Below are 57,671 nucleotides of genomic sequence, written 5' to 3' on the forward strand. Positions count from 1 at the left end.
CCTCCTCGCTCGTCGAGCTCGCGGTGATCCCGTCCATGAGCTCGATAGCTTTTCCCATGATCTCTTGAATGGCTTCGGCCTGTTCGACCTTCTTCTTCAGCCGTTGATTCTCGGCGCGTAACCGCGCCAACTCGGCTCGTTCCTGAGCATCCACGCGGCTCGATCCCTTCGACTTCAGCGCTGCCGACACCATCGACGCCTCAAAGTCTCCCCGATCACGCGAGTGCAACCAGCCCCGCACCGTGGCCCGCGACAGACCGTGCTCGCGCAGCAACCGGGCTCGGCCACCGCGTTCCAACGTTGCCGCATCCCACAACTGCAGGAACTCGACCTTGAAACCGAGTGGATACGACCGCTGCCCACGAGGAGTACGGCCGACCTCGACACTGATAGTCATCACCCATTCCGATCCCCACACACCCCGCCAGGTGTCTCACAAACAGCCTGACAGGATGCGCATCAAGGTGGTGATTGTGCCGATAAAGGGTGGGTTTACCGCACAGCGCGGAGTGCTACTGCTGTCCGTGCCAGACGGCGTCGAACGGGGCGGTCGAGCTGATGCGACCGACGATCCCGCGGTGGGTGAATTCTTTGGCCGCGCGCACCGCGTCGAGGACGTCGGCGCCCTTGGTCAGTCCGGCGGTGGTCGCGGCGGCGAACACGCAACCCGCACCGGACACGCGCTCGTCGCCCACCTTGGGTGCGCGGAGGATGGTGATGTCGGTGCCGTCGAAGACCACGTCCACCGCTTCGTCACCGGCGAGTCCGACCCCGCCCTTGACGACGACACACTTCGGCCCGAGATCGGCGATCCGGCGAGCCGCTTCGGCGAGGTCGTCGACACTGGCCAGTTCGTCCATGCCGGCGAGGGTCGCGGCCTCGAACAGGTTGGGCGTGACCACGGTGGCCAGCGGGAGGATCTCCGAGCGCAGGGCATTGTCGGTGTCGAGAGCCGCACCGGGCTCCTGACCCTTGCAGATCAGGACGGGGTCGACGACCACGTGCCGCCAGGTCCGCGATGCCAGTGCCTCGGCAACCGTCGAGATGGTCGCGGGCGTGCCGAGCATGCCGATCTTGACGACCTCGGGCTCGTGCGCGACCGTGGCCGCCTCGATCTGGTCGGCGATGACGCCGGCGTCCACCGGCACGAAACGATGGCCCCAGCCGGCCTTCGGATCGAAGGACACGATGCAGGTGATGGTTCCGACGCCGTAGGTGCCGAGCTGGGCGAAAGTGCGCAGGTCGGCCTGGATTCCCGCGCCTCCGGTCGCCTCGGACCCGGCGATCACGTACGACACCACTGACATTGCTCGATCCTTTCGGGGTTCGCAGATGAACCGGGTCCTTTTGTACACCCCCAGCCCTACCCCGTTTGCACCGGAGTCGGCCGTCGCAGCCTCCCGACCGTGACGTTTCCCCGAGCAAACAGCCTGGTGTCCGACACCACATGGCAGCATCGACGAGCACGGACACGATGCGCGCCATCGTCTGTCGCGGGCTGTGCAGGATCGTGTCGAAGGAGAAACGGACACCCCCATCGAGCCTCCCCCGCCGGCGGGTCGGAGACGCGCGCCGCCCTTGGGAGATTTTCTCCAGACGGTTGACACGGGACGTGATCTATCCAACTAATTAGAACATGTTCATCGGGGGTCAGGGTCGACGTCGTCTCGTGCGCGAACAGTCTCGCGCACGCTTTCCGAGAGGTGGTCGTCTTCGTCGACGTGCCCTCCTCGCCACCTGCGCGGTGGCCGCCACCGCCACACTCGCCGGAATCGGTCCCGCGTCGGCGGACCCGTATGCCGGGTTCTACAACCCGCCGTCGGGCTTCGACGCCCGTCCCGGATCGCTGATCCGATCGGCGCCGTCGTACGCGGCTGTCATCCCGTTCACCGGCGCGAACATCGACGCCCGCACCACCACGGTCATGTATGCGAGCACCGGCGCTCGGAACCGTCCGACGGCCGTGACCGGCAGCGTCCTGGTCCCCCGCACTCCGTGGGCCGGGCGCGGTGAGCGTCCGGTCGTGGTGGTCGGTTCAGGGACCATCGGTGCCGGCGACCAGTGCGCACCGTCACGTCTGCTGCGGTACGGACAGGCCTACGAGGAAATGGCGATCGGAGCGTTGCTCGCCAATGGCTACGCGGTGGCGCTGACCGACTATGAAGGACTCGGCACGCCCGGCGATCACCCCTACCTGAACCGTAGGTCGCTCGGGACATCGATGCTGGACATGGCCCGTGTGGCGCGCAACCCGAAGTTCGGTGTGAGTGCGCAGGCGCCCGTCGCCCTGTGGGGGTACTCCGAGGGTGGTTTCGCGTCCGGCTCCGCCGCCGAACTGGCCGGCTCGTACGCCCCGGAACTCCCGATCTTCGCGGCCTTCGCGGGGGCACCGGCACCGGACCTCGCCGACCTGGCCCGACTCGGAGACGGGAGCCTCCTGGGAGGTGGCGTCGGGTGGGTCGTCAACGGTTTCATCGCCGCGTACCCCGAGCATCGCGCGAAGTTCCTCGCCGCGTTCAACCCGCTCGGTCGGAGTGTGCTGCGAGATGTCAACTCGTACTGCGTGTTCGACGTGATGAGGATGCTTCCGTTCGTGCCGACGACCTTCTACACCAAGGACGGCCGGCCGATCGCGGCGCATCTGCGCAAGGAGCCGTGGCTGACGGCGGTGAACGATCAACGACTCGGCGGGGTCGCCCCGCGGATGCCGGTCCTGGTCAGCCAGAACCGCGGCGACGACGTGGTCGATCCCCGCGGCACTGATCGCATGGTGCGGTCCTGGCGTGCCAAGGGGGCCGACGTCACCGTCGAGACGATGCATCTGCCGGTGTTGTTGCCGGGTACGTTCCTCGGCCACGGCGTGGGCTTGGTGTCCGAACTCGAGGCGCTGAGGTGGCTGAACGCCAAAGCTGCCGCCCTGCCGAAGAACTAACTGATCGGAGAGACGTGAACACCCAGGAGATCGCCGACCGGTTCGAGATCGCCGACGTCCTCTACCGATACGCCCGCGCGGTCGACACCAAGGACTGGGATCTGTGGCGCTCCGTGTTCACCGCGGACGCCACGGTCGACTACACCTCGGCTCCGGCCGGACGGGCCGGAAGTCGGGACGAGATCGCCGCATGGCTCGAGGAGAACTTCGCGTTCGTCACCGTCAGCCAACACTTCATCACGAACATCGAGTACTCCTTCGAAGGCGACCGCGCACAGATCCGGGCGATGTTCTACAACCCCATGCAGTTCGTGGGGATGACCGAGCTCAGCACCTGCGGCGGCAACTACCACCACTCGATGGTCCGCACCGAGACCGGTTGGCGGAGTGAACGTCTGCACGAAGAGAGCCTCTGGTTCGTGAACTCACCCCTCGAAGAGCGCGACGCCTGACCCGGCACCGCCACGCGTTATCAACCTGTGGCCGTAGGGAACGATCCGGCACCGACACCCGGCGACCGGGCCGCGGTCGACGTTTCCACTCCTAGCCTGAGGGGTACCGCCCGAAGGTACAGAGGAGTCATGTGAACGAAGCGCGAACCTGTCTGGTCACCGGAGCCACCGGCTATGTGGGAGGCCGTCTGGCACCCCGGTTGCTCGAACGTGGGCACCGTGTCCGCGCGCTGGCCCGGACGCCGTCGAAGCTGTCCGACGCGCCGTGGACGAACGACTCACGTGCCGAGGTCGTGAAAGGTGATCTCTCCGACCGGGACTCGCTTCTCGCTGCCTTCCGCGGCGTCGACGTCGTTTATCACCTCGTGCACTCGATGAGCAACGACGCGGATTTTGCGGCCGAGGAACGACGCTCCGCAGAGAACGTCGTGGCAGCAGCACAGGCGTGCGGCGTGTCCCGGATCGTCTACCTCGGCGGGTTGCACCCCGAGGGCACCGATCTCTCCGAACATCTGGCATCGCGAGCCGAGGTCGGCGACATCCTCATCGACTCGTCGATCGAGACCGTCGCACTGCAGGCCGGGACGCTCATCGGGTCCGGGTCGGCATCGTTCGAACTCATCCGCCACCTCACCGAGCGGCTCCCGGCGATGACGACGCCGCGCTGGGTGAGCAACAAGATCCAGCCCATAGCCGCTTCCGACGCGCTGTACTACCTGGTCGAGGCGGCGACCGCGGAGGTCCCGGAGTCACGGACGTGGGACATCGGCGGTCCGGACGTCCTCGAGTACGGCGACATGATGCAGGTCTACGCGCAGGTCGCCGGTCTTCGTCCGCGCAAAATGGTCGTCCTCCCGTTCCTCACGCCGTCGGTGGCGAGCCGCTGGGTCCGCCTGGTGACCCCGATCCGAGGGAAGATCGCGCGACCGCTGATCGAGTCGCTCGAGTGCGACGCCGTCTGCCGGAACCGCGACATCGACTCGATCATCCCCCGCCCGCCGGGTGGCCTGACCCCGTACCGCCGAGCGGTCGCCGAGACGCTGAGCCGCGCCGAACGCGGCTCAGAGGCCGCGACGTGGGCGAACGCGAACGCTGACACCCCCGCAGCCGAACCCATCCCGACCGACCCGGACTGGGCCGGCGAGGAGGTGTTCGAGTCGACGTCCGCAACCGTCCAGAACGGCACACCCGACGACATCTGGGACTCGCTCGAACGGAGGGGACGCGTAATCGCGGAGAAGCAACCGGAGTTCCTCCGCGTCCAGGTCAGCGAGAACTCGCGCGGCAACGGGTTCGTCGAGTACGCACTTCGTGACCTCGGCCAGAAGCCTGCACGCACCGAGGTCACCACCACGTGCCGCTTCTTTCCGCACGGGGTCGTCGGACTTGCCTACTGGCGGCTCGGGTGGCCGCTGCGCAAGCTCGGTGTACCAGCCGTGGATCCGTTTCACTGAGGCACAGATCGAATTCAGTGCGGTACGGACCGGGCTACGGCTGATCGGCTGTCGGCCGGGATACAGTCAGCACACCCGCCGCCCGGGCGGTGCCGGTAGGACCGGCTGAACGACGAGCAGAAGGTGAGCGGGTGTCGCTGTCGGAACGGATCGACGACTTCCAGCGACGACACCCGGCGACCGGGTTCCCGCTCGCGGTGATCTACAAGTTCGTCGACGACCAGGGCGCCTATCTGGCCGCCCTGTGCACTTACTACGCGTTCATCTCGCTGTTCCCGCTGCTGCTGTTGTTCTCGACGATCCTGGGCATCGTGCTCGCCGACAATCCGGCGCTCCAGGAGCGCATCCTCGACTCGGCCATGAGTCAGATCCCGGTGATCGGGAGCCAACTCGGCGAGCCCGAGAAACTCAGCGGCGGGATCCCGGCGCTCATCATCAGTGTCCTGGTCTCGCTGTACGGCGGTCTGGGAGTCGCCGTCGCGGCCCAGAATGCGATGAACACCATCTGGGCCGTCCCCCGCAACGAACGACCGGATCCGATCTTCGTGCGCCTGCGCGGCCTGGTCCTGCTGTCGACGGTCGGCCTCGCCGTCATCGGACTGACCGTCGTCAACGGCATCGCCGCCGGCATCGAGCTCGGCGTCGCCGGCCGCTGGTTCGCGATCCTCGGCTCGGTCGTGCTGAGCACGCTCGTGTTCATCGTGGCGTTCCGGTTCGGCACTGCTCGCGCCCTGTCCGTCCGCGACGTGCTTCCCGGAGCGCTCGCGGCCGCAGCATGCTGGCAGGCGATTCAGACCTTCGGCGCGGTGTACGTCGGGCGCGTCATCGCCAATGCGAGCTCGACGAACGGGGTCTTCGCGATCGTTCTCGGCCTGCTCGCGTTCCTCTACGTGACCACGATCGTGCTGGTGTTCTGCCTCGAGGCGAACGCCGTCCGCGTGGACCACCTGTACCCGCGGTCGCTGCTGACGCCGTTCACCGACAACGTCATCCTCACCGAGGGCGACGAAGCCGCGTATGCGGCGCAGGTTCGGGCGCAGCGGAACAAGGGGTTCCAGGAGATCGACGTGACCTTCGACAACCCTCGTGAGGGCCGGACGAACGGCGAGAGCTCCCCGGACGGTCAGCCCGGCGACGAACCGAGCTGACCACTCAGCGCATCGAGCCGGTGTCCAGGAACCGCTGGTGGAAGCTGAACGCCTCGTCGAGGATGTGCGGGGTCTGGCCGGCCGCGGGCATCGCCTCGGCGCGGGCGAAGTAGTCGTTCAGCATCGGCCGGAACTCCGGGTGCGCACACTTCTCGATGACCAGCCGGGCACGGCGTCGGGGTGACAGCCCACGCAGGTCCGCCAGTCCCTGTTCGGTGACCAGCACCTGGCAGTCGTGTTCGGTGTGGTCGACGTGCGGCGTCATCGGGACGATCGACGAGATCGCACCGTCCTTCGCCGTGGACGGGCTCATGAACAGCGACACGTAGCCGTTGCGCGCGAAATCGCCCGAACCGCCGATGCCGTTCATGATCTTGGTGCCCATCACGTGCGTCGAGTTCACGTTGCCGTAGATGTCGGCCTCGAGCATGCCGTTCATCGCGATCACGCCGAGACGACGAACGACCTCGGGATGGTTGCTGATCTCCTGCGGACGCAGGGTGATGTGGTTCCGGTAGAAGTCGACGTTGGCCGTCAGCTCCTCGATGCCGGCCTCGCTGAGTGCCAGAGCGGTCGACGACGCGTGTGCGACGGTCCCGTCCTTGATCAGCCGCAACATGCTGTCCTGGATGACCTCCGAGTAGCAGGTCAGACCTTTGTAAGGGCCGCGGTCCAGACCGCCGAGGACGGCGTTGGCGACGTTGCCGATGCCGGCCTGCAGAGGCAGCAGTGTGTCGGCGGGCAGCCGACCGTTGCGGACCTCGTAGTCGAAGAACTCGAGGACGTGACCGGCGATCGCCTCACTGATCGCGTCGGGCGGGGTCACCGGGCTGGCGCTGTCGCGTTGGTTGGTCTCCACGACCGCGACGACCTTGGCCGGGTCGACCCGGAACGTCGGCTGCCCGATTCGATCCTGCACCCGGGTCAGCGGGATCGGCTTGCGGTGCGGCGGCAGTGCGGTGCCGTAGTAGACGTCGTGCATGCCCTCGACGGCCTCGGGAATCCACGAGTTGACCTCGAGGATCACCTTCTTCGCGACGTCGAGCCAGGTCTTGTTGTTCCCGATGGACGCGGCCGGAATCAGCTCCCCCGATTCGGTGATTCCGGAAACCTCGACGACGGCGACGTCGACCTGGCCGTAGTAGCCCACCCAGACCTGCTGCGCCACGTGGGACAGGTGGATGTCGACGTAGTCCATCCGGCCGTCGTTGATCCGCTTGCGGGCCGTGCTCTCCGACTGGTACGGCATGCGCAGCGCGATGCCGTCGACCTCGGTGAGGAGACGTTCGGTTTCGGTCGAGACCGAGGCGCCCGTCAACAGGTTGATCGTGAAGTTCGAGCCGTTCGCCCGGGTGTTCTTGATCTTGTCGGCGAGGGCCGGGATGACGACCTTCGGGGTTCCGGCACTGGCAAAACCGCTGATCGCCACGGTGTCGTCCGGCTGTATGTACTTCACGGCGTCGTCGGCGGACATCACCTTCGACGCGAACGCGGTGTTGCGAATACGTCCCGAGGGCACGGAACTACCTACTGAGGGGGTCACGTTCCCCAGGATAAGCACAGATGCACATGGGCAAAATCACGGATTACCGAGACATGTCGATTCAGGCATGGTATAAGCCGCCGTGTGAGAAGGTCGCTTGACCAACACTGCAGAGTCTCAGTGCACTGCGCTCAGTTGAACAGGACTCCTTCATCGGTGGAGAGGCGTTTGCGCGAAGCCGCCCCGAGAACGGTACGGACCCGCAGCCGTGGGCTGCGGGTCCGAAATCGGGTGTGCGTGGGGTCAGTTGGCGGAGCGACCGTCGCCGCCGGTCGACCGCTGTCGACGGCGAGCCAGGGCAGCTTGGTACCCAGAGCCGCGTCGACGCTGAAACGGCCTGCGCCTACGACCGCGAGGAGGAGCGCGCCGGCGCCGAGGGTCAGGACGAACTCGTAGCCGCCGTCGGACGCCCAGAGACCGTTGTCGATGTGGGTGATGAACACCGCGCCCAGCATGTCGATGACGAAGAGGATCGCGACGACCGGGGTGAATGCGCCGACGATCAGTGCGATGCCGCCCAGGATCTCGAGCCAGGTGACCAGGAACGCCGAGACCGCAGGCAGTGGAACGTCCATCATCTCGAACCCGGCCTTGGGTCCGGCCCAGCCGTTCTGCTGGAACTTCTGCAGGCCGTGGGCCAGGAACACGACGCCGATCGCGATGCGTGCGAGGAGGATTCCCACGCTACGGACGATGGGATTGGACATGGAAACCGCCTTGGATTCGAGAGGGATGACTTGACGTGTCAATTGAACAACCTAAGTGGATTGAGTTGAAGAGTCAAGTGAAGCTTCAAGTGAATCGATCCGATAGACTGCCCGGGTGTCCGGAGAGCAAGAGCCCGAGTGGCTCGACGACGAGGAGATGGACGCCTGGATCCAGGTGGCCACGGCGCTGGCCCGGCTCCCCCATGCCCTCGACGCACAGCTGCTCCGCGACGCGCAGCTCACCCACTTCGAATACGAGGTCCTCGCTGCGCTTTCCGAGGCGCCCGATCACACATTACGGATGAGCGAGCTCGCCGAGATGTCCTACGGCTCCCTCTCACGGCTCTCCCATGTGGTGAGCCGGCTGGAGAAGCGCGAATGGGTCCGCCGCTACCAGTGTCCGGAGGACGGACGCTTCACCAACGCCGTGCTGACAGCGGCGGGATGGGAGAAAGTGGTGGCCACGGCACCCGGCTATGTCGCCAATGTGCGGCGGCTGGTCGTCGACCGTCTGACCCGCACCCAACTACGGCAGGTGTCGGCGATCGGACGGCGGATCAACGACACCGAGTCCGGTTCGCGCTGAGGGTCATTCGCGACTCGGATTCAACTGCTGCGTCCCCAGGACGTTGAGCAGTTCGATCTTCTCCGCGGCATCGGTTCGCGGAGCGGCGGTGAGGACGAGAAGTACCTGGGCCTCGTCCTCGGTGAACAGAGCCTGGCAGTCGACCTCGATGTGTCCCAGCTCGGGATGGATGAGGGTCTTGTGGTCCTCGAATCGCCGACTGACCAGGTGTGTCTCCCACAGCGCGGCGAATTCCTCACTCCGGCGGCACAGTTCGCGCACCATCTCCCCCGCGCGCGATCGCGCTCCCATCACGCCGTAGGCCGCTCGCAATGACGCGACCTGCGCGCGGCTCTGGCGGTCGTGATCGTCCTCCGGGTAGCGGCGCCGCTCGACATCGGGTTGGGTGAACCACCGGTAGATGGCGCTGCGCTCGAAACCGGTCAGGTGGCTGACATCGCCGAACAGGGCTCGGGCCGAATCGTTCTGAACCAGCGTCTCGCCCAGCGCGGAGAGGATCAGCGCCGGGGTGCCGGTGAGGCGGTCGAGAACTCGGAGCAGACCGGGGGCGATGTAGTCGGAACCGACGACGCGATCGGGAGCACTGTGCCCGGCGACGCGATACATGTAGTCGCGTTCGTCCGGCGTCAACCGCAGGGCACGAGCCAGCGCCGCGAGCATCTGGGTACTCGGTTGTGGCCCACGACGCTGTTCCAAACGGGTGTAATAGTCGGTCGACATCGTCGCGAGCTGCGCGATCTCTTCGCGCCGCAGGCCCGCGGTCCGACGCCGCGCACCGGTCACCAGCCCCACATCCGAGGGCTGGAGGTTGTTCCGCCGACTGACGAGGAAGCCGGCGAGCGCGTCACGATCCATCGGTGCAGTATCGCGCGCACGCCGACGCCTCAGCCAGGGATCGCCGATCCCCCGATGAGCGCACTCTGGATGTCCGGCCGGCTCCGACGAACACTCGAATGCATGAACATCACCGGAAACACCATCTTCATCCCCGGCGCCACCAGCGGCATCGGACTCGCTCTGGCACTCCGCCTCCAACAGAAGGGCAACACCGTCATCGTCGGCGGTCGGCGCACCGAACTCCTCGAACAGATCCGTACCGAACATCCCGACATCCACACCGTGGCCATCGACACCGCCGACCCCGGCAGCATCGACGCCGCGGCCGCTTCGGTGATCGCCGAACATCCTGACCTCAACGTCCTGGTCACGATGGCCGGCATCATGCGGGTCGAGGACTGGACCTCCCCCGCCGGATTCCTCGCGACCGCGGAGGCCACCGTGACGACGAACCTACTCGGGCCGATCCGGCTGATCGGCGCCTTCATCGAGCATCTGCAGACACGTCCGCACGCCACGATCATGACGGTATCGTCGGGTCTGGCGTTCACCCCGCTGCGCGTCACGCCGACGTACAACGCCACCAAGGCGGCCATCCACATGCTCAGCGAGTCTCTCCGACTGCAGTTCGACGGAACCACGGTCGAGATCGTCGAGCTCGTACCGCCCGCGGTCCGCACGGATTTGATGCCGGGACAGCGCGACAGCGAGTTCGCCATGCCCCTCGACGATTTCGTGACCGAGGTCATCGAACTCATCGACACGCAGCCGGACGCCACCGAGATTCAGGTCGACCGGGTGAAGTTCCTACGTCATGCCGAGTCCCGAGGGGACTACGCCGAGGTCGTCGCAACGCTCAATCGGCTTGACCCGCACTGAACTCGTCCCGCGCGATCCGTACTGCCACCGGCACGGGCAGTGTCGGCCGATCACTCCGCACGAGGCGCGTGCAATCTTTCCAGGAACGGAACCACCGCCGGATCGACGTCCCCGCGGCCGGTCGTGCCGAGTCTACGGACGAGCTGTCGCACAGCGGGTCCCGCGTCGAGCACGGGTTGCACGAGACCCAGACGCGCACAACGATCGAGGATCGGAAGCAGGAGTTCTTCCGCCTCAGAAGCAGATCCACTCGCGGCGACGCATTCGGTCAGCAACAGTCGGGCCTTGAGTGCCGCTCTGGGTCGGGCCTTCGTGTCGATCGACGCGGTGAGGGCGTGTGCGCGGCGGCACGCGGCGCGGTGGGCGTCGTCGGCGCCGACGGCCAGCAGTGCCCGGATGGCAGCCTCCTCGGTCTTCTCGGCGGTGACCTGGACGATCCCGTCGGGAAAGTCGTGTGGCATCTCGGCCGGAAACGAGTCCGCGGACAGCGCCGACGCGCCGATTCCGGAACGGAGGCGCTCGGCGGTGATGTGCGCCGCCATCCGCGGCAGGTGCAGCGCCTGTGCGAGCCGATCCCCGGTGTCCAGGCGTTCGGCAGCCTGATCATCCTGTCCGAGAGCGTGTTTCGCGCGTGCGCCGACGACATGGGTGGCAAGCATGATCTCCACGATGCCACCCTCGGCGCCCAGGTTGTAGGTGTCGTCGAGGAGCTGCACTGCCTCCTCGACCTGACCGCGCTCGTAGAGCAACTCCCCGAGTAGTGCGCCGCTGAGGCGAGACCCGTAGGACCGGTCCTCGTCGGAGGCGCGGGCAAGGCTCATCGCGTGCCGGAACGCCGCCTCGGCAGAGTCGAAATCGAAGTGTTCCCGCGTCGCCACGCCGTCGAGGATGTATCCGTAGATGACGCTGAACGGCCCTTTCGTCCGCCGATGGTGCGGACGCGCCCAACGCTGCCAGTCTCGTGCCTCGTCGTAGGCGAACCGCTGGACCTCGCGGAACGATCCAATGGCGGCGACACCGGACAGAACCCACGGGCGGAGGTTGTCGGCGCGCACCACGCACGCCTCGACGGCTTCGTCGATGCCGTCGAGTTGGTCGTCGAGAACGGTCATCGCAGCACGGATGAGTGCCGTCTCCGCGCGTATGTCGGCGACGTCTTCGTCTGTGTCGGGCCCGGGCGGTAGGGCTGCGTCGATGTAGGCCAGTGCTGCGTTGGCCGGCGCCCGGTGGTGCAGGAGCGCGTGAGCCCAGGCGATCATCAGTTGCAGGTCGGGCCGCTGCCTACGGGCCGTGAGCGGGAGCTTCGCGGCGAGGCCGAGCACGGTGATCATCTTGGACTGCTCGAGCATGTCGTAGCCCTCGCGTTCGACCAGTTCGATCGCCTCGGATTCGTCGCCGGCAGCGAGATGGTGGTCGACGGCTGCACTGAACATGCGCCGTTCGGCGAACCACCTGGCAGCCCGCCGATGGAGCTCGTCGCAGCGGTCCGGCTCCTGCTTCTCGAGCCGGCGACGCAGGAACTCGGCAAACAGGTGGTGATAGCGGAACCACTGTCCTTCGGGGTCGAGCCTGGTGAGGAACAAATCGCGTTCCTCGATGTCCTCGAGCACGCTCTGCGCGCGTCGTCGACCGGTCAACGCGGTCGCGAGAGATGCGCAGATGCGCTCACCGACCGACGTCGCCAGCAGGAAGTCGAGCAGATCCGGGTCGAGACTGTCGAGGACGTTCTCGGCGAGGTAGTCCCCCAGCTCGCGGTGATTCGCCGAGAACTGACGAATGGCGGCGCGGGGATCATCGTGCTCGCGAAGCGCCAGCGACGCCAGTTGCAGGGCCGCCACCCACCCGTCGGTGGTCTCCTCCAGCTCGGCGACATCGGTGTCGTCGATCGACAACCCGGTGCCCCCGATGAGTAGTTCCCGCGACTCGTCGATGTCGAAACGCAATGCCGTAGAGTCTATTTCGATCAGTTCGTGCTTCACCCGGAGGCGACTGAGCGGCAGATGCAGACGAGTCCGGCTGGTGACGACGAGCTGCAGGTGATGGCAGCCGTTGTCGATCAGGAACCGCGCGATCGCCCGGCTCGCCGGGTTGGTGATCCGGTGCCAGTCGTCGAGCACGACCCGGATGTGCTCGTCGGTTGTGTGGGCTCGATTGATCAGCGTGGTCAGCACGTATCGCTCGGCGCCCTCGCCGTACTCCTCCGAGGTGCGGGTGAGCTCGGTCCCGAGGCCGGGAAGTGTCACGCTGATGGCGTCGACGAGGTGGGACAGGAACCACGCGGGGGTGTTGTCGTCCTCGTCGATCGCCAACCACGCGGTCTTGCCGCCGGAGGCCTCGGCCGCCTGGACGTACTGGATGGCCAGAACGGTCTTCCCGTACCCGGCGGGTCCGTGGATCAGGATCAGGCGGGTTCGGTTGTCGGTGGCGAGTCGCTCGAGCAGTCGGATGCGCGGAACCGTGGCGTGGGCCATGACCGGTGGCCGGTATCTGGTGGCGACGACGGGAGGGCACCCGGCATCCGATCCGTTGCCGGGCGTGCCCAGATGGAGATACCCCGAGGTGTCGATGGACGAGTCGGCGTCGGTGCGCGTAGGACCGTCGATGCCGGCGAGGAGCGGAACGGGCACGTCGGCAACGGGGAGGCCGAGTTCGAGGCCGGCGCGCCGCAGTGCCTCGCCGAACTCGAGTGCGGTTGCATAGCGGTCCGCCGGTGTGCGGGACACCGACCGCGCGATGACGGTCCACACGGGCTCCGCCACACCCTGTACGCGCAGGTCCGGGAGCGGATCGGTGGTGATCCGCAAGAGCTGGGCGACCAGGTCCTCGTTCTTGCGGCGTCCGTACGCCGGTCGACCGGCAAGCGCCGCGTACAGAGTGGCGCCGAGTCCGTACACGTCCGAGGCCACCGACGGCGAGTCGCCCCGCAGCACCTCCGCTGCGGTGTAGGCGGGGGTTCCGAGGACCAGCCCGCGGCTGGTGTCGTCCCGATCGGCGAGGCGGGCGATGCCGAAGTCCGTCAGCTGTGGTTGCCCGTACTCGGTGAGCAGGATGTTCGAGGGTTTGAGGTCCCGGTGCAGGACGTCGGCTCGGTGCGAGGTCTCCAGGGCCCCGGCCATCTTGATACCCAGGTCGATGACGTCGGCTACATCGCAGCGTCCCTGTCGCCGGAGTCGGGTGTCGAGCGATCCGCGGACGTGAAAAGGCATGACGATGAACGGGAATCCCGATCGCGTAACGCCCGCCTCGAGGATGTGGACGATGTTGGGGTGACCCGACAGGCGTCCCATCGCCCGCTGTTCGCGGAGGAACCGCACTCGATCGGTCTCGTCGCCACCGGTCCGCAGCACCTTGACCGCCACCTCACGGTCGAGCGCGGGCTGTCGGCACCGATAGACGACTCCGAAGCCGCCACGACCCGCGATCCGGGCGTCGGTGAAACCGGCCGCGCTCAGATCTTCCGCGATCTCCCGGGCAGGGGGATCGTGGGACTTCGTGACTGCCCGGCGGGCCATCGAGCGTTCTAGAGGTCAAATCGTGGCGTCGTCGATCGCGGTTGGTCGGCTGGACTTCCGGAGGCCGGTTTCGCCGACTGTTGCATCGCAGGCTCGCTTATGGCGTCCCCTCGGGTCGTGCCACGAGTCTAGGCGCCACGGCGCGGCGGCGGGCGCGACATGGATCAGCCGAGACGGCGGATCGTTTCCGTCGCGGACTCGACGACGGCCTCGCGGAATCCGGTCCCGGCCCAGAGGTTGATGCCGTCGGGATCGGTGGCGGCTGCGCGTCGAATGCCGCCGGTGAGCTTGTTGACCGCCGGATACTCGGCGACCGCGGCCTCGGAGAACTCGTCGGTGAAGCGGTTTCGCAGCGCTCGCGCGGAACGTCCGCTGAACGCTCGGGTCACCACAGTCTCGGCACGCTCCGGATCGGCCAGGGCGTCGGCGTGTGCCGGCTTGGTTCCGGCCTCCCGAGTACGCAGGAGCAGCGTGCCCACCTGGACGGCCGCCGCCCCGGACGACCGCAGCCGGTCGGCTCGATCACGGGTCGCGACTCCCCCGGCCGCCACCAGCGGAACTGCGACGCGGGCACGAACCTCCTCGAGGAGGTCATCGAGGGGCTGGGTGGGTGGTTCGGTCCGGCGGTCGAAGACAGATCGATGGCCGCCGGCGTCGGGTCCCTGCGCGCAGAGCCAGTCGGCTCCGGCGTCGGCGGCGAGAACCGCATCGTCTGCGGTGGTGACCGTGACCCCGACGCTGCATCCGTGTCGTCGAAGTTCGGCGACCGCGTCCGCCGGTGGGCAGCCGAAGGCGAAGGAGACGAACGGGATTCGCTCGTCGCACATCAGCGCGATCTTGGCGTCGAAGTGGTCGTCGTCATCCCCGAGCTCCTCGATGGCGGGCAACTCCACGTCGAGCGAGGCGGCGTAGTCGAGCAGACGGTCGCGGTAACGGGCCACGGCGTCCCGGTCCACCGGCTCGGTTTCGGGGACGAAGATGTTGACCCCGAAGGTGTCGACGCCGCCGGCGCGTACGGCTGCGATGTCCGCCGCGACGCGCTCGGGTGAAAGATAACCCGCGGCCAACTGGCCGAGCCCGCCGGCGGTGCTGACGGCGACCACGAGCTCGGGCGTGGTCGGCCCGCCGGCCATCGGCGCCCCGACGACCGGCACCGCGAGGTCACGAAGGTCAGCCACGGGCCGATGCTCCTGTCGTCATGCCTGTTCGCGCGTTCCGCGGGCAGCGGTGACCCGGGACAGACGGGACTCGGCCACCGAATCCATGTCCTCGAGTTCAAGCCCCTTGGTCTCCTCGACCTTCTTGAAGACGTAGATGAAGGACGCCGCGGCGCAGAAGGCGAAGAAACCGTAGATGATTCCGAGTCCGACGGCCTCGGTCATCGGCGGGAACAGCATCGAGATGGTGAAGTTGGCGAGCCAGTTCACCGCGGTACAGACGCCGAGCGCGACACCACGGATGCGGTTCGGGAACATCTCCCCCAGCATCACCCACATCACCGGACCCCAGGTCGCGGCGAACGCGACGACGAACAGGTTCGCGCCGACCAGTGCGATCACACCCCACGGGTCCGGCAGCGAGATGTTCTCACCCTCACCGATCTGCTGGGTGAACGCGACGCACGCCATCAGCAGGCCGATGAACATGCCCACGGACCCGGCCAGCAGCAGCTTCCGGCGACCGATTCGGTCGACGAACAGGATCGCCACGAAGGTCATGGCGACGTTGATGACCGCCGTGATCACCGACGTCTTGAACGAGTCGCTCTCGGAGAATCCCACCGACTGCCACAGCGTCGTCGAGTAGTAGAAGATCGCGTTGATGCCGACGAACTGCTGGAAGACCGCGAGCCAGATGCCGACCCACACCAGCGGATGAAGCCCGAACGACGGCCCGGTGATGTCCTTGATCGACGTCTTGGACTCGCGCTTGACGGTGAGCTTGATCTCCTTGACCCGGTCGAGCGGGTTGTTCTCTCCGGTCACCGTCTGGAGGATGCGTGCGGCTTCCTCATCGCGGTTGCGGCCCACCAGGTATCGCGGCGATTCGGGGATCAGCAACGCGAGCACGCCGTAGACGACGGCGGGCACCACGCCGACGAGGAACATCCATCGCCAGGCTTCCAGACCCCACCAGAGGTCGTTCGATGCGCTGCCGGCGGTGTCGGCCAGGATGGCGTCCGACAGCAGAGCGGCGAAGATGCCCATGGTGATGGCGAGCTGCTGCATCGAGGCGAGCGCGCCGCGATAGCGGGCGGGTGCGATCTCGGAGATGTATGCCGGAGCGATCACCGACGCGATGCCGATGCCGATTCCGCCGAGGACGCGCCAGAGCAGCAGGTCCGGGATCGTCTGCGTGTAGGCGGTCCCGATCGCCGAGATGATGAACAGTGCGGAGCCGAGCAACATCACCCGCTTGCGGCCCCAGACGTCGGCCAGTCGTCCGGCGAACCATGCGCCGAGTGCACAGCCCAGCAGGGCGATCGCGACGGCAAAACCCGTCATCAGTTTGCCCAGACCGAAATTCGATTCGATCGAGTCGACGGCGCCGTTGACCACGGAACTGTCGAAACCGAAGAGGAAACCACCGACGGCCGCGGCGACGGTGACGCCGATGACCTTCGCGGTGTGTTGTTCGGCGATCTCGCGTTGTTGCGCGTCGGCCATCACATGACCCCGATCGCCGGTGTGGTGCAGCACGAATCCTGGGGCATGTCCGTGACCTCGCTGTCCGGTTGCATGGTCGTCGTCTCCGACGTTTTCGCGCCCAATCTACTCGCGGGGTGAGGTCAGGCGGCGCACATCCGAACACGCGTCGGTATCGATCTGGTCTGAATCGACTGGTCAGGCGTCGGGCTGCGTTGCGGTCGTGGTCGAGATCGCCAGATTCCCGGCCACGATCTCGGCGAGCGGTTTCGGCCGTCCATAGTGATACCCCTGCGCGAAATCGCACCCGACGGCCGCGATCGTGGCTGCCTGGGTAGGGGTCTCGACACCCTCGGCGATCACGCGGACACCCACCGCGTGTGCGACGTCGACGATGCCCGCGAGGATCGTACGGGCGTTCGGGTTCTCCCCGAGGGCGTCGACAAAGGCCTTGGCCGTCTTCAGGATGCCCACCGGCAGTCGGTAGAGCTCGCTGAGCGAGGAAGCGCCGGTGCCGAAGTCGTCGAGCGAGATGCTGACGCCGAGGGTCCGGATGTCGCGAAGCAGGTTCAACAGGTCGCTCTCCAGCGGCGCGAGTGCGCTCTCGGTGATCTCGAGGCAGAGGGAGCGAGGATTCATGCCGGTCTGCTCACACGTCTCACGGAGACGGTGTAGAAACTTCCCGTTGGTGAGTTCGCGTCGGGATACGTTGACGCACAACATGACCTGCTGCAACTGAGGTGTTCCGGCCACCTCGGCGCAGGCCGTGGCCAGGACGTGGGCGCCGACCTTGTCGATGAGCGTGGATTGCTCTGCCAGAGGGATGAACTCGGTCGGAGGGATCGAACTGAGTTCGGGGTGGTTCCACCGCAGGAGGGCTTCGAGTGCGACGAGTGTTCCGCTATCGGTGGACACGATCGGCTGATAGTGGATCTCCAGCTGGGAAGGGTCGACGGTCAGTGCGCGACGGAGCTCCTCCTCGATGCGTTGGCGGCGCTGCAGCTCGTCTCGGTGATGTGTCCGAAATTGGACATAGGGTTCTCGAGATACCTTGCGCGCCTGATACAGAGCGATATCCGCGTCGCGAAGGAGGTCTGTCGGGGTGTAGCGGTCGCCGGCCGCCACGGTGGCGACGCCGATGCTCACCCGCACCGTCAGGGGTTCGCTGCGGTCGGTCACACTCAACGGCGGCCGGATCGCAGCGCGTATCGACTCGATCCGGCGCTCGATCTCCGCGGGCGTGTTCGCTCCGGTGTGGGTGGTGACCAGGACGAACTCGTCACCCCCGATCCGGCCCACCGCGCCCTCCCGGGGCGTCGCACCCGCGAGCCGTTGGGCGACGGTGTGCAACACCTCGTCGCCGACGGCGTGACCGAGCGAGTCGTTGACCAGTTTGAAGTTGTCGAGATCGATGTAATAGATCGCCACGCAACCCGTTTCGTGTTCGGCAAGTGCATTCAGGTGTGACTCGATCTCGTTGAGGATCCCGGCCCGGTTGTACAGCCGGGTCAGCGGATCGTGGACCGCGTCCCACGCGAGCCGGGCGCGTTCGCGGTAGCGCTCGGTGATGTCGGCGAAGGACACCAGCACGACCGCTTCCGCGGTGTCGTCGTCGATCGGCCGGCAGCTGCACGACAACCATCGTTCGCCGCCCGGTGTGCTGATCGTCGCCGTGGCGTCGGTGATCGCGGTCCGCGTCCTCAGGCAGCGGACGATCGGTGACTCTCCGCCGACGAAGTCGAGCGGCAGATCGTGAACGAACGAACCGGGAACGCCGTGCGGGCCGAGCATGGTCGCGGCGGCGGGATTCGCGAGTTCGATCCCGCCGTCCGCCCGCACCACGATGACCGCCTGGTGGAGGGCGGCGAGGATGGTGCCCAGGCGTTCGATCAGCGGTCTACGGGTGGGTTCGGCGACGATCAGGAAGCCGTCGTCCATCGACGTCACCGAGATGTGGGCGAGGAATGTCCGGTCGTTGTCGGCGCGGCGGTGAAGCTGGTCGACGGTGCCGCCCAGGGCCACGGCGGCCTCGACGTCGAGATCGCCGCCGGTGACCGAACCCAGCTCGCGCCCCACGGCGTCGCCGGCGGTGATGCCGTACATCTGCTCGGCCGCCGGATTCCACGACCGCACCGTCATGTTCCGGTCGACGGCGATCACGGCGTTGCTGACATGGTCGAGCAGTGCCGCCTGCCGTCGAAGCGCCGCCTCGATGGCCTTCTGCGCGGTGATGTCCCGCAAGATCACCTGGTATGCGGGTTCGTCGTGCCAGACGGTGCGTACGGAGGTGACCTCCATCGGTCGCGACACCCCGTGGGCGTCGACCATCACGACTTCTTCCGGGTACGTCGCCGCACCGGCTTCGTCGCCCATGCTGACGATCCGCTCGATCATCTGGGGGAGTTCATCGGGGTGGACGAAGTCGGTGATCGGGCGGCCGAGCATCTCGTCCCGGTCGGTGACCCTGGCGAAGTCGAGCGCGGCCGAGTTCACGTACACGATGACGCCGTGCTGGTGCACGGCGATCGCGTCCGGGCTCAGTTCGAGGAGGAGACGATAGCGTTCAGCCACCGCAGCGTCGCTGGATCGGGTCATGGGCTCGGCATGAGGTGCGACGAGATCGCTGTGGCCACCGTCCGTAGGCGTCGATTCCGGCACTGCGTCAGTCCCTCCCCCGCCCTGTTCCGACCCCCGGTGTACATGATCCCCAAAAAGGGGGCGCGGGGTGGGCTAAAACGCCGCCGAGTCGTGCGAAAGTCGAATTGGCGACCCCGCCCGTCGCGAAATGAGTCGAATGCCGCTTTCCGGGGGATTCTTGAGGTGGCGTTCGGTCGGATCACCTGGCAGAACTGCCGACAATTCCAAATCCATGAAGAGGATTCACCAATGACGAATCAGCGATCGACTATTTCGGGTGTGGGGGCCGTGACCGGATACGGCTGGGGGCGAGAGGCGCTGTGGAGTGGCCTCATCTCCGGCAAGTCGGCGGCCGCATTGCACGAGGGTTTCGGATTCGGTTCCGGAGACGACGGCGGTCCGGGGTGGATCGTGCGCGTGCCGGAGGGCGGCGACCAGGCCGACGGGAGCACCCGCTTCGCGCGTGCGATGCGAAGTGCGGCGCGGGAGGCCATCGAGGATGCGACCGAACGCGGTTGGCGCCCGGGTTCGCGTGTCGGTTTGGTTCATGCGTGTGTGCTCGGTGATCTCGAGATGTATCCGATGGTGACTTCCGGCGTCGGGCAGTACACCGGTCGGCAGTATCTGTCGGTGACACCGTCCACGCCGGTGTCGTTGCTGATGCAGGAGTACGGCTTTCACGGTCCGGCGTTGAACGTGTCGGCGATGTGCACCTCGGGTTCGGCGGCGATCGTTACCGCGAAGTCGTGGCTCGACGCCGATCTCGTCGACGACGTCCTCGTCGTCGCAACGGATCTGTCGGCCAAGCCGGAGGTGGTCGGGATGTTCGTTCAACTCGGCGTCGCCATCACCGACACCGACGCACTCGACGCCTGCCGTCCGTTCCAGGAAGGCAGCCGGGGCTTCACCTTCGGCGAAGCGGCCATCGCGTTCACGATGACCAACGCCGAGACCGACGGTTACGCAGATGTGTTGGGCGGGGCCATGTCCCACGACGCCTATCACGTCACGTCGATCGATCCCCAGCTCACCAATGTGGTGGGCTGCGTGGAACAGGCCCTCTCGACCGCCGGTGTCGCCGGTGACGAGATCCGGTACCTCAACGCACACGGTCCCGGTACCCGGCAATGTGACCGCGCCGAGGCGACAATCGCCGAGACGATGCTGCCCAACAGCGAGGTGTTCTCCGTCAAACCCCTTGCCGGGCACTGCCAGGGCGCGGCGGGTGCGGTCGAGCTGGCCGCGTCGCTTCTCGGATACGACCGGGGTCGGATCCCGGCGACTCCGAGGGTTTCCGACGGGATCCCGCAACTGCTGGACGGCCTCACGCCGCTTGCAGCGGGACCCACACTGAAGACCTCGCTGGGCATGGGCGGCCACAACTCCGCGGTGGTGATCGCGCCCCAGAGCTGATCGAGCGCGACGATGTTCCGCGGATCTACCGAGTTTCCTGCGGAAAACCGCAGCGAAGCCGCACAATTCAGGCATGACCAACTCGCCGGACAAACCGGCGGCCGATCAGCCGACGGTGAGCACAGTGCAGGCGACGGGGGCGCGGCGCGTCCTCACCGCATTCCTGAACTCCCCCTTCGCGGGGATGTCGCCATGGATCCTGATGGCGCTGCTCACCGGTCCGGGTCGCTTCGAGGAAGCCGCGGCGTCGGCATTCGTGTTGTCACTGCTGCTCGTCGTGGGCGGACATCGACGCGGCTCCAAGATCAAGCTTCTCGAGGTCTTCGACGTCGCCTACTTCGGGACGATGGCCGCCCTGGCTCTCTTCGCGTCGGAGAGCGTCATCGACTGGCTGGAGAAGTGGGGCGGCGAGATGACCAACATCGCGCTGGTCGCCTTCGCCTTGGGCTCGATCCTGATCCGCCAACCGTTCACCCTGCAGTACGCGCGCGAGTCCACCGACGAGGAGGTCTGGGACAGCCCGCTGTTCCTCCGGATCAACTACGTCATCACGTGGGCGTGGGTCGTCGGCTTCGGCGTCGCCGCGGTGTCCGGTGCTGTCGGTGACCTCGTCCTCGATGATCCGAACGACTTCTGGACGGGCTGGATCATCCAGATCGGCGGTACCGTGTTCGCCATCGCGTTCACCGAGTTCTATCCCGACTTCGCCACGTATCGCGCGGCGGTCCGCGAGGGTTGGGACACCGATGAGAAACCGCAGAGCATGCTCCATCTCTTCGACTGGGTACCGATCTTCGTCTTGGCGATCGGGATCGCGGGATTGCTCACCGACGAGTTCAGCACGGTGACCGGGATCGTCGTCATCGTGGTCGGTGCGGTGGGCATAGGAATCTTCCGACAGCTGACCTCGTCCCTCGACGCTCGCCTCGCCCAGACGGCGCCGGGAGCATCTGAGACGGCATGAACCCGGCATTCGCGCTCGATCGCCGAGGCCGTCGGTAGTGTCGAGAGCATGAAACTCGACGGAGTAGGAATCTGGAGTTCGCCACTACGGTACGGAGACACCGGGGAGGCCGCGGAAGCCGCGGCCGAGCTCGACGAGTTGGGCTTCACCGCCCTCTGGATCCCAGACGTCGGTGGCCCGGTTCTCGATTCGGTGCGCAACCTGCTCGGTGCCACCAAGAAGACCGTGGTCGCGACGGGCATCCTCAACATGTGGATGCACGAGCCGCACGACGTCGCGGCTGCGCACGCGAGTTTCGCCGACGAGTTCGGTTCACGCTTCCTGCTCGGGCTGGGCATAAGCCACGCGCCGCTGATCGACGCGCAGGAGGCCGGTCGCTACCGGAAGCCGCTCGCGACCACCCGCGCCTTCCTCGACGGACTCGATTCGGCGCCGCAGCCGGTTCCGGCCGACAGTCGGGTTCTCGCGGCCCTTGGGCCGAAGATGCTCGGTTTGGCCGCGGACCGGACTCTCGGTGCGCATCCGTACCTGGTGACGCCGGACCACACCGCGACCGCCCGTGAGACCCTCGGCACCGAGCCGCTCCTCGCGCCCGAGCAGACCGCCATCTTCGCCGCGGACCGTGACGAGGCACGGTCGATCGGCACCAAGTGGCTCAAGGGCTACCTCGCCATGCCGAACTACGCCAACAACCTTCGTCGCCTCGGCTTCACCGACGAGGACCTCACCACGGTCAGCGACCGGCTGTTCGACGCGCTGATCGTGTGGGGTGACGAGTCGGCGATCCTGTCCCGCATCGACGAGCACCGATCTGCCGGCGCCGATCACGTGTGTGTCCAGGTCCTGCAGAAGGATCACTGCGGTTTCCCGCGCGAGCAGTGGCGTCGCCTCGCGGCGGCCCTCGGACAGAACTGATCACGTTGCGCGATCGTGCGTGACTAGTCGGCCACCCGAATCTTCCGAATGACGTTGAACCCGGATTCCGGGTTCAACGTCATACGGATCTGAGCGACCTCACGGGATGTCGCGTCGTCGAACCCGACGAAACCGATCGCAAGAAATCCGAGGGCGACGAGGCCGATCCACACCAGCCCCCACCAGTCGGGGTCGGTGACGACGACGTCGGGTACATGGTGGAACGGACTGAAACCGAGCGCCCAGTCGGGCAGTTTGAAACTGGGGCCAAGCACCGTCATCACGAACGAGACGAGCACGCCCAACCAGATCGCCGGACGGGCCGCCGGGCGGGCACCGAGTATGGCGACCGCGAAAGCGATGACCGTCCACGCTGCCGGGATGGTTGCGACCGCCTGCAGGAGGGCGTCACCGAAGGTGATCCCGATATCCGCGGTCGACGCGAAGACACCCACCACGACACCAGCGATCATCAGGAACGCCGCCGTCGCCAGCAGTGCGACACCGACATTCGTGGCGAGGTACCGGAGGCGGTGGACAGCCGTCGCCAGCACGGGCTCGGCTCGGTCATCCAATTCCTCGGTACGCACGCGGTTGACGATCTGCACGCCGGCGACCGAGACGATGATACCGACGATGCTCAGGATGGTGGTGACGAACGCGGAGATCAGGTCGGCCGGGGATGCGGCACCGGAGGCGAAGATCGACGCCATCGCCGGGTTGCTCGTCAGCAGGTCCTTCACCGACCGGGTGAAATACCCGAAGACGACACCGAGACCGAGGAATGCCACCGCCCACGACACGATCGGTGCGCGGTTGAGACGAATCGCCAGGCTCAGAGGTGTACCGGCGCTCCCCCGCGGCGGCCCTGGACGGGACGGGATCAGACCCTGACCGAAATCGCGAGACGACTGCAATGCGAAACCGACGACCGCGACGACGACCGCGAACGCGACGCCGATGAGCAACGGCCACCAGTGGTTGCCCGATGCCGGCCGGGTCTCCTCGATCCAGCCGAGCGGATTGATCCACGACGTCCACACCGGTGCGCTGATCGAGAAGAGGAAACCTCGCAGGACGAACAGGATCCCGAGCAACGACACCGAGATCGTCGTCGCCGCGCGGGCGTCGGCCCCTATCTGCGAACTGACCGCGGCGACGGCAGCGAACATCCATCCGGAGACCGTGAACCCGGCGGCGAGCAACGCCGAGGACGCCCAGTCTCCTCCGCACAATCCGGTCAGCACGCACGAGACGATGCCGATCGCGGCCGAACAGATCACCGCCATGACCACGGCCGTCAGGAGTCGCGACGACCGGCCCGAGACGCCGGAGGCCAGCAGTTCCGCCTGCCCCGAATCCTCTTGGCCGCGGCTGGCTTTGACGACGATGAAGATCGCGCCCAGTGCGGCGATGAACCCGCCGAGCGCGAGACTGCGCCACGCGTTGAACCCGTCGGTGGTCGACAGGTCGTAGGCGGGCCCGAAGATCAGTCCCAGAGCCGGATTCGCCCCGATCGTGGCCGCGAACGCCTTACGTTCCAGCGCGTCGGAGAACAACCAGGGATAGATGAGCACCGACGACACCGACAACGCGGTGGGTAGCAGAATCCACGGCGCGAAAGACCGGCCCTCGTGACGGAGTGAGGCATGGAGCAGTGGTCGGGTTCCGACCGTCGAGGAAGACGCCATCGCGCTGGTCACTCCCCTGCCGCCGGGTTGTCGGAGACGCGGACCCCGTCACTGTCGCTGTCGTAGAGCCGCAGGAACAGACTCTCGAGAGAAGGTGGTTCGACGGTGAGTGACCGCAGCCCGCTCGCCGTCAACACCTCCATCGCCGCGCCGATCCGATCGGAATCGACTGTCGCGCTGAGACGGTGACCGTCGACGTCCACATCGTGGAAGTCGGTGAGCCGATCGGCGGCCGGGACGGTGTCGAGTTCGGCGCGCACCGCGGTCCGGGTGTGACCGCGCAGCTCGGTCAGCGTGCCGGTCTCGACGATGACGCCGTCGCGGATGATGCTCACACGGTCGGCGAGGGATTCGACCTCGGCGAGGATGTGACTCGACAGCAGGACGGTCGTGCCACGCGCCTTGGCTTCCCCGACGACCTCCTGGAAGACGTTCTCCATCAACGGGTCCAGGCCCGATGTCGGCTCGTCGAGGATGAGCAGTTCGACGTCCGACGCGAGGGCGGCGACGATCGCCACCTTCTGGCGGTTGCCTTTCGAGTACTGGCGGCCACGCTTGGCGGTGTCGAGCTCGAAACGTTCGACGAGGTCGGCGCGTCGGTCCTCATCGAGCCCACCACGCATCGAACCGAGGAGATCGATCATCTCGCCGCCGGTCATCGACGGCCACAGCGAGACGTCGCCGGGCACATACGCCAGTCGGCGATGCAGTTCGACGACGTCGCGCCACGGATCCCCGCCGAGCAGTCGCACCTCACCCGCGTTGGCACGCAGCAAGCCCAGGAGGACGCGGATCGTCGTCGACTTGCCGGCACCGTTGGGGCCGAGGAACCCGTGGACCTCACCGCGGCGGACCTCGAGATCGAGTCCGCGAAGGGCCTCGAAACTGCCGAAGGACTTGTGCAGCTTACGGACGTCGACGGCGAGATCAGCAGGTGGCCGCCCGGTGGCGTCGGATACTCCGGTGGGCATGGCAAACCTCCAGATTCGGCGATCGCCATAAGCGTTGCACAGCAGCCGGTGAGGTAGGCCCGAAACGTGAGCGACTGCCGCTAAACCGCACGTTCGGCGGTATCGCACCGTCTACTTCTTGCTCAATGACGACTCCTTGTGGGCTGCCTTGGCGCCCGTCTTCGACGACTTCACGATCCAATAGGGTTCGTCCTCACTGGCTTTGAATTTCTGCCCCTCGAACGTGAACTCCTTGGTTCGCTTCTCCTCCGCGGTCCCCTCGGTCTGACCCTGCGAGGTGTTCCAGCGGACGGTGTCGTTCTTGTTGATCGCCATGCCCCGGAATGCCCACGGTCGATGTTCCGCCAAACTTCGCCACACAGCCGTCCCGTTCAGCTGCGCGTAGACTCCGCGACCATGGCGATCGTCAACCGAGGCTTCGTGGGCCGCCGCGACCGCGATGCCCGCCGCCTTCCACCGGGCCAGTACACGACCCTCGATTTCCCGGTGTTGTCGGCCGAGCCCACTCCGTCGGTGCCCCTGGACAAATGGTCGCTCGCCGTGCAGTCCGCCGAACACCGTGCGACGACGTTCACCTGGGAGCAGTTCCAGGCGCTGTCCCACGAGGAGATCACGACCGACATCCATTGCGTCACACGGTGGTCGAAGTTCGCGACGCGCTGGCGCGGGGTTTCCTTCGACACTCTGGTCGGTGCGCTGCCCTTCGAACCGGCACCGTACGTCATGGCGCATTGCCACGGCGGGTACACCACCAACGTCCCGCTCGCCGACCTGACCGGCGGACGGGGCTGGATCGCCGACACCTACGACGGGGAGCCCCTGGCACCCGAACACGGCGGGCCCGCCCGGCTTCTGGTCCCCCACCTGTATTTCTGGAAGAGCGCGAAATGGGTTCGGCGCCTTCGGTTCATGCCCGAGGACACGCCGGGTTTCTGGGAGGAACGCGGGTATCACATGTACGGCGACCCCTGGCGTGAGCAGCGGTACTCGTGACCGATTGGCTGCTCACCACGGTCACCTCCGTCGTCGACATCACCCCGTCCGCACGCACCCTGCGGCTGGCTCTCCCCGAACCCGTCCACGTGCTACCCGGCCAGCATGTCGACATCCGACTCACCGCAGAGGACGGCTACTCCACCGCCCGCACCTACTCGGTGTCGGACGCCCGGGAGACCCGATCGATCGAGGTCACCGTCGAACGTCTCGACGACGGCGAAGTGTCCCCCTACCTGGTCGACGTCGTGGAGGTCGGCGACCCGCTGGAGATCAGCGGCCCACACGGCTGGTACTTCACCTGGGCCTCCGGCGACGACCGCCCGGTGCAGCTGATCGGCGGCGGATCCGGGGTCGCGCCACTCATGTCGATGATCCGGAGCCGCGAGGTCGACGCACCGCTCACGCCCTTCTCCCTGGTCTACTCGGTGCGCAGCCCCGAACGCGTCTACTACCGCGACGAGATCCGGCAGCTCCTGGAGCACCGCCGCATGGATCTCCATCTGGTCCATACACGCGTCGCACCCGCAGGTTCGCAGAGACCAGCAGGGCGCCTCGACTCGGAAGAGCTGGCCGCGCTCACCATGAACCCGTCGAAGTCGCCGACCGTCTACATCTGCGGACCGAACAGGTTCGTCGAGGGCTGTGCGACGTGGATGGTCGACGCCGGCCACGACCCAGCCCGGATCCGTACCGAACGATTCGGCGACTGACGCTCGTAGCCTGCGGGTTCGGTTCAATGCGTGCTGTTCTGGGCCGACCGGAAGTAGCGTGGCGACATGACTTCCGCGTATGACTTCACCGCGACCGGGATCGACGGCAACCCCGTCGACCTCTCGACGTTCCGGGGCGACCCATTGCTGATCGTGAACACCGCGTCGAAGTGCGGCTTCACGCCGCAATACCAAGGGCTCGAGACGCTGCATCGCGACTACCAGGATCAGGGATTGCGGGTCCTCGGCTTCCCGTGCGACCAGTTCGCCCATCAGGAGCCCGGCAACGAAGAAGAGATCAAGAACTTCTGCTCGCTGACCTACGACGTCACGTTCCCGATGTTTGCGAAGGTCGACGTGAACGGACCCGACGCCCACCCTCTCTTCGAGTGGCTGCGCACGCAGAAGTCGGGGGTGTTCGGCGGGCGGATCAAGTGGAACTTCACCAAGTTCCTGGTCAATCGCGACGGTGTCGTCGTCGAACGATTCGCACCGGCCACCAAACCCGAGAAACTGGTCGGGTCCATCGAGCAACAACTGTGATCCGCCGACGGTAGGGACGAGACATCGTGAGCCGGACAGCGTCGTTCGTGCGTGTTGTCATCGCCTACGTGGTGGCACTGGGGGTCGCCGCCGCGTGGCTGTGGTCGGGACCCGACACCGGTCATCTGTGGCTCGACACCCTCGTCGCCGACCTCTGGGCGACTCTTGTGATCTTCGGCTTCAGCCGCTGGTACTCGAACTCGAGCATGTACGACGCCTACTGGAGCGTCATTCCGCCCGTGCTGCTCGTGTACTGGTGGGCTGCAGGCGATGTCGGCGTCGATGCCGTGCACTGCTGGGTCATCGCCGTCGTCGTCGGGATCTGGGCGATCAGGCTGACCGCCAACTGGGCGACCGGGTGGCCGGGTCTGGACCACGAGGACTGGCGCTACGGACTGCTCAAGCAGCGCGCCGGTGGTGCCGCGATCGTCGTCGACCTGTTCGCCATCCACGTCATTCCCACCATCCAGGTGTTCCTGGGCATGGTCCCGGTGTATGTCGCGGTGACCCATTCGGATTCGACGATCGTCTGGCTGACCGCACTGGCCGCGGCCGTGGGGTTCGCCGCCATCGGCCTCGAATCGGCCGCCGACGCCCAGTTGCGTCGTTTCACGGCACAACGCACACCGGGAGCGGTCCTGGACACCGGTGTGTGGTCATGGTCCCGACATCCGAACTACTTCGGCGAGTTCTCCTTCTGGGTTGCGATGGCCTTGTTCGGCATCGCCGCATCTCCCTCCGACTGGTGGTGGTTGCTCCTGGGTGTCGTGGTGATGCTGGCGATGTTCCTGGGCGCCAGCATTCCGATGATGGAGCAGCGCAGCCTGTCTCGACGCCCCGGTTACGCCGATGTCGTCGACCGGGTATCGCTGTTCGTACCCCGCCCGCCGCGCGGTGCCCGACCACCGCAATCGACCGAGCACGTCCCCGGATGACCCGACCCCGCGTCGTCATCGCCGGCCTCGGTGACACAGGAATCCTCACCGCGATCCATCTGTCCGGGCACGCCGACGTCGTCGGGGTCTCGTCGAAGCCCGGGCTGGTCAGCGGTCAAGAACTCGGACTCCGCCTCAGCCGACCCGACACCTGGGCCCGCGACTACCGGATCCCATTCGATCGGTTCCGCAAGCTGGACCGCGTCCGCACGGTCCACGGATCACTGACCGCGGCCGATCTCGATGGACGAACGGTCACGGTCACCGACGCCGACGGAACCGAGCACGTCGAACCGTTCGACGCCCTGGTCATCGCAACCGGGGTCCGCAACGGCTTCTGGCGGCGTCCGGTCCTACAGTCTCCTGCCGACGTCGACCGGGACCTCGCCGCAGCGCATCACCGCCTGGCGGAGGCGGATTCGATCGCGGTGATCGGCGGCGGTGCCGCCGCGGTGAGCGCGGCGGCGAACCTGGCCGCGACGTGGCCGGGCAAGCGGATCGAGCTCTACCACCCCGGCGACCGCGCGCTACCCCGTCACCACCGGCGAACCTGGCAGAACGTGTCGACGCGGCTGCGCGGGCTCGGCGTAGGAGTGCATGGCGGACACCGCGCGCAGGTACCAGATGGCTTCGCCTGCGACGAGATCACCAGCGGACCCGTGCGCTGGACCACCGGGCAGGAGCCGGTGCGGGCGGACGCGGTGCTCTGGGCGATCGGTCGGGTGATACCGAACTCGGAGTGGCTGCCACCGGACCTCCTCGATCCGGGCGGGTTCGTGCGCGTGACACCGGAACTGCGGGTGCCCGGACACGGGTTCGTCTATGCCGTCGGGGACATCGCCGCGACCGACGCACTCCGGAGCTCGGCTCGCAACCGAGCCGACCGGATTCTCGCCCACAACATCCGCGGGGACCTGTCGGGTCGCCCCGACCGTGCGCGGACCTATGTGCCGCCCCGACGGCGGTGGGGGTCGGTTCTCGGCGTGCAGCACGACGGTCTGCAGGTGTTCGCGCCGAACGGACGGGCGTTCCGATTCCCGGCCTGGTCGGTGGACGCGGTGCTGCAACCGTGGATCGTGCGACGCGGAATCTACGGCGGGATTCGCGACACCGGTCCGCCGACGTCTGCCGATCCTCGGCGGCGTCGCACCTGAAAGGTCATCTTTCGCGCCTACACTCGGCCTCATGAGTAACGAGCAGTTCTCGGCCCATTCGTCAGATCCGGCCGGTCCGCCGCCCGGGTCGCACACCTCGCCGGTCCCGCCCGCGTCGACACCGGCAGGCTCGACACTGCCGGGTACGACGGCAGGCTCGACACCGCCGGCTACGCCGGGGACGACCGACACGTCACTGAAACCGACGGCTGCCGAACGTGCGAACACGATCGTCAAGAAGGTCGTGATCGGCCTGATCATCGCCGCCCTGCTGGTGATCACGTACTTCATCCTCGAGGCGTTCCTGCCGCGGTGGTGGGCCGGACAGATCGGTCGCCGGGTCGACGGGTCGATGGCCAGCGGTGTCTGGACCGGCCTCGTCCTCGGTGTCGTCTGCACCTTCGTGCCGCTGCTGCTGTTCACGTTCGCGTTCCTGAGTCGCAGCCGCATGCGAAATGTCCCCGCCATCGCGTTCGCCGTGGTCGGCGTCATCGTGGCGATCCCCAACCTGCTGACGCTGACCGTCGTCATCGGCGGCGGCAACGGTGCACACGCGGGTGAACGCATCTTCGACGTCGACGCACCCGGTTTCCGCGCCGCCACCGCATGGGGCGTGATCATCGGCGTCCTTCTCGCGATCGTCGTCGGATGGTTCATCTGGCGCTATCGGCGGCGCGGGCGAGAGCTCGCAGCGACCCGCCCGCCGAAGGACAAGAAGAAGAACAAGAAGAAGTAGTGATGGTCGGACAGACCCACCATTGAGAGGATCAACCCGCCACCTCCTCGAGGTGGCGGGTTGATTGGTTCATGCTGTGGAAACGGTCAGTCGGCGAGCCCGGCATCCTTGCTGCCATAGGTCTCGCGCAGTTTCGGCTTCACGACCTTGCCACCCGCGTTGCGCGGAAGCTCGTCGATGATGACGAGATCCTTGGGGTGCTTGAACCGTGCCAGGTTCTCGTTGAGGTGGGCCTCCAGGTCGGCCAGGGTCAGATCGGTGACGCCTTCGGCCAGGACCACGACGGCGACCGGCACCTCGCCCCACTTCTCGTGTGCGCGACCGATGATGGCGGCCTCCATGATCGCCGGGTGGCCGTAGAGGACGTTCTCGACCTCGGCGCAGTAGATGTTCTCGCCGCCGGAGATGATCATGTCCTTCGCGCGGTCGACGACGTAGAGAAACCCGTCCTCGTCCTCGCGCACGAGATCGCCGGAGTGGAACCAGCCGCCGCGGAACGCTTCCGCGGTGGCTTCGGGCTTGTTCCAGTAGCCCTTCATCAGGTTGGGCCCGCGGTAGACGATCTCCCCCACCTCGCCGGGCTTCACGTCGTTCATCAGCGGGTCGACGATTCGCGCGGTCACCGCGGGCACCACCTTGCCGATCGAACCCTGTTTGCGCAGTGCGTCCTTCCCCTCCAGGATCGTCGTCACCGGGGACATCTCGGTCTGTCCGAACGCGGTCATGTTGAGCGCGTCGGGGAAGGCCTCGCCCATCGCGTTGAGGACGGTGTCCGACGCCGGGGCGGCACCCCAGCTGATGTTGCGCAGGCGGAGCTTTCGCGGTCGCGCCTTCTGGGCTGCGCACACCGCTTGCCACTGGGCGGGCACCATGAACACCGAGGTGGTGCCTTCTCTTTCGAGGGTGTCGAGCATGGCGTCGGGGTCGAAGGCGCCGAGCGGGTGGATGACGGCGCGGATGCCGCGGTAGAAGACCGGGGCGAACGCGGCCAGGCCGGCGATGTGGAACATCGGCGGGACGACCGACGCCACGTCGTCGGCATCGGCCGACGCGGTGGTGGCCATCGTGGTCACCGCCTGCGCATGGAAGTTCTGGTGGGTCAGCATGGCGCCCTTGGGCTTTCCGGTGGTGCCCGAGGTGTACATGATCGCCGCGACGGTGTCTTCGGGGACATCGACCGCCGGCAGGTCCGCGTCGCCCTCGGCGAGGAGGCCTTCGTACTCCAGATGCTGCGGGTTCTCGCTGCCGTCGGCGACGATCAGGGTGTCGATCCCGCCGGTGGACGCACTCACGGCATCGGCCAGCGGCGCGAGGAGCTTCTCGGTCACGATGACTTTGGCGCCGCTGTCGGCGACGAGGTAGGCGACCTCGGCCGGGCTCATCCGGATGTTCACCGGAACCGGGATGGCGCCGATCAGCGTCGCACCCAGGACGGCCTCGACGTATTCGGTCCGGTTGAGCAGCACCATCAGGATGCGATCGCCGAACTGCACACCGAGTCGGCTGAGCGCCGTACCGAACGCCCGTGACCGGTCATCGAGTTGCTTCCACGTCGTGGACTTGTCCAGGTAGGTGATCGCCACGTTGTCCGGCGTCATCAGCGCATGTCGGTGAACCTGGTTGTTCCAGTGGTTGCGGCGTGACCGGTAGGGCTCGGTGGTCAGGTCGGCGGCGGCTTCGGTGGTTGCAGTCATTCACTGGCTCCCGTGTCGATCGTGCGATGGTCGACATTGTTGTCTGCGTCACACCCTACGCAGACTCACCGGGTAGCTCGCGAGATTTCGCCGGGTCAGTCGGACAGACCGGCGTCCTTGCTGCCGAAGCGCTGGCGCAGCACGGGTTTCGTGACCTTGCCCCCGGCGTTGCGCGGCAGTTCGCCGACGATGACGAGGTCTTTGGGGTGCTTGAACCGCGCCAGGTGCTCGTTCAGATGAGGCTCCAGCTGGGCCAGGGTCGGATTGCCGACGCCCTCGGCGAGGACGACGACGGCGACGGGCACCTCGCCCCATTTCTGGTCCGCCCGGCCGATGACCGCGGCTTCGGCGACACTCGGGTGGCCGTAGAGGACGTTCTCGACCTCGGCGCAGTAGATGTTCTCGCCGCCGGAGATCACCATGTCCTTGGCGCGGTCGACCACGAAGAGGAATCCGTCCTCGTCTTGGCGGACCAGGTCGCCGGAGTGGAACCAGCCGCCGCGGAACGCCTCGGCGGTCTCCTCAGGCTTGTTCCAGTACCCCTTCATCAGGGTCGGGCCGCGATAGACGATCTCCCCCACCTCGCCGGGCGCGACGTCGTTCATCAGCGGGTCGACGATGCGCGCGGTCACCGCGGGCACCACCTTGCCGATCGATCCGATCTTCCGCAGGGCGTCCTTGCCCTCCAGGATGCAGGTCACCGGCGACATCTCGGTTTGCCCGAACGACGTCATGTTGAGAACTCCGGGGAACGTCTCGTTGATGGCGTCGAGGACGGTGTCCGACGCCGGGGCCCCGCCCCAGCTGAGGTGACGCAACCGGAGTTCCCGGGGGCGCGCCCGTTGCGCGGCGCAGACCGCCTGCCACTGCGCGGGCACCATGAACACCGAGGTCGATCCCTCCCGCTCGAGGGTGTCGAGCATGGCGTCGGGGTCGAAGGAACCGAGCGGATGGATGACCGCGCGGATGCCGCGGTAGAAGACCATCGCGAAGGTGGCGAGGCCGGCGATGTGGAACATCGGCGGGACGATCGACGCCACGTCACCGGTCCGTGGATTCGTGGTGGAGATCGACGTGACGGCCTGCGACTGGAAGTTCTGATGGGTGAGCATCGCGCCCTTGGGCCGGCCGGTGGTGCCCGAGGTGTACATGATGATCGCGACGGCGTCCTCGGGGACGTCTACCAGCGGAAGGTCCGACGGGTCCTCGGCGACGAGGTCCTCGAACGAGAGATGTTCGGGTGTGTCGCTCTCGCCGACGACGATCACCGTGTTCGTGCCGCCGTCCAGGGCGCGTGCGGCATCGACGACGCCGGTCAGCGCCGTCTCTGTGACGACGACGGCCGCGCCGCTGTCGGTCATGAGGTAGGCGAGCTCGGCGGGACTCATGCGGATGTTGACGGGCACCGCGATCGCCCCGATCAGGGTCGCTCCCAGAATCGCCTCGGCGTATTCGGTGCGGTTGAGCAGCGCCATCATGACCCGGTCGCCGAATCCCACACCGCGTCGACTCAACGCCGCGGCGAAGGCACGGGACCGGTCCTCGATCTGCTTCCACGTGCGGGTCTCGTCGAGGTAGGTGATCGCGGGCTCGGCGGGGGTCATCAGCGCGTGCCGGCAGACCTGGTTGTTCCAGTGATTGCGGCGTGAGCGATAGGGCTCGGAGGTCAGGTCGGTGATGGCCTCGGCGATTGCGGTCATTACGGCCTCCCTACGGTGGCGGACACCCGTTGTCCGACTTGTCGTTCCGAGTCATCACCCTAGGCCGTGAGCCTGCGGAAAGCGCTGTGCGGCCGATGATTTGCACCTATGGCAGGGTTAGTCGACTCCTATGACCCCGGCCTCGTCCGTTGCGCCGGCGTCCGCTGCGGCGTGAATCGCATCAGCACACGTGGTCCACACGGCGGCGTAACCAGTCGCGGACACGCGGGTCACGCGACAGCACTGCGGCACGCTCGAAGTGGTGCCGTGCGGCCGCCGCAGACCCGGTGCGGGAGAGGAGATCCGCTCGTGTGGCGTGAAACGGCTGGAAGTCGTCGAGATCGTGCTCTGCTTCGAGTCGGTCGAGCAGAGCCAGACCTTCGGCTGGTGACCCCGCGCGCCCCACGATCGCGGCGTGAGCCACCTGTGCACCCACGGTCGGGGTGACGATGACGAGGGCGGCCGACAATGTCCGCAGAGCGTCCCAGTCGACGACGCCGGTGCGTGCGCGGTCGTTGTGAACCGACTGCATCGCGGCCTCGAGCTGGAACCGTCCCATCGGAGCGCCGAGGGCGGCGGCACGCCGGAGCATCGCTTCGCCGTCGCGGATCAGGTCTCCGTTCCACAGTTCTGGGTCCTGTTCCTCCAGCGGGACGAACGATCCGGTGCGGGCAGGGACGCGTGCCGACGAGAGGGCGATGAGAGCGGCCAGGCCCCACGCCTCGGGCTCATCATCGAGGAGGTCGGCGAGCGTCACCGCCAGATACAGCGCCTCCCCGGCCATCGAGTCGACGGCGTCGGTACCGGAGCCGGCCGGATCGTCCCAGGCGATTGCGAAGCACCCGTAGATCGCCTCGAGAACGGCGGACAGACGTGCCGGCATGGCCGCGCGGCCGGGAACGACGAACGGGATGCGGGCGTCCCGGATACGTCGCTTCGCGCGTACGAGGCGTTGCGCCATCGTCGCGGGGGCCACCGCGAACGCCGCGGCGACATCGGCTGCCTCGAATCCGAGCACCGCCTGCAACATCAGCGGTGTCCGGATGGCCGGGTCGATCGCCGGGTGTGCGCAGGTGAACAGCAGCTCGAGCCGCTTGTCGCCGATCGCATCGGGGCCGAGTTCGTCGATGGGTGTCACGCTGACCTCCGCGATTTTGTCGGCCCGATCGTCGAAGTCGACCGACTTCCGGTATGCGGCGGATTTCCAGACATCACGCTGGTGGTTGCGGGCAACGGATAGCAGCCACGCGGTCGGTTTCTCCGGCGTGCCGTGCTCGGGCCACGTGCTCAGCGCGCGTTCGAAGGCGGTCGACAACGCGTCCTCGGCGAGTGCGAGGTCGCCGGATGCGGCGGCGAGAAGCGCTACCAGCCGCGAATACGACTCGCGTGCGGCATGATCGGCGGCGGCGTGCGCCCCGTCCCGGGTCATCGGTACGGCATCATCCGTTGGGGGTCCAGGCCCCGTTCACGGTGTAAGTGGCACCGGGACGGATCTCGATGACACCCCAGTCGATCGGAGGCGCCTGACTTGCCCAGTCGATGGCGGCATCCAGGTCATCGACATCGATGACGATCGTTCCGCCGAGTTGCTCCTTGGTGTCTGCGAAGGGCCCGTCCTGGACGACGAGCTCGCCGCCGACCTTCCGGATCGTCGTGGTGGCGGACGAATGCCGTAGCACTTCGGCAGTCACGAGGACTCCGGCGTCCTGCAGCGCACGGGTGTACGCCGAGAATGCGGCCTGCCCGGCCTGGATGGCTTCCTCGCCGAGCGTCGAGGCGTCGTGCTCGGGGTAGTGCAACAAGATTGAGTAGTGCATGGTCGACCTCCTGATCACCAGGACCGGCTCTCGGTCCGTGTGAGGAGATGACGAGCGTGCGACCCGTCGATCGACAGCCTACGACCGTTCGATCAGATTCCGCGCCGATCCGCCCGGACCGCGGCATCCGGCCACATCGGCGGACACGGAGTCCCCGGTGTGGTCGCGAGTTCGAAATGCCACCACTCGTTGACGAAGGTCCGGCACAGCCCCCACCGGTGACCGTTGCGTTCGAGCCAGGCCGCACCGTCCCACGGGCCGACGTCGACCGCCTCGCCGCGAACGTGCGGTGACTCTTCGGCGGGCAGGACCCAGCGTCTGGCGGCCTCGGGACTGCCATAGGTGGCGATCGCGTTCCGCCAGAGCTGCCGTTGCTCGGCATCCGACCGCTTCCCCGAGGTGATCCAGATCGGAACACCCTGCGTCCGAGCCTCGTTCGAGGCGAGCGTGTACGACACGGCGAGGCCGGGAGCCAGGCCTTGTGTCCCTGGGGCAAGGACCGTGGGCGCTGCCGCCGCCGAACCGACTCCGAGCACGGCAGACGCGGCGGCGCCTGCGGCGAGTGCGGCGCCCATCAGTCGAGACGCGAGGTTGCTCATCAGACCAGTAAACCGTACGACTGACCCGGGCTGCGGGTACCGGTCTGCGGCGTTACCGTCGATGTGTCGGAGCCGTCGAAGCCAAGGGGCCGACATGAGGAAACGACTGATCATCTGCTGCGATGGCACCTGGAAATCGGCCAAGGATCCGCGGATCTCCAACGTGGAGAAGATCGCTCGCGCCGTGAAGACCGACGCCGCCGACGGCGCGGTCCAACTCGTCCACTACGTCAACGGTGTCGGTACGGGTTCCTCGTGGTCCGACCGCGTCTTCGGGGGCGCCTTCGGTCGTGGTCTGGACGCGAATCTTCTCGATGCGTACCGCTTTCTCGTCCTCAACTACGAGCCCGATGACGAGATCTTCGTGTTCGGATTCAGTCGGGGCGCTTACACCGCGAGGAGTCTGGCCGGGATGATCGGCAAGGTCGGTCTGATCACGCCACGCCAGCTGGCCGAGGACCCCACGAGCAACCTGTTCGAGAAAGCCCTGCAGCTGTACCGGGACAAGGAAAGACACGCTCCGCTCGGTCGCGAGGTCCCGGTCGCCTTCATCGGAGTGTTCGACACCGTCGGCGCCCTCGGCGTACCCGGCATCACCCGGCACAAACACAAGTTCCACGACGTGAACCTCGGGAAGCGGGTCGAGGTCGCCCGGCAGGCGCTGGCAATCGACGAGTGCCGGCTGACCTTCGATCCGTGTGTCTGGGAAAAGGCCGACAACACGCAGACGGACGTGAAACAGGTCTGGTTCGAGGGTGTCCACTCCGACATCGGCGGTGGGCTGGAAGTTGTCGAACCGTCCGAACTCACCCTTGCCTGGATGGTGTGGGAGGCGAGCCTGCGTGGCCTCGAGTTCTCCTACGACCGCTTCACCGCCATCCGGCAGCCCGTCGATCCGACGCTCCCCCGTTATGCCGCGAACAAGTCGATGAACGCCGCATATCAGATCGTCAACCTGGCCAAACTCGCGATCGGGCCATTCCGACTGCACGGCACCACCATTCGCCACCGACTCCAGCGACGCCGGCTCGAGATCGAGAAGGACCCGGCGACCCCGCTGCTGATTGCCGAACCCGCGCTGACCCGGTGGGAGTCCGATCAAGACGGTCGGCGACGGAAGGCGCCGAACATCGGATGGTGGGTTGCCACGTTCCAGGGCGACCCCGACGCGCTGCGAGCACGGGTCGTCGAGATCCCGCCGCTGACCAAGCCGCTCGTCGGGGTGTGACCGCGCGGATGCCGATCAGGCGTCCTTGATCGCGGCGATCTGGATCAGGTTTCCGCAGGTGTCGTCGAAGACGGCCACCACCGCAGTGCCGATGTCGGTCGGTTCCTGGGTGAAGACGACGCCTTGTTCCCTGAGTCGCCGGTACTCGGCCTCGACGTCGTCGACGGTGAACTGCGCCAACGGGATCCCGTCTTCGACGAGCGCATCCCGGTAGGGCTTCACGGCCGGATGCCCGGCCGGCTCCAGTAGGAGTTCGGCGCTCTCGGGCGCTTCGGGCGACTTCACGGTGAGCCACCACGTGTTCTCCCCCATCGGGATGTCGTGATGTTTGGTGAAGCCCAGTACGTCGGTGTAGAAACTCAGCGCCTTGCGCTGGTCGTCGACGAAGATCGAGGTCAACGTGATTCTCATGTCATGCCTTTCGTGTCACCGGCCACCGTCTGGCGATGTCCGCCAGTGGTGCCGGATCAAAGTAGTGGAACTTGGCGCGTCCGCGCTTCTCTGTGTGAACCAGCCCGGCGGCCTCGAGAACGCCCAGATGCTGCGAGATGGCCTGGCGGGTCAGGCTCAAGCCCCGCTTCGTGGTGAGTCGTCCGCAGATCTCGAACAGCGTCTGACCGTCACGGTCGGCGAGTTCGTCGAGGATCGCACGCCGCGTCGGATCGTCGAGAGCATGGAATACGTCTGCCACACCTGACGATAGGCAAGCGCACGCTTGCATGTCAACGATGCTGCGATCGGTTCTGCCGCCGACCAGCTCGCCGCGGTTGCGTAGAATCGACTTGTATCACTGGGTTTGACAACTGGGTGTATCAGATCGGCCCGGGGATCAGATCCGGTTCGGCCGCCGCCCTCACCTCGGGAGCGTCGGTGGTCAAGCACGAGGAAGGTACTCATGACCAAGCCCGTCAACCTGGCTCCCATGATGGTCCCCGCGACCACGAGCGGTGCGATCCGGTCCCCCAAGACCGCTGAGCTGGTGGCACGCACCCTGCGTCGGATGATCGTCGACGGTCGGCTCAAGGACGGCGATTTCCTCCCGCACGAAGCCGATCTCATGGCGCACTTCCAGGTGAGCCGCCCGACGCTGCGTGAAGCGGTCCGCGTCCTCGAGTCCGAGCGGCTGGTCGAGGTGCGTCGCGGTTCGCGTACTGGTGCCCGGATCCGTGTCCCCGGCCCCGAGATCGTCGCGCGTCCGGCAGGACTGTTGCTGGAGCTGTCCGGGACCACGGTCGCCGAAGTCATGCGGGCCCGCGAGGTCATCGAACCCGCAGCCGCGGAGATGCTCGCGGAGACCGGTGACACCAATGCGTTCGACGAACTCCAGGCGATCATCGACAACGAACTCGACGAGGCCTTCGAGAACGGCACCATGGCCCAGGCATCGGTCTGGTTCCACCGCCGCATTGTCGAGCTGTCCGGCAACTCGGCAATGGAAATGATCGCGGGCATGCTCAGCGAGATCGCCGAGCGCCACATCGCCAACACCATCGACGACGACCCGATGCCGCGCGCGCAGTACACCAAGCTCATCCGCTCCTACCAGAAGCTCGTCGACCTCGTCCGCGCCGGCGACGGCGCCGAGGCCGCAGCCCACTGGCAGCGTCACATGAAGAACTCCAACCAGGCGCTCCTCGCCGGACACGAGACCACCCGTGTCCGGGACGTGATGGACTGAAGCCCGCCATTGTCGACGACCAGGGCGACGAGGTGCCGCGACGGTCGGCCCGGCGAGATCATCTTGCGTCCGCGTCGCTCCCGCTCATCATGTTCGAGGGTTACCGGCGTCGTCCGGGGGCCACCCCCGCCGCAATCCTTGGTCACACACCGTGACATCAAGGTGGCCGCGATCCTCGTCGACGGTCGACGCTGACCGAGAACGTGTCGTGCGCCTGGTCGCTGGACAAGCTCATCAATCAGATGGTCCGACTGTCGGGTCTGTTTCGCAAGCACATGTTCGGGTGCTTCATCGAAGACCAGCACGGCATCGACACCGCTACGCGGTGGGAGTCGACAACATCACCTGGGAATGCGACTACGACCGGAACGCCGCGGAACAGTTGTTACGACGCCGGATCGAAGCGATGAAAGCCGCGCGCGAGTTATCTCGAGGGGTAGCGGCGCGCACCCGGATTGATGTCGCGTGCGAACTCAACCCGGCTGCACGACCTCGATCGAAGTCGTTGAGCCGCATCGAAGTCGCCCGCGACTTCATTTCGACGGATGTAGGCCCACTCGCTCCCTGCGGTGCGACGAACGAAGTCCGGCAACCCCACTCGCTCCCTGAGGTGCGACGAACGAAGTCCGGCAACCCCACTCGCTCCCTGAGGTGCGACGAGCGATAGCGAGGAGCCACGAAGGGCCGGCGACCGTACCTCACCAGGTCTTCGTGGCTCGTCGCTCACGCTCCTCGCACCTCAGACATCAGGAGTGGTATCCCCAAGTGCATCGGACTATTCCGACGTGGCCGCCTTGTACGCCCCATGAAACGTCATCGGCACGTGATGCCGGAGCGTGGCGATGGCGACCGGGCCCGCGCTCGGGCGTTCGGCGTTCAACACGATCAACCGGGATCGCTTGTCCGACGGCCGGTGTTCGAGGCTGAGCAACCAGCCGCGACCCTCACCCGGGTTCTCGGGATCCTCGGCGAACAGGGGCTCGCACACGGTGTTGCCCGGCGTGGTGTAGCGATCCTGCGCTCCGGTCGTCGTGTCGACGGTCGTGATCGAATCGGGGTCGCCCCCGCGTACGGAGGCCTCCGCCAAGTACGCGTAGCGGTGTGCGGTGGTCACGAGCCGCGGATCCACCTGCGGGAACTCGCATCCGAGCTCGTTTAGTGGATCACGCACAACGGCTTCGGTGTTGCGGTTGATCCGCAGCCTGGTGAGGGTTCCGCCGAATGCGGGTCCGGCCTTGTCGCGGAAGTTGCACAGGTAGTTGTTCCACTGCGCCCATCCGCCGGTCGCGTCGTGGGCGACGATGTCGACGACGGTCTCGGGTCCGGCTTCGTAGGCATTCGCCACATGGAAGTGGAACAGCGAATCCGTCTCGATGCGTGTGGCTTTCCCACCGTCCCGCGGTACGAGGACGATGGTCGTGCCCAACTCCGGTTTGTACGAGAGCGCCTCACCGAACGGGCGCATCCCCAATGCGACCGGGATGGGCCGGCTGACGACCAGCGGTCCGAGGACGAAGACCAGGTGACGTTCGGTGAGCGCGAAGTCGTGCACGAAACCGAGCTTGGGGATCGGCACCGTGCCGACGTTGTGCAGGCGTTTGGACTTGTCGAGCCGGTAGCAGCGGATCATCGGCCGCGGGAAGAAGTCGAGTCCGAAGTTGAAGACGTCACCGGTGTTCGGGTCGACCTTGGGGTGTGCGGAGAACGCACCGATGCGCTTGAGCGCGCCGTCGAAGGATTCGCTGCCGTACGTCTCGAGCGTCTCGGCGTCGAGGCGGTGCGGTCGTCCGCCTTCCCACAGCGTGTAGAGCACGTCGTCGTGGACCAGAACGCTGGTGTTGGAGAGATTCTCGGGAAACTTCAGCGCGTTGGCAAGCGGTCCGCCGACGCGTTGGGTGTTGAACCCTTTCGGCGGGAGCTGAGTCTCGTTGGCACGCTTGAAGCTACGCGTGCGGACATAACGATTGCGGTAGTGGATGCGGTCGGGCGAGATGTCGAAACGGGACACCATGCCGTCGCCGTCGAAGATGTGGGTCATCGGATGTCCACCGATCTCGAAGCGACCGGGTCCGATGCGGAAGAGGACGCCACGCAGGGAGGACGGGATCTGACCCTCGATGTCGTCGATCTCGTAGTCGAACTCTTCGTGCTGAGAATCCCACGGGGATTCTCCACCGGTCTCACGTGAAGGCGCCCGGGTCGGGACTGATACAGACATGGCTGAAGAGTCTCACGCTTGAGACAAATCCCGCAAGGGTGTTTCACATGGGGTGATCTAGGATGGCGGAATGTCGAGCGGCGAAGACCTCACGAGTGCGGCGCGCGCGGTCGCGCGTCGTGTCGGTGTCGGTGCGCTCACGCTGGCCGCGGTCGCCAAGGAGGCCGGCATCAGCCGGGCCACCATCTATCGCCGGTACGCATCCCGCGATCAGTTGATCTCGGCCATCGTCTCCTCCGAGTTGGATGCACTCGAGCGGGTCATGTTGAGCCGCCTGCGGTTTGCCGACGACCCGCGGGGCACGATCTACATGCTCGTCCGCGAGGTCCTCGACTACAACGCCGGCAACGAACTGGTGCAGGCCGCGCTCCGGTACGACGCGGCGTCGCTGACACCTTGGTTGATCCGGCGCGAGGGACATCCGACGCTGATCGACATCGTCACCGACCGTGCGCTCGCCTTCATCACCGAGTCACCGATCGCGCGGCACCTGTCCCCCGGCCCCGAGGCCGCCGTCGAGTTCATGGTCAGCGCTGTGTGCGCCGAACTCCTGTCCCCCGCTCGGTTTCTCACCCACGCCGACATCGCCAACCGCATCACCGACGCCATCTACCGGCCGCAGCCCGAGACCGCCTGAGTCCAGACCGCCTACGCCGAGGTCCGCTGTCGCGCTGGTCGACGGGTCGGCTATGCGCTTGCGTGGGCGTCTACGCGCGTGCCGTCCCAAGGTAGGCCTCCTCGATCCGCTCGATGTCGGTCGACAGCACAGCGGCCGAATCTTCCAGCCCCACTTCGCCGTGGACGAGTACGACGGCCCGGTCAGCGATCTCGAGGGCCAGCCGCACGTGCTGCTCGACCAGGACGACGGCAGTGCGGTCGGCGTCGGCGACCTGACGCAGGACAGGCAGGATCGTTTCGACGACGATGGGCGCCAGACCCATGCTCAGTTCGTCGATGAGCAGCACCTTCGGGTTCTGTAGGAGTGCACGCGCGATGGCGAGCATCTGCTGCTCACCGCCGGAGAGGTCGCCGGCCGAGACCGTCAGGCGTTTGGTCAGCGACGGGAAGTGGCCGAGCACGTTGTCGACGGCCTCAGCACGCGCCCGTCCCCGCAGACGTGTTGCCAGGTGCAGATTCTGTCGGGTGGTCAGGCGGCGGAACAGCGCCCGGTCGTCGGGCACGAGGACAAGTCCGGCACGGACCGCCGCACGCGCGTCGCCCGGACGCACCGACTGTCCGGCGACGGTGACCTCACCACCGAGACGCGGCAGCAATCCTGCCAGGGTCGTCAGCAGAGTTGTCTTCCCGGCACCGTTCGGTCCCAGCAGGGCGACGATCTCACCCGCGTCCACGGACAGCTCGAGGCCGTGAACACACGGGTTCCCTCGGCTGTATCCGGCGTCGAGGCCGTGGCATTCCAGTACCGTCACGACATCTCCTTCACTGCATGGGGTTCGGCTGCCTTCGCCGACGACGGGGTGCCCAGATAGGCCCCGACAACGGCGGGTGACGTCCGGATCTCGTCGGGTGTGCCGTCGGCGATCACCTCGCCGAGGTCGAGCACGATCACCCGGTCACACAGGCTGAGGACGAGGTCCATGTCGTGATCGACCAGAACCATCGAGACCCCATGTGCGCGTGCAGCTCTCAGTCGATCGCCCAGCCAGCGGCTCTCGGTGCTGTCGAGTCCCGCCGCCGGTTCGTCGAGAAGCGCGACTCTGGGTTGGCCGGCCAGGACCCGGGCAACCGCGACCAGCTGCCGCTGACCCTGGGACAGGTCGGCGGCCGGAACGTCTCTCAGATGGGCGATCTCGAGCATCCGCAGGACGTCGCGCACGTTGTCCGAGGTGTCACCGGGTGCGCGTCGTGCCGCGATCGCCAGGTTCTCCGCGACGGACAACTCGCCGTAAAGCTCGATGTCCTGGAATGTGCGGCCGAGGCCGGCACGGCTGCGGCGGTGCGGGGCCAGTCCGTCGATCGCCGATCTCTCGAGTGCGACGGATCCCTCGGCTGAAGCGAAGCCGCTGATCGCGTCGATCAGGGTGGTCTTGCCCGCCCCGTTGGGGCCGATCAGGCCGACGATCTCCCCGGCGCGGACGTCGAAGCCGACGTCGCGGACGGCGGTGACCGCGCCGAAGCGAACGGTGACATCACGGACGGAGAGGACCACCGAACCGCTCGGCGGCGTCGGTGCGTCGGCGACGGGTGTCGTGGACGACTCCGCAGGTTGTTCGGCCGGCGGTGCGCTGCGTCGACCCGGGTACGGCAACGTGTGCAGGTAACCGACCAGGCCGTCGGGACTGGTGACGACGGTGAGGACCAGCAGGATGCCGCTGACGAGCATGTAGTAGTCGCCGAAGGACGCGTATTTGTCGACGGCGAAGTACATCACGCCACCGGGTGCGATCACGCCGGCCAGGATCGCACCGGAAATGGAGGTGACGCCGGCGACGTAGGTGACCGCGAAGAGGCCGATGCCGGCGAAGACCGCATACGTGCCCGCCGTGGCAAGCGTTTGCTGATACGCCAGCAGCGCACCGCCGAGGCCGGCGAGGAAGGAGGCGATGGCAAAGGCGATGAGCTTGGTGACGCCGACGTTGATACCGGCTGCGGCCGCGGACCGTTCGTTGGCGCGGACCGCGAGCATCGACGCGCCCAGTCCACTTCGTCGCAGCGCCGCGACGCCGTAGGCGACGACCGTCAGGACGACGAGGCACAGGATGCCGAACGCGAGACGCGGATAGCCCTCGCCCGCACCGATGCCGAGGTCGATGCCGAAGATCGACGGCGAATCGACCGGTGCGCCTTGCAGACCGCCGTTCAGGGACGGGTTGCGGAACCAGAATGCCTCGCAGAAGACCGCCAGGGCGAGGGTCGCGACCATGAGCGGCAGGCCACGCACTCGGAGGGCCGGCAGCCCCACGATCACGCCGATGACCATCGCAGCGCAGGCGGCGAGGAGAGGTGCGAGCGGGAACGGGAGGTTCAGATTCTCGGTCAGCCTGCTCAGCGCGTACGCTCCGACGCCGCCAGGGTCAGTTGGGCCAGCGACACCTGCCCGGCGTACCCGGTGACCACGACCTGGGAGAGCGCGATGATCCCGTAGATCATCGTGGCGGTCACCGCCAGGCGGAGAGAGCCGGACGTGGCGAGCAGGGCGATGACGGCGACGACGACGCCGATGATCCCGGGGACCAGCAGATGTTCGGGACGAGGTGAGCGGCCGAGGTCCTGGCGGATGACCGCGCCGCGTCCGGGCAGCGGTTGACCGCGGAGGAGGAGGAACCCGACGATGAGGATCAGCGGAACCGCCTCGGCCACACCGGCGTCGGGCATCCAGTCCCACGTCGCCTGGAGTTTGGTGGCCTCCGACTGGAGCATGCCGATGACGAGTCCCGCGCCGACCGTCACCGAGATCGCGGTGAAGTTGCCGACCAGCGCCGCGGCCAGTGCCGGCACGATGAACATCGTGTAGGCGACCGGATTGAGGGGCACGATCGGGGCGATGAGCACGCCGCCCAGGCCTGCGGTCGCCGATGACAATGCCCAGTTGGCGATGGCGATACGGTCCGGGGAGAGACCGGTGACGAGTGCACCCTTCTCGGATTCGGCGGCCGCCTCTGTAGCGACGCCGAAGCGGGTGTAGCGCAACACGAGTCCGGCGCAGATGGCGAGCCCGACGATGACGACGGCGAGCAGCAGCCGGTCGGTGGGCACCGCACTGGAGCCGATCTTGAAGGTGTCGACCTTGAAGATCGGGCCGACGCTGGGGGTGTTCTCTCCTACGCGCAGGGCGATGAGCGCCTGGATGACCAGCATCAGCCCGATAGCCGCGACCGCCTTGGCCAGAGCCGGTGCGGCGCGCATCGGCCGGAAGACGAGCAGGTAGAGGATGATGCCGAGGATCGCGGCGATCACCACGGAGATCAGCACGGCGACAGCGACTCCCACATCCGAACCCAGCGAGATGGTCGTCGGGAAGCCGGGTATGGGGTTGAGGAGTTCACCCTGACGCAGGAAAGCGTAGGTGTAGGCGGCGTACAGGGCCACCGCGCCGGTGGCGAAGTTGACCACGCCGGAGCTCTTGAAGGTCATCACCAGGGCAAGACCGAGTGCGGCGAAGACGGCCCCATTGCCGAGGCCGAGAACCAGGAACGCTAGATGGTCAGTCATGGAACTCCTCGATCGGGGCCACGCCGGAGTGTGGCCCCGATCTGGTCGGAATCAGTTGTTGGTGACGACGGTGTTCTCGAGCTTGGCGTCCGAGGTCACGTCGCTGACCAGGATCGCCTTGCTGCACAGGGACGTCAGCGGCGGGAAGGCTTGGCCGTTGCAGGTGAACGTGATGCCCGGGGCGGCAGGGAGCGGAACGTCCTTGGCCTCGGACAGCGCGTTCTTGAACGTCTGGGCGTCGACGGCTCCCTCGAGGCCGTTGAGTTCACCGAGTGCGGCGACGACCTGGTAGCCGATGTAGGCCAGACCGGCGGGATCGGTGTCGGGGGCGTACTGCGCCATGACACTGCGGTACAGGGTGACGCTCGGGTCGTCGGAGCTGAGGTTGACGGTGGTGAACGCCTTGGACCCGGACACGGCCTCGTTGCCGACGGCGTCGAGGACCGGCTTGTCGAGGCAGCTGGCGATCAGGTACTTCTTGGCGTCCGGTGCAACGGTCTGCAGGGTTTTGAGCACCGAGATGCACTGGCGGGTGTCGCCGAGGACGGTGACCGCGTCGGGATTGTCGGCGAGGCCGGCGGTGATCTGCGGGGTCAGGTCGGCGGCTCCCACCGGGATGGTGACGACGTTCAGCTCGACGTTGGCCTGCTTGAACATCGGCTCGCCGAGGGCCTTGACCGATGCTGCTGCGTCGCCGGAGTCGCCGATGATGAGGGTGACCTTCTTGAGGCCGTCCTTGGCGGCGGTGGCGGCCTGGCCGGCGAGCACCGCGACGATGCCGCCGGAGAGCATGAATGATCCGGGGGTGGCCATCTCGGCCTGCGAGACCGGTGCCTGCGCGACGAAGGGGATGCCCGCGCCGGCGATGATCGGCAGCATGACCGCGCCCTGCGCACCCAGCGGCGACACGACGGCCGAAACCTTCTCCTCGACCATCTGGTTGGCGCACTTGGTCGCCGAGGCGGGCTCCTCCTGCTGCTTGCACACCACGAGGTCGATCTTGTGCCCGCCGATTCCGCCAGCGTTGTTGTTGAGGTACTCGACGGCCGCTTCGCCACCTTCGCGGACCATCGGCGTCGTCACCGCACCGCCTTCGGGCGTGATGAAGCCGATCTTGATCGGGTCGCCGGTTGCCGCGTTGCTGGGCAGCGAGCTGGTCTCCCCGGCGCTCGAACTGTCGGAACTGTCGTCGGCGCAGGCCGTGAGGGCGCCGAGAGTCAGGACGCTCGCGCAGCCGAGGACGGCGGTCGTACGTGCGACGCGTTTGAGTGCAACTGGTGATTTCAACTGCGATCCCTTCGATAGGAGTTGACGCCCGCCTGATGATGTTGCGCGAGCAGGAGGTGAACTGTGGTCGGCGTCGTGGTGACTGTAAACCCGGATGATGTCGGGTATGAGTGCTTTCGGGAAAGTGCGGTGGGCTTCAGTTCTAGTGCAGCACAGTGTTTTACAGATGCGCGCGTACGACAAACACGACAACTGACGCCACCCCTGTCGACCGGGTGGCCAGTGCCGGCACACGTCATTCCGTCCGAGTGGCGTCACCTGATTCCCGCGAGGCTGCCACCCCGCCCCCGCTAGCCGAGCGACACGATCACCGCCGCCCTAGCCCTGCCGGCCGAGTGGCAGCAACCGGGATCACCACCGCCGCTCCACCCTGCCGGCCGAGTGGCAGCAATCGCGATCACCACCGCCGCCCCACCCCGCTGGCCGAGTAGCGTCGACCGAGCGCAGCGAGGACGCCGCGTATCGAGGTCGCCGTGTCCCACATCACACTGGACTTCAAGGCAAAAGTTAGACCACCATCCAGAAATCGGTGGCCGAATGTAAGAATTGGTCCCTAGGGCGCCACCCGGCCGCTCGACGACCCGACGGAGGCACACCGATGACCGAGGTTGCGCACGTCGGACGTCGTGAACGGAACAAGCAGCAGACGCGCGATCGGCTGCTTTCCGCCGCTCGTGAACTTCTCGCGACGCGAGGCACCGATGCGACCGTCGAGGAGATCGCGGAACGCGCCGAGGTCTCCCGGGCAACCTTCTTCAACTACTTCCCCAGCAAGGACGACCTCGTCAGTGCGCTGTACGCCGAACTCATGGGCGTCTTCGGGCGGGTCGTCGACTCGATGCTGCGACGGCCGGTCAGCACCCACGACCGGGTGGTCGGAGTCTTCATCGACTTCGCCCAGTCGTCGATGGCCGATCCCGACTACATGCGTGTTGTGACCGGGGAGATCGAGCGACTGGCGACGGCGTCGGAGGGACTGAGCGAGCGCAGCCACCTGTTCACCGCGCAGGTGCGGCGCCTGTTGGAGCCCGGCCTGGAACAAGGCGATCTGCGCACCGATCATCCGGTGGAGTTCCTGGCCCAGATGGTGGCGGCGATCTACCTGTCGACGATGCGCTACTGGCGGATCGACCCCGACCTCGACATCACCGAAACCTTTGAACGCGCAGGGCGATACGCGGCCGAATCGATCGTTCCGCGCTGAGGGTCACCCGTCGCCCGGTCGCGGCACCTCGGTTTCCCAGCGCACGCGACGCTCGTCGTCGGTCTGCTCCCACCAAGGAGTGCCACGCTCCCCCAAGGCGACTTTCGCAGCCTGGACGCCCGCACGGGATTCCGGTGCACCCTTCGTGCGTTTCACATCCCGTCGCCACGCCATCAGGATCGACTGGAGTTCGGACCGTCGTTCGTCCGGGATGAGCGGATCCGTCGCACGCCACTTGCGGCCGTTGATCACCACGTAGTGGCCGTCGGGCGTGTGCTGGGGGTTGGTCATGGTTCCACGGTGCCACGAACATGAGTTTCTGCGGCGTAGGCATTGTCTCCGGCCGGCAACAGCTATGCCCTGTAGCTGTGGCTACAGCCTATAGCTCAGCGCGCAGGACCGATCGTCGGCAGTCGACGATCGATGAGGCACTCGGCCACGCTCGCAACATCATCGACGAGCAGGGTGTGGGAGCAGTCTCCATCTCCGAGATCGCCCGACGCATGCAGATGCGCCCCCCGTCGCTCTACAAGTACTTCCCGTCGCTGAATGCCCTGTACGACAGGCTGTTCGAGATGGGAAATGTCGAGCTGAGTCGGTACGTCGATGACGCACGACTCAGCCGTGAGCCCGGGTTGGATCAACTGCTCGAACAGTCACGGGCGATCATCCGCTGGTCGATGGCCGAACCGGGCCTGGCGGCGCTGTTGTTCTGGCGACCGGTTCCCGGTTTCGAGCCGAGCGAGGCGGCGTTCGCTCCGGCGCGGGCGATCGTCGATCAGGCTCGTGAGGATCTGGCGACTGCTGTCGCACGCGGTGAATTGAGCCCCGGTGCCGATTCCGAGGATGCCCTGCGCCTCCTCACGTCGGTCGTCTCGGGCATCGGTTCGCAACAGATGTCGAATGAGCCGGGAGCGACCTACGAAACCGGTCCGTACACAGGACTACTCGATGACGCCCTGCAGATGTGGGTGCGTCACTATTCGCCCTGAGCGAGCCTCGGGGCACTCAGGAAGGACCATCATGCGTCAGGATCTCACCAGCGACTCGGTGTCGCGCCACATCGACGCGAGCCCCGAAGAGTTGTACGACATCGTCTCCGACGTCACGCGCACACCCGAGTTGTCCTCGGAGATAGCGGATGTGAGGTGGCTCGACGGGGCGACCAGTCCCGCCGGCGGAGCGCGATTCCGGGCCCGCAACAGCGCCGGCCGCGGACCGGACTGGTTCAACAAACCCGTTATCACGGTCGCAGATCGTGGGCGTGTGTTCGCCTTCGAACGGACGGAGTGGATCGGCGGGATCCTGCGGTGGGGCTACCAGTTCGAGCCCGACGCCACCGGCACGACCGTCACTGATTCGTACGAAGTGACCAAGCCGCTCAATGCCTTCGGGTGGTTCCTGATCGGCACACTCTACGGACTCAAAGACCGCAAGACCGATCTGCGACAGGGTATGACGGAGACCCTCGAGCGGCTGGCGGTGATGGTCCGGCAACCGGCCTGAGGCCTGTTCAGGCCGGGTCGGCGAACGTCCCCGCATGCACCGTGGCGTCGTCATCGAGTGGTCGTCGGAGAGACCACCGTTCGGTGAGGGTGCTGGCAGCCATCCTCCACTCGTCGTCCTCGACGACGTACTCGTCGTCGTACTCCCCCGTCATGACCGTCTCGGTGCGGTCGATCAGATTCACCTGTCGGAACTTCAGGGTCCAGCGCCCGGTCGCCGTGGTCTCCGACGTCAGGATTATGTCGGGATGGAAGCCGTGGTGCATGTCGAAGATGACGTACTGTCCGTCGACCTTGTGGAGAGCGACCTGCTCGAAAATCTTCGCCATCGGCTCCGCATCGTCGAAGGTGCCCAGCGGGCCGTAGTCGACGCGTGCTCCCTGGGTAATGAAACACCTGCGAAAGCCGTTGACGTCCTTGGCATCGCACGCGCGCCAGTAGCGGTGCTTGAGTTGCTTGATGGATTCGATGCGGACAAGGTTGTCGAGGCGGTCAGTGCGGTCGGGCTTCATGTTGTCACCATAGGGTCCCGTCTGTTCCGGTGGGCGATTCCGACGCAGCGGACTGAGGACAATGGGTTCGTGTATGGCGCTTGGCCGGAGCATCAATCCTCGCCGTCAGAGATCTCTGACTGAAGTTCGCGTAGATTTGTGCCATGCGCGTCCCGTGCGGCATTGGTGATGTCTGTGTTCGGAATGACGAAGAAGCGAACCCAACCTTCGCGATACACCCGGTGGATTGTTGATGACTCCAGGTGTAGGTCGGTTCCTGAGATGGTCAAATCGAACAAGTCGCTACCGATTTCTACCTTGGAAGGCGTGAGCGAAACACTCCAACTGTAGCCAAGGTCGGCACGAACTGATGTGTCGTCAATGACCTGAACATCTCCAAGATAGAAGTAATTGTCGAGAGCCTTCCAGTTTGGTGTGTCAGGCAACTCAAGATAGATGACGGTCGACTCTGAGTACGTCTCAAAGAAATAGATCAGTGCGGTTCTGGAAAGCTTACATAATTCTCTGTTCACCCGTTCGATCCTGTTCTCAGAATGGCCTTGCTGATACCCGGAGCCACTCGCTGGGGATCCTCATGTCGGGGCGGAAGACAATCTGATTTCCACCTCCGAGCAGCACGCCGCCAGCGTACACGTCTTGCGGTGCGACAAATCCCTCGAAGTACCGGACACCGGCGGGTACTTCGATCGTCGTCACGGCCGTGGCTTTATTGCCCCACAAGGGATTCAGGGCACTGTCGATCCGCGCTTGAATCGGTCCGAGTGGTTCAACTCGTGTCCAGAACTTCCCGAATGGCCCTTCTCCCGCGGTTCCAACTCGATACAAGGTCATCGGTTCGGTCGTCACTTTCTCGGTGTAGATCGCCCCACGGAAGGAGTCACGCGTCTGTTCGAGTAGTGGGCCAGGATTGAGGGGTCCGTACGTGTCGACGATCTCGTCACCGGAACAGGGCATCAGCCCAAACGGATCGCAGGTTATAGCGGGGTTGGTTGGGTAAGTGTGCGGATTCGGTGCCGGCGCCAGACCGAGCGGGTCGGGACTCAGGTAGCGCCCGGTGTCCGGGTGGTAGTAGCGATGCCGGTTGTAGTGCAGCCCAGTCTCGAGATCGAGGTACTGGCCTGGGTAAGACCAAGGGGTCGATACGCCCGTCCATGCGGTTTCGCCGTAGAGGGTCCGGACTGATCGGCCGGCGATCTCCCCGCTGCCCGGGTCAACCAGCGCGGTCGGCGAGGCGATCTGGTCGGTGACGATCGCGAAGAACTCACGATCAATCTCGGACTGTGTCCATCGGCGCGCCGAGGGTGGCACAGCAGCAGTGTCGTTGCCGAGGTTGAGACTGAACTCACGGTCCTGGTCTGCTCCTTCGGAGGAGTCGACGTCGGTGAGGCCAATCGGCTCAGAAGTAGTTGTCTGCGCCAGCGGTGCGTACGCGGCCGGCGAGTAGGCCCAGGTTGTGGCCTGCAACCACTGATCGTCGTCGGGCATGGGGTCGGTCTGCTCGACGAGGTGCTCCCCGTGCCAATGGAAGCGCGTGGTTTCACCAGTCGACTGATCGGTCTTCGACAGTCGCCGTCCCACGTGGTCGTAGGTGTAGGTCCACACCGTCCCGTCCGACGTGGTCACCGACCGCAGATGATCGTGGGCATCCCAGGCGTAGTGCCACACATCTGGTTTGCGTGACAGTCGGCGACGACTCATCGAGATGACGCGACCCGCAGCGTCGTAGCGGTAGGACGTGCGACCGTCGTCCACGAGGAGAGTGCCGGAGTAACGGCGGCGGCCCTTCGTGCCCTTCGAGGCTCGGCTGGCGCCTCGCACCTCAGGGAGCAGCGGGTCGGTAGCGCCACGCACCTCCGGGCTACTGCTGCTCACCCCTGTGGATACGTAGTCGGTGATGTTGCCCGTGGCGGCGTACGAGAACTGTTCGGTCCCGGCAGGACTGGCGGCCTCGACGACCCGCCCGAGCACGTCGACCCGATAGTCAGTCCGACCGGCAGCCAGTGTCGACGTCGACGCGGTGAGAATCCCGTCGGAACGGTAGCTGTACTCCGCGGCCGCGACCGTTCGGTCGGGCCGCCTCTCCCCCACGCCCGCTGCACCAAGTCCGAGGTTCAGCGCCGCCGGGCGCTCAGCAACAGCGATGACGGAACGTCCGGTGAGACGTCCCACCGGATCCCACGTCGAATCGATCGCTGCGCCTTCGAAGCGCCGCCGCTGTTCCCGTCCGGTCGGGCTGGTGGTGATGTCGCAGGAGCGTCCCGCAGTGGACAGGAAGCCGAGGACACCCCGCGGGTCGTAGCCGTACCGCGTGCTTACGCCGGTCGGCGACGTCAGCGACGCCAGGCGTCCGGCGCCGGTCCAGGCGGACTCGATGATCCAGTCGCTCCGACCGTCGTGAACACCGGTGAGCTGCGGTAAACCCGCGGCCGTGTAACTCGTGTGCCAGCGTCCGAAGACACCGGTTGCTGCGTCCAGTCGCCCCGCCGCATCGAAGCTGTATTCCGTTGTCTCCCCGTCGAGGTCAGCATTGACCGGATCAGCAGTCAGGTCGCCGATCAGTCGTCCGGCAGCGTCGTAGGTGAAGAACACCGTCTGCCCGGCAGCGTTCGTGCGTGACGCCAGCCGACCCTCGTCGTCGTAGGTGTAGCTCGTTGTTGCGTTGTTGAAGTCGGTCTCCGACGCCAGCGTGCCGTCGGCGTTGTAGGTGTAGGTCCACACCAGGTCGTCGGGGTTGGTGACCGCCACCAGCCGACGTGTGGCGTCGTAGCTGAACTCGGTGCGCGACCCGTCGGCGTCGATACGTGCGACCGGCAGGTCGTAATGCCCGTACTCCCAACGGGTCACCGCACCGACAGGATCGGTGTACGCGATGCAGTTGCCTTCGCCGTCGTACTCCCACCGCGACTGGCCGCCATCCGGTGCCGTGACACTCGTCCGGTTGCCCATCGCGTCGTAGGTCACCACGGTCTGTGCGCCCTCGGCATCGACGACCTCGGTCGGACGCCCCAATCCGTCGTAGCTGATTCGTGTGGTGTTACCGAGCGTGTCTGAGATCGTGACCGGGAGGCCGGCAGCGTTGTTGCGGTATCGCACGACGACGCCGTCAGGATCAGTGTGCGACTTCAGCGCCCCGTGCTCGTCGTACGTGTAGCTGGTCTCCGCACCGGCATTGTCGACGACGCTGGTCGGCGAACCGTCCTCGTCGTAGCCGATTCGCGTCGTGATGCCGCCCGGTTCGACGATCCGTTCCGGACGACCGGGCCCCGCGTAGACGACGTCGGTGACCTTCCCGTCCGGTGCCGTGACCTGCTCGACGTCGCCGAAGGCGTTGTAGTGCAGCATCGTACGCGCACCGCCTGGGCTGGTGATCGACAGCGGCTGACGGTTGGCGTTGTAGTCGGTGGCGGTGATCCGCCCGGCGGGGTCGGACTCCTGACGCACCCGACCGTCAGGGTCAACGCCATAGACGGTCGTCGCGCCGACAGCATCGCGATACGTGGTGTACGACCCGTCCCCGTCGGGACGCAAGTGATACTCGAACCGCCCCGACCAGACCCCGTTCATCCCGGACTGGATGGTCACCCGACCGAGATCGTCGTAGGCGTTCCAGTACTCCATGCCCAGCGAGTCGCGCCACCAGGTCATGCGCGCAGCGTCGTCGTAACCGAAATACGTTGTGGCGCCCTCCGCATTCGTCGACGCCGCGAGGTTGCCCTGGTGGTAGTCGAAGGTGCAGAGTTGCTGATCGACGGGTAGGCCGTCCAGTCCCGCGGTGAGCCGGTAGCCGAGGAGCCGCGCGCCGTCGCACTGTACGTCGATCCGGTAGCCGGCCGAGTGTTCCACCGCCGTGGGCCGTCCGCGTTCGTCGAAGATGAACTCGATTCGGTTCTGGTGACGGTCCGTCATCGCCGACACCGCAATGCTCCCGGCACGCACATCGATCCCGCCGAGTTCGGGGATCGGGACGAAGAACCAGCTCAGGCGGTCGCGGATGTGGGTGACCTGATAGCCGCCGGTCGGGGTGGTCCGTAGCTCCCAGTCGGTCGCGTTGACACTGCGCGACACCGAATCGCCTTCGGGCTTGGGGAAGTTCGTCATCGTGCCGTCGGCGTCGACGATGGTGACGAGGTCGTCGCCGACGATCGCCCGCGCGTCGAAGGTCGACGGTGTGGTCGGGCCCATCCAGCGGCCCCATCGATACCTCGAGCGATGACGATGCGTTAGGTGCACCGGGAGTACGCCCGGCAACTCGACGTCGGTCAGCGGCAGGAAGTACTCCCCCGATGCAACGTTGACCGGTTCGCCGTTGCTGCGGCATTGGGTCGGCGCCTCGTTGCCCTTGCTGGTGTCCGCCCGGTCCGGCGCGTGGTCGTCGGTTCTGCCGGGGTTCGCCGGGTCGTGGGGTTCCCGGGTGTCGTGGTCGATATCGGGCGTGTCCGAATGAGGACCGTTCGGTTGGCCGGGATGGCGCGGTGACGAGTCGGGATCCGGCGTCGTAGGACGTGGGTTCGCGGTGGGTGATCGGTCCGGTGCGGCCGGTCGGTCCGGGAACAGCGCCGCCGGGATCGGCCGGTCGTCCGGGGTGATCCGTGTGGTCGCGGGAGTCCCCGGGTCGCGGTCGGGCGTGTGCCGGACAGCGGGTTCGGGCGCGTGGTGGAGGTTCGACGGTGCCGGTCGGGCACCGTCACGCGGAGGGACCGCCTCGGGTGTGGCCCGGGCGGGTGGGGTGCGGTCGGGAGTGGAATCGGGTGTACGCGGCGGTGCCGCAGGCGCATCAGGCCTGTTCGGTGTGGCCGTGTTGACTGGTGCGTTGGCCGGTTTCGACTGTCCGGCGTCGGGGGTGCTGTGTGGCGTCGGTCCCGTGTGAGGTCCGGTGACCGGCGCGACCGGGGTGGTCGGCGAATCGTTCGACGGGCTACGGGACGGGGTGTCGACTCCCGGGTGGGGACCAGTCGCCGGAGCGTCGGCGTGCGGCGCCACGGGCGTGGGTCTGGCCGACCCCGGTGCGTCGGAGTCGGTGCGCGGAGCCGCCGTCCCTGGGCGATCGTCGGCCGCCTTCGGCGGGTGCTGACCGGTGGGCTCGTCGGTGCGGGCCGGGCCGTGTCCGGGGCCGTCTCCATCGGACTTGGACGGAGTCGGTTCCGGTGTGCCGGTGACCGGGGCACCGTCGCGGTCGGTGGCACCGGTGTCGTCGGTCCGGACCGGGTTCGGCTGCGCGGCGTCGCCGTCCGGGTTGTTCGACGGCGGGTCGTGGCGGTCGACGCTGGGCGCATCGTTCTGGTCGATCGGGGCGTGTGGCGTCGTGGACGGCGAGCTGGTGTCAGCTGCGCCGAGCCCCGTCGGCGTGGTCGTCTCACCGCGGTCGGGTCCGGGCGGTCGTCGTCTCCCAGGGGCCGAGAGTTCGGGGTGCCGTCGACCGGATCGGAGGACGTCGGGTCCGGTCCGTCTCCGCGGGGCGTCGTTTGCTCGGGTGTCGAGGTGGGTGCGGGTCTGTCGGTGTGGGTTCGACCGGTGGAGAGCCGTCGAAGGCGCCGCCGACGGGTTGATCCGGTGATGTCGGTGGAGCGTCGGGACGTGCCGGTGGTGCGTCCGGTGTCGGGGTGGGCGACGAATCGACGGCCCCACCGGCCGGAGTCCCCTGATCTGGAACCGAGGACGGTGAAGGCACGTCGGGCTGGGCACTCGTCGTCGAGCCATCGACCTGCGGTACCGGCGGGCCGTCGTGCGTGATCGGCAGATCAGGTCCGTCACTGCCAAGAAGGTCGGATGACGGTGTGGCACTGTGACTGCGGGCGTTATGTCGGGCGTGGACGGTTGCGGGGCAATCGGCGACGGTCCGGTCTCGCGCGACACCGGATCGATGCGCGGCGTCGGCGAGGACGGTGTCGGCGAATCCGGCGTCGGGAGATGCCGCGTGGTCTTGAGGCCCGCGGTGAGTGCCGCGGTCCCCTTCGGGCCGGGCGCGACCGTCATCAGGATGTTGCCGGTCAGGTTACCGAGGGCCTGCGACGGGTCACCCGACCATCCGGAGCCGATGAACCCGCGGACGAACTCATCGGGGTGTGCCACCTGATGCACGAGGCCGGCAACCAAGCCCGCGGTGTTGCGCGCGTATTGGTGGGGGTTGGTGACGTTGCAGATGTTGGTCGGGTTCAGCATGTTGAGGGCTTTGACGACCTCGGTCACCGATCCGATCATGCCCGCTTCGAAATGGTTGAAGGCGGTGAAACCGGCTGTGCCGATGTCCTTCGCACTCATCTGCGCCTGCTCGAACGCGGAGGGCATCGGCGGTGCGAGGTTCGCTGCGCCGCTGAGTTCCGCCTTCGTGCCAGGCGCCGCTGAATTGCGGTGGTCCCGGCCGATTTTCAGTATTCGACGCGCCTCTTCCCGGTATCCCGGCCAGGGATCTGGTCCCGGGTGAACGGGCGGGGTGTCGCGGCGGTTGTTCTGGTAGTCGTCGAGTTCGGAGTTGTACTGTCTCCGCTTCTCGTCCCACTCGGCCTGCTTGCGCTTGCCTTCCTCCCACACACGGACCGCCTCGGCCGCCTTCTGCTGGGCGAACTCGACGACGCCGGCCCAGCTCGTCAGCGCGGCAGCGGCTTTCGACGCCGCCTCGGCCGCCGCGAACCATTTCGGCACCTGGCTTCCGATGGCGTCGCCGAAGCCCTGCGCACCATCCCCGGTCCAGTCGCCGGCCGAGATTCCGCGTAGCCCCTCCCCGGCGCTGGTGAAGTTGCCGGCGAAATCGGTGAATTTCCCGGCGAGTTCCCGGATACCCGCCGGGTCACCGAGGACCAATTCCTTGGGATTGTTGGTGCGCTCGAGTTCCAGCTCGTCGGGCATCGCACCCAGGGAGTTGGCGACGTCGTCGCCGAAGTCCTCGACAGTGGCCGCGATCTTGTCGAGGCCGACGGTGCGCAAGCCGCTGCCGAGGAGGTCGGTGGCGCCGTCGACCACTTCCCCGAGGAACTCTTTGCCGTCCTCGAGGAAGTCGAACATGCCCATTCAGGCTGCCTCGGTCATTGATTGCCGTTCGGTACGGCAGGATCGGGATCGGCTGGGGCGTCGGCGGTGAAGCCGTTCTCCTGGAATCCGCCGATCGTGTCGGTGACCGACGACACCGGGTTGACGGCGTGCTTCCCGATCGTCCCCATGTCGTCGAGGAACGTAGCTCCGGTGGCGCTGAAGAACTCCTTGTGGCGCTGCATCTCCTCGGGGGTCAGGGCCCACTGCGGATTCGTCACGGCGTTGCGGTTGTGGTCCCAGAGGTCACTCCAGGACATGTCCTTGCTCTGCTCGGCGGTCAGGTTGGGGTCGCCGATGAGGTCCATGGTCCAGTCCTTGAGCTGGTTGGCCGCCCACTCTTCCTCACGCTCATAGTGGCTGGCTCCCAGCCCCAGGCCCCGCGACACTTCAGCGGCACCGGTCACCAGGGCCCGCACGCCCCATTCCCAGCGATCGCAGTACTCTTCGAGCCCCGACTTCGGGTCGGCGTGACCGATGGTCTTGCCGTCGAGGTCGAGGTCCCCGTACCCGCGACCCAGGCCGGCGGAGTATCCGGAGCCGACGCCGGTCTGGCCGAGACCGTCGATCACCCCGTTGATTCCCGTGCTCGCCTTCTCCAGATCCGCCGGAGTGACGCCCAGGTTGTCGGTCATCGGACGATCCCACCTTCGTCGTCGTAGAAGCAGTGAGG

The 57,671-nt window shown here is 66.5% G+C and carries 48 protein-coding genes and 2 pseudogenes (1 of these 50 running past the window's edge); 21 read left to right on the forward strand and 29 right to left on the reverse strand.

Features of this window, described 5'->3' with window-relative positions; translation table 11 throughout:
- A partial coding sequence (locus BJF87_RS10405) for a hypothetical protein (RefSeq protein WP_075862664.1) occupies positions 1–397 on the reverse strand: 397 nt, incomplete at its 3' end.
- Positions 398–512: 115 nt separating this feature from the next.
- The gene (locus tag BJF87_RS10410; RefSeq protein ID WP_006357263.1) at positions 513–1,307 is read right to left on the reverse strand and encodes a hydroxymethylpyrimidine/phosphomethylpyrimidine kinase; all 795 of its coding nucleotides are present in this window, start codon (positions 1,305–1,307) and stop codon (positions 513–515) included.
- Positions 1,308–1,744: 437 nt separating this feature from the next.
- On the opposite strand from BJF87_RS10410, the gene BJF87_RS10415 reads away from it, so the two are divergent.
- The 4 genes from BJF87_RS10415 (at position 1,745) to BJF87_RS10430 (ending at position 5,986) form a co-directional block, all read left to right on the forward strand.
- A complete protein-coding gene (locus BJF87_RS10415; RefSeq protein ID WP_075863082.1) occupies positions 1,745–2,932 on the forward strand; it encodes a lipase family protein in 1,188 nt (395 codons plus the stop codon).
- A 14-nt stretch (positions 2,933–2,946) separates the two neighbouring features.
- Positions 2,947–3,384, forward strand: coding sequence for a nuclear transport factor 2 family protein (locus BJF87_RS10420; RefSeq protein WP_006357261.1), 438 nt, complete (start codon positions 2,947–2,949; stop codon positions 3,382–3,384).
- Positions 3,385–3,515: 131 nt separating this feature from the next.
- On the forward strand, positions 3,516–4,838 hold the full coding sequence (locus BJF87_RS10425; RefSeq protein ID WP_075863083.1) for an NAD(P)H-binding protein: 1,323 nt from the start codon (positions 3,516–3,518) through the stop codon (positions 4,836–4,838).
- Between the two features lie 131 nt (positions 4,839–4,969).
- Positions 4,970–5,986 (forward strand): YihY/virulence factor BrkB family protein, encoded by a 1,017-nt coding sequence (locus BJF87_RS10430; protein WP_035752436.1) that lies wholly within the window; start codon positions 4,970–4,972, stop codon positions 5,984–5,986.
- A 4-nt stretch (positions 5,987–5,990) separates the two neighbouring features.
- Here BJF87_RS10430 and BJF87_RS10435 read toward each other — a convergent pair whose 3' ends face one another.
- Together BJF87_RS10435 and BJF87_RS10440 are read right to left on the reverse strand one after the other, a co-directional pair.
- A complete protein-coding gene (locus BJF87_RS10435) occupies positions 5,991–7,505 on the reverse strand; it encodes an acetyl-CoA hydrolase/transferase family protein (RefSeq protein ID WP_075863084.1) in 1,515 nt (504 codons plus the stop codon).
- Between the two features lie 281 nt (positions 7,506–7,786).
- A pseudogene (locus tag BJF87_RS10440) lies at positions 7,787–8,236 on the reverse strand (DoxX family protein); the annotation flags it as partial.
- A 115-nt stretch (positions 8,237–8,351) separates the two neighbouring features.
- On the opposite strand from BJF87_RS10440, the gene BJF87_RS10445 reads away from it, so the two are divergent.
- Positions 8,352–8,822 carry a MarR family winged helix-turn-helix transcriptional regulator gene (locus BJF87_RS10445; RefSeq protein ID WP_006359122.1) on the forward strand — a complete coding sequence of 157 codons (471 nt, stop codon included), beginning with the start codon at positions 8,352–8,354 and terminating at the stop codon, positions 8,820–8,822.
- 3 nt (positions 8,823–8,825) lie between these two features.
- On the opposite strand, the gene BJF87_RS10450 is transcribed toward BJF87_RS10445, so the two are convergent.
- Positions 8,826–9,677, reverse strand: a complete 852-nt coding sequence (locus BJF87_RS10450) for a helix-turn-helix transcriptional regulator (RefSeq protein WP_006359121.1) — start codon at positions 9,675–9,677, stop codon at positions 8,826–8,828.
- Between the two features lie 102 nt (positions 9,678–9,779).
- Between BJF87_RS10450 and BJF87_RS10455 the strand changes: the two genes are divergently transcribed.
- Entirely contained in the window at positions 9,780–10,538 is a 759-nt protein-coding gene (locus BJF87_RS10455) for an SDR family oxidoreductase (protein ID WP_006359120.1), read from the forward strand.
- A 50-nt stretch (positions 10,539–10,588) separates the two neighbouring features.
- On the opposite strand, the gene BJF87_RS10460 is transcribed toward BJF87_RS10455, so the two are convergent.
- The 4 genes from BJF87_RS10460 to BJF87_RS10475 all read right to left on the reverse strand — a co-directional run bounded on the left by BJF87_RS10460 (position 10,589) and on the right by BJF87_RS10475 (position 19,290).
- Entirely contained in the window at positions 10,589–14,050 is a 3,462-nt protein-coding gene (locus BJF87_RS10460; protein ID WP_084813175.1) for a serine/threonine-protein kinase, read from the reverse strand.
- 164 nt (positions 14,051–14,214) lie between these two features.
- A complete protein-coding gene (locus BJF87_RS10465; RefSeq protein WP_075863085.1) occupies positions 14,215–15,228 on the reverse strand; it encodes a nitronate monooxygenase in 1,014 nt (337 codons plus the stop codon).
- A gap of 18 nt (positions 15,229–15,246) precedes the next feature.
- On the reverse strand, positions 15,247–16,716 hold the full coding sequence (locus BJF87_RS10470; protein ID WP_040004176.1) for a sugar porter family MFS transporter: 1,470 nt from the start codon (positions 16,714–16,716) through the stop codon (positions 15,247–15,249).
- A gap of 177 nt (positions 16,717–16,893) precedes the next feature.
- Positions 16,894–19,290: an EAL domain-containing protein gene (locus tag BJF87_RS10475; protein WP_231380863.1), complete on the reverse strand. Its 2,397-nt coding sequence runs from the start codon at positions 19,288–19,290 to the stop codon at positions 16,894–16,896.
- 291 nt (positions 19,291–19,581) lie between these two features.
- Between BJF87_RS10475 and BJF87_RS10480 the strand changes: the two genes are divergently transcribed.
- From BJF87_RS10480 to BJF87_RS10490, 3 genes are all read left to right on the forward strand, one after another.
- Positions 19,582–20,745 carry a beta-ketoacyl synthase N-terminal-like domain-containing protein gene (locus tag BJF87_RS10480; protein WP_035752446.1) on the forward strand — a complete coding sequence of 388 codons (1,164 nt, stop codon included), beginning with the start codon at positions 19,582–19,584 and terminating at the stop codon, positions 20,743–20,745.
- Between the two features lie 73 nt (positions 20,746–20,818).
- On the forward strand, positions 20,819–21,709 hold the full coding sequence (locus BJF87_RS10485) for a hypothetical protein (protein ID WP_035752448.1): 891 nt from the start codon (positions 20,819–20,821) through the stop codon (positions 21,707–21,709).
- A 48-nt stretch (positions 21,710–21,757) separates the two neighbouring features.
- Complete coding sequence (locus tag BJF87_RS10490; RefSeq protein WP_075863086.1) at positions 21,758–22,624, forward strand: LLM class F420-dependent oxidoreductase; 867 nt, start codon at positions 21,758–21,760, stop codon at positions 22,622–22,624.
- A gap of 23 nt (positions 22,625–22,647) precedes the next feature.
- Here BJF87_RS10490 and BJF87_RS10495 read toward each other — a convergent pair whose 3' ends face one another.
- The 3 genes from BJF87_RS10495 to BJF87_RS10505 form a co-directional block, all read right to left on the reverse strand.
- Entirely contained in the window at positions 22,648–24,315 is a 1,668-nt protein-coding gene (locus BJF87_RS10495) for an ABC transporter permease (protein WP_139319449.1), read from the reverse strand.
- 8 nt (positions 24,316–24,323) lie between these two features.
- Positions 24,324–25,286, reverse strand: a complete 963-nt coding sequence (locus BJF87_RS10500; RefSeq protein ID WP_006359110.1) for an ABC transporter ATP-binding protein — start codon at positions 25,284–25,286, stop codon at positions 24,324–24,326.
- 111 nt (positions 25,287–25,397) lie between these two features.
- A complete protein-coding gene (locus tag BJF87_RS10505; RefSeq protein WP_006359109.1) occupies positions 25,398–25,601 on the reverse strand; it encodes a DUF2945 domain-containing protein in 204 nt (67 codons plus the stop codon).
- An 81-nt stretch (positions 25,602–25,682) separates the two neighbouring features.
- Between BJF87_RS10505 and BJF87_RS10510 the strand changes: the two genes are divergently transcribed.
- From BJF87_RS10510 to BJF87_RS10535, 6 genes are all read left to right on the forward strand, one after another.
- On the forward strand, positions 25,683–26,279 hold the full coding sequence (locus BJF87_RS10510; RefSeq protein WP_075863087.1) for a sulfite oxidase-like oxidoreductase: 597 nt from the start codon (positions 25,683–25,685) through the stop codon (positions 26,277–26,279).
- Positions 26,276–26,992 (forward strand): ferredoxin reductase, encoded by a 717-nt coding sequence (locus tag BJF87_RS10515; RefSeq protein ID WP_075863088.1) that lies wholly within the window; start codon positions 26,276–26,278, stop codon positions 26,990–26,992. The genes BJF87_RS10510 and BJF87_RS10515 overlap by 4 nt, the downstream gene beginning before the upstream one ends.
- 66 nt (positions 26,993–27,058) lie before the next feature.
- On the forward strand, positions 27,059–27,535 hold the full coding sequence (locus BJF87_RS10520) for a glutathione peroxidase (protein ID WP_075863089.1): 477 nt from the start codon (positions 27,059–27,061) through the stop codon (positions 27,533–27,535).
- Positions 27,536–27,561: 26 nt separating this feature from the next.
- Positions 27,562–28,470: a DUF1295 domain-containing protein gene (locus BJF87_RS10525; RefSeq protein ID WP_006359105.1), complete on the forward strand. Its 909-nt coding sequence runs from the start codon at positions 27,562–27,564 to the stop codon at positions 28,468–28,470.
- Positions 28,467–29,624: an FAD-dependent oxidoreductase gene (locus tag BJF87_RS10530; RefSeq protein WP_075863090.1), complete on the forward strand. Its 1,158-nt coding sequence runs from the start codon at positions 28,467–28,469 to the stop codon at positions 29,622–29,624. The genes BJF87_RS10525 and BJF87_RS10530 overlap by 4 nt, the downstream gene beginning before the upstream one ends.
- A 31-nt stretch (positions 29,625–29,655) precedes the next feature.
- A complete protein-coding gene (locus BJF87_RS10535; RefSeq protein ID WP_075863091.1) occupies positions 29,656–30,360 on the forward strand; it encodes a hypothetical protein in 705 nt (234 codons plus the stop codon).
- A gap of 86 nt (positions 30,361–30,446) precedes the next feature.
- On the opposite strand, the gene fadD5 (BJF87_RS10540) is transcribed toward BJF87_RS10535, so the two are convergent.
- The 5 genes from fadD5 (BJF87_RS10540) to BJF87_RS10560 all read right to left on the reverse strand — a co-directional run bounded on the left by fadD5 (BJF87_RS10540) (position 30,447) and on the right by BJF87_RS10560 (position 36,170).
- Positions 30,447–32,054 (reverse strand): fatty-acid--CoA ligase FadD5, encoded by a 1,608-nt coding sequence (gene fadD5, locus BJF87_RS10540; protein ID WP_075863092.1) that lies wholly within the window; start codon positions 32,052–32,054, stop codon positions 30,447–30,449.
- Positions 32,055–32,149: 95 nt separating this feature from the next.
- Positions 32,150–33,754 carry a fatty-acid--CoA ligase FadD5 gene (gene fadD5 / locus BJF87_RS10545; protein ID WP_075863093.1) on the reverse strand — a complete coding sequence of 535 codons (1,605 nt, stop codon included), beginning with the start codon at positions 33,752–33,754 and terminating at the stop codon, positions 32,150–32,152.
- 181 nt (positions 33,755–33,935) lie between these two features.
- Positions 33,936–35,183, reverse strand: coding sequence for an RNA polymerase sigma factor (locus BJF87_RS10550; RefSeq protein WP_075863094.1), 1,248 nt, complete (start codon positions 35,181–35,183; stop codon positions 33,936–33,938).
- 10 nt (positions 35,184–35,193) lie between these two features.
- Positions 35,194–35,571 carry a YciI family protein gene (locus BJF87_RS10555; RefSeq protein ID WP_006359099.1) on the reverse strand — a complete coding sequence of 126 codons (378 nt, stop codon included), beginning with the start codon at positions 35,569–35,571 and terminating at the stop codon, positions 35,194–35,196.
- Positions 35,572–35,663: 92 nt separating this feature from the next.
- The gene (locus tag BJF87_RS10560; protein ID WP_006359098.1) at positions 35,664–36,170 is read right to left on the reverse strand and encodes a M15 family metallopeptidase; all 507 of its coding nucleotides are present in this window, start codon (positions 36,168–36,170) and stop codon (positions 35,664–35,666) included.
- A 94-nt stretch (positions 36,171–36,264) separates the two neighbouring features.
- Here BJF87_RS10560 and BJF87_RS10565 point away from each other — a divergent pair, with 94 nt between their 5' ends.
- Positions 36,265–37,398, forward strand: coding sequence for a DUF2235 domain-containing protein (locus BJF87_RS10565; RefSeq protein ID WP_006359097.1), 1,134 nt, complete (start codon positions 36,265–36,267; stop codon positions 37,396–37,398).
- 15 nt (positions 37,399–37,413) lie between these two features.
- Here BJF87_RS10565 and BJF87_RS10570 read toward each other — a convergent pair whose 3' ends face one another.
- Together BJF87_RS10570 and BJF87_RS10575 are read right to left on the reverse strand one after the other, a co-directional pair.
- A complete protein-coding gene (locus BJF87_RS10570; RefSeq protein ID WP_006359096.1) occupies positions 37,414–37,809 on the reverse strand; it encodes a VOC family protein in 396 nt (131 codons plus the stop codon).
- A 1-nt stretch (position 37,810) separates the two neighbouring features.
- A complete protein-coding gene (locus tag BJF87_RS10575; RefSeq protein ID WP_042377000.1) occupies positions 37,811–38,119 on the reverse strand; it encodes a helix-turn-helix transcriptional regulator in 309 nt (102 codons plus the stop codon).
- Between the two features lie 174 nt (positions 38,120–38,293).
- Here BJF87_RS10575 and BJF87_RS10580 point away from each other — a divergent pair, with 174 nt between their 5' ends.
- Positions 38,294–39,076 carry a FadR/GntR family transcriptional regulator gene (locus tag BJF87_RS10580; RefSeq protein WP_006359094.1) on the forward strand — a complete coding sequence of 261 codons (783 nt, stop codon included), beginning with the start codon at positions 38,294–38,296 and terminating at the stop codon, positions 39,074–39,076.
- A 775-nt stretch (positions 39,077–39,851) separates the two neighbouring features.
- Here BJF87_RS10580 and BJF87_RS10590 read toward each other — a convergent pair.
- Positions 39,852–41,294: a carotenoid oxygenase family protein gene (locus BJF87_RS10590; RefSeq protein ID WP_035752469.1), complete on the reverse strand. Its 1,443-nt coding sequence runs from the start codon at positions 41,292–41,294 to the stop codon at positions 39,852–39,854.
- 70 nt (positions 41,295–41,364) lie between these two features.
- On the opposite strand from BJF87_RS10590, the gene BJF87_RS10595 reads away from it, so the two are divergent.
- Complete coding sequence (locus tag BJF87_RS10595; protein ID WP_035752472.1) at positions 41,365–41,931, forward strand: TetR/AcrR family transcriptional regulator; 567 nt, start codon at positions 41,365–41,367, stop codon at positions 41,929–41,931.
- A 70-nt stretch (positions 41,932–42,001) separates the two neighbouring features.
- Here BJF87_RS10595 and BJF87_RS10600 read toward each other — a convergent pair whose 3' ends face one another.
- The 3 genes and pseudogenes from BJF87_RS10600 to BJF87_RS10610 form a co-directional block, all read right to left on the reverse strand.
- Positions 42,002–42,724: an ABC transporter ATP-binding protein gene (locus tag BJF87_RS10600; protein WP_035752475.1), complete on the reverse strand. Its 723-nt coding sequence runs from the start codon at positions 42,722–42,724 to the stop codon at positions 42,002–42,004.
- Positions 42,721–45,467: pseudogene (locus BJF87_RS10605) on the reverse strand (ATP-binding cassette domain-containing protein). The gene BJF87_RS10600 and the pseudogene BJF87_RS10605 overlap by 4 nt, the downstream one beginning before the upstream one ends.
- A 51-nt stretch (positions 45,468–45,518) precedes the next feature.
- Positions 45,519–46,754 (reverse strand): ABC transporter substrate-binding protein, encoded by a 1,236-nt coding sequence (locus tag BJF87_RS10610; protein WP_075863095.1) that lies wholly within the window; start codon positions 46,752–46,754, stop codon positions 45,519–45,521.
- 598 nt (positions 46,755–47,352) lie between these two features.
- Here BJF87_RS10610 and BJF87_RS10615 point away from each other — a divergent pair.
- A complete protein-coding gene (locus tag BJF87_RS10615) occupies positions 47,353–47,958 on the forward strand; it encodes a TetR/AcrR family transcriptional regulator (RefSeq protein WP_006359088.1) in 606 nt (201 codons plus the stop codon).
- A 3-nt stretch (positions 47,959–47,961) separates the two neighbouring features.
- Here BJF87_RS10615 and BJF87_RS10620 read toward each other — a convergent pair whose 3' ends face one another.
- Positions 47,962–48,249 carry a hypothetical protein gene (locus BJF87_RS10620; protein ID WP_006359087.1) on the reverse strand — a complete coding sequence of 96 codons (288 nt, stop codon included), beginning with the start codon at positions 48,247–48,249 and terminating at the stop codon, positions 47,962–47,964.
- 77 nt (positions 48,250–48,326) lie between these two features.
- On the opposite strand from BJF87_RS10620, the gene BJF87_RS10625 reads away from it, so the two are divergent.
- Entirely contained in the window at positions 48,327–48,950 is a 624-nt protein-coding gene (locus BJF87_RS10625; protein ID WP_231380866.1) for a TetR/AcrR family transcriptional regulator, read from the forward strand.
- Between the two features lie 31 nt (positions 48,951–48,981).
- Positions 48,982–49,464: an SRPBCC family protein gene (locus BJF87_RS10630; RefSeq protein WP_075863096.1), complete on the forward strand. Its 483-nt coding sequence runs from the start codon at positions 48,982–48,984 to the stop codon at positions 49,462–49,464.
- A gap of 7 nt (positions 49,465–49,471) precedes the next feature.
- On the opposite strand, the gene BJF87_RS10635 is transcribed toward BJF87_RS10630, so the two are convergent.
- The 5 genes from BJF87_RS10635 to BJF87_RS10655 form a co-directional block, all read right to left on the reverse strand.
- Positions 49,472–49,975 (reverse strand): nuclear transport factor 2 family protein, encoded by a 504-nt coding sequence (locus BJF87_RS10635; RefSeq protein ID WP_035752487.1) that lies wholly within the window; start codon positions 49,973–49,975, stop codon positions 49,472–49,474.
- Positions 49,976–50,067: 92 nt separating this feature from the next.
- The gene (locus BJF87_RS10640) at positions 50,068–50,487 is read right to left on the reverse strand and encodes a hypothetical protein (RefSeq protein WP_075863097.1); all 420 of its coding nucleotides are present in this window, start codon (positions 50,485–50,487) and stop codon (positions 50,068–50,070) included.
- 16 nt (positions 50,488–50,503) lie between these two features.
- The gene (locus BJF87_RS10645; RefSeq protein WP_262338945.1) at positions 50,504–56,974 is read right to left on the reverse strand and encodes a putative T7SS-secreted protein; all 6,471 of its coding nucleotides are present in this window, start codon (positions 56,972–56,974) and stop codon (positions 50,504–50,506) included.
- Positions 56,975–56,994: 20 nt separating this feature from the next.
- Positions 56,995–57,633 carry a hypothetical protein gene (locus tag BJF87_RS10650; RefSeq protein WP_006359081.1) on the reverse strand — a complete coding sequence of 213 codons (639 nt, stop codon included), beginning with the start codon at positions 57,631–57,633 and terminating at the stop codon, positions 56,995–56,997.
- Positions 57,630–57,671, reverse strand: the 3' portion of a protein-coding gene (locus BJF87_RS10655; RefSeq protein WP_035752491.1) for an SseB family protein. Its footprint extends 354 nt past the window's final position; only the last 42 of its 396 coding nucleotides appear in the window; the start codon falls outside the window, past its right edge; the stop codon is at positions 57,630–57,632. Before BJF87_RS10655 ends, BJF87_RS10650 begins: the two co-directional genes overlap by 4 nt.

It is taken from the genome of Gordonia sp. CNJ-863, assembly GCF_001942325.1.
GTDB lineage: Bacteria > Actinomycetota > Actinomycetes > Mycobacteriales > Mycobacteriaceae > Gordonia > Gordonia alkanivorans.

Bases quoted from the DNA above. Each gene is read 5' to 3' on its own strand.
- BJF87_RS10490 (WP_075863086.1), top strand. From the start codon at position 21,758: ATGAAACTCGACGGAGTAGGAATCTGGAGTTCGCCACTACGGTACGGA.
- BJF87_RS10520 (WP_075863089.1), top strand. From the start codon at position 27,059: ATGACTTCCGCGTATGACTTCACCGCGACCGGGATCGACGGCAACCCC.
- BJF87_RS10485 (WP_035752448.1), top strand. From the start codon at position 20,819: ATGACCAACTCGCCGGACAAACCGGCGGCCGATCAGCCGACGGTGAGC.
- BJF87_RS10470 (WP_040004176.1), bottom strand. From the start codon at position 16,716: ATGGCCGACGCGCAACAACGCGAGATCGCCGAACAACACACCGCGAAG.
- BJF87_RS10650 (WP_006359081.1), bottom strand. From the start codon at position 57,633: ATGACCGACAACCTGGGCGTCACTCCGGCGGATCTGGAGAAGGCGAGC.
- BJF87_RS10535 (WP_075863091.1), top strand. From the start codon at position 29,656: ATGAGTAACGAGCAGTTCTCGGCCCATTCGTCAGATCCGGCCGGTCCG.
- BJF87_RS10475 (WP_231380863.1), bottom strand. From the start codon at position 19,290: ATGACCCGATCCAGCGACGCTGCGGTGGCTGAACGCTATCGTCTCCTC.
- BJF87_RS10530 (WP_075863090.1), top strand. From the start codon at position 28,467: ATGACCCGACCCCGCGTCGTCATCGCCGGCCTCGGTGACACAGGAATC.
- BJF87_RS10615 (WP_006359088.1), top strand. From the start codon at position 47,353: ATGACCGAGGTTGCGCACGTCGGACGTCGTGAACGGAACAAGCAGCAG.
- BJF87_RS10500 (WP_006359110.1), bottom strand. From the start codon at position 25,286: ATGCCCACCGGAGTATCCGACGCCACCGGGCGGCCACCTGCTGATCTC.
- BJF87_RS10460 (WP_084813175.1), bottom strand. From the start codon at position 14,050: ATGGCCCGCCGGGCAGTCACGAAGTCCCACGATCCCCCTGCCCGGGAG.
- BJF87_RS10575 (WP_042377000.1), bottom strand. From the start codon at position 38,119: ATGCAAGCGTGCGCTTGCCTATCGTCAGGTGTGGCAGACGTATTCCAT.
- BJF87_RS10410 (WP_006357263.1), bottom strand. From the start codon at position 1,307: ATGTCAGTGGTGTCGTACGTGATCGCCGGGTCCGAGGCGACCGGAGGC.
- BJF87_RS10560 (WP_006359098.1), bottom strand. From the start codon at position 36,170: ATGAGCAACCTCGCGTCTCGACTGATGGGCGCCGCACTCGCCGCAGGC.
- BJF87_RS10495 (WP_139319449.1), bottom strand. From the start codon at position 24,315: ATGGCGTCTTCCTCGACGGTCGGAACCCGACCACTGCTCCATGCCTCA.
- BJF87_RS10480 (WP_035752446.1), top strand. From the start codon at position 19,582: ATGACGAATCAGCGATCGACTATTTCGGGTGTGGGGGCCGTGACCGGA.
- BJF87_RS10510 (WP_075863087.1), top strand. From the start codon at position 25,683: ATGGCGATCGTCAACCGAGGCTTCGTGGGCCGCCGCGACCGCGATGCC.
- BJF87_RS10595 (WP_035752472.1), top strand. From the start codon at position 41,365: ATGTCGAGCGGCGAAGACCTCACGAGTGCGGCGCGCGCGGTCGCGCGT.
- BJF87_RS10620 (WP_006359087.1), bottom strand. From the start codon at position 48,249: ATGACCAACCCCCAGCACACGCCCGACGGCCACTACGTGGTGATCAAC.
- fadD5 (WP_075863092.1), bottom strand. From the start codon at position 32,054: ATGACTGCAACCACCGAAGCCGCCGCCGACCTGACCACCGAGCCCTAC.
- BJF87_RS10555 (WP_006359099.1), bottom strand. From the start codon at position 35,571: ATGCACTACTCAATCTTGTTGCACTACCCCGAGCACGACGCCTCGACG.
- fadD5 (WP_075863093.1), bottom strand. From the start codon at position 33,754: ATGACCGCAATCGCCGAGGCCATCACCGACCTGACCTCCGAGCCCTAT.
- BJF87_RS10580 (WP_006359094.1), top strand. From the start codon at position 38,294: ATGACCAAGCCCGTCAACCTGGCTCCCATGATGGTCCCCGCGACCACG.
- BJF87_RS10550 (WP_075863094.1), bottom strand. From the start codon at position 35,183: ATGACCCGGGACGGGGCGCACGCCGCCGCCGATCATGCCGCACGCGAG.
- BJF87_RS10590 (WP_035752469.1), bottom strand. From the start codon at position 41,294: ATGTCTGTATCAGTCCCGACCCGGGCGCCTTCACGTGAGACCGGTGGA.
- BJF87_RS10630 (WP_075863096.1), top strand. From the start codon at position 48,982: ATGCGTCAGGATCTCACCAGCGACTCGGTGTCGCGCCACATCGACGCG.
- BJF87_RS10635 (WP_035752487.1), bottom strand. From the start codon at position 49,975: ATGAAGCCCGACCGCACTGACCGCCTCGACAACCTTGTCCGCATCGAA.
- BJF87_RS10450 (WP_006359121.1), bottom strand. From the start codon at position 9,677: ATGGATCGTGACGCGCTCGCCGGCTTCCTCGTCAGTCGGCGGAACAAC.
- BJF87_RS10505 (WP_006359109.1), bottom strand. From the start codon at position 25,601: ATGGCGATCAACAAGAACGACACCGTCCGCTGGAACACCTCGCAGGGT.
- BJF87_RS10565 (WP_006359097.1), top strand. From the start codon at position 36,265: ATGAGGAAACGACTGATCATCTGCTGCGATGGCACCTGGAAATCGGCC.
- BJF87_RS10455 (WP_006359120.1), top strand. From the start codon at position 9,780: ATGAACATCACCGGAAACACCATCTTCATCCCCGGCGCCACCAGCGGC.
- BJF87_RS10570 (WP_006359096.1), bottom strand. From the start codon at position 37,809: ATGAGAATCACGTTGACCTCGATCTTCGTCGACGACCAGCGCAAGGCG.
- BJF87_RS10645 (WP_262338945.1), bottom strand. From the start codon at position 56,974: ATGTTCGACTTCCTCGAGGACGGCAAAGAGTTCCTCGGGGAAGTGGTC.